This is a genomic window from Pirellulales bacterium (assembly GCA_036490175.1).
Classification (GTDB): domain Bacteria; phylum Planctomycetota; class Planctomycetia; order Pirellulales; family JACPPG01; genus JACPPG01.
On sequence record DASXEJ010000343.1, the window covers coordinates 1 to 57,671 of the forward strand.

Consider the following 57,671-nt stretch of genomic DNA (forward strand, 5'->3'; position numbering starts at 1 on the left):
GGCGTGGCCACGTTGTAGGGCAGGTTTGCCACTAACTTCAGCTGGCGCCCGGGACTGGCAGCCAACTCGTCGCGCAGTGCATCCAGTACAGCCTGGCTCAAGTTGTTCTTATTGCGCAGCGCATCGAGCGACAGTAAGCGAACATTGTCGAAATCGATCAACTCTTCGCTGGCCAACTGGTGCAACTGCGGATCGATCTCGACCGAGACCACCGCCGCCACATGCGGTGCCATCATCCCCGTGAGTGATCCAGTGCCGGTGCCCACTTCGAGAATCACGTCGTCCGACATAAGTTGCGCGGCGTCAACCAGCAATCGCGCCAGGTTGAGGTCGATGAGAAAGTTTTGCCCGCGCTTCGAGTTGGGATGAATCCCCACCTCGGCGAAGCGGCGAATGAGAAAGGACTGCGTCTGGGCGGCGGGCGTGGTAGTCATGATTTGTCAGTCAGGCAATCGATTCGTAGTCTCTCGAAATACGCGGCGTCTGCAAAAACCAGCCGCGTGCGCCGAGCACATTTAAAAATGGCATTAGCCGTTACTCTTCCAGGCGTCAGTTTGCTGTTCGACATATTTGGCCAGCAAATCGGTCTCGAGATTGACGCGGCTACCCAAAGTCAAATGGCCAAGTGTCGTATGGGCCAGCGTGTGAGGGATCAAGGCCACGCTAAATCGCGTAGGCTCGACATCGACCAGAGTCAGGCTGACGCCATCGACGGCAATTGAACCTTTACTGGCCATCTGGCGGCGCAGCGCCGGCGGAAAACGAAACCATAACGTCGACCACCCGGTGTCATCTTGCCGCGCGTCGAGCGTGCCGACCGCGTCGACGTGCCCACTGACAAAATGTCCGCCTAGGCGGTCTCCCAGAGCCAGGGACGCTTCGACATTCACTTGGCCACCCGGCGCGAGTTCGCCCAAGTTCGTACGGCTGAGCGTTTCGGCCCCCGCCTCGAACGACAGTAGCCCTTCGGCAACCGTTACGCAGGTGAGGCAGCATCCATTAATGGCCACGCTATCACCGATCCGCGCCGTGGCTGCGATGGACTCAGCGCACAACACCAGCAGGCACCCCGGAGGCCGGAAGGCAACCTCAACGACTTCAGCCAGTGATTGGACGAGCCCGGTGAACATCGAGTTTCTATAGCCGATAGTGTGATAAGACGTTTTAACGAGGAACCAAACGCCGAGAGCTCGATCCTTAGCATGGATCAATTGACCAACGCCAACTTGCACAAACCAGCCGGGCGCCTCAAGCACCACAGGGAACCGACGCTGGAAAACGGCTGGCATGCCGCCAGGTTCTAACGTCAGAAAAGCGGGTCTTGATGGGGTTCGCGTTGCACGAATTCTTGCCACGCATATTGGACGGGTCCCAAGGCCACAAACCCGCAACAGACAAGCGGCACGGCGTAACCGCGAATCACCATGATGGCCACCAGCGCGAACACCAGACCCACGATGTGCCCCAGGCTGCGCTGGCCCGAGAACACCTGATTGACCAGATGCGGGTAGGGAATTCGCGACACCATCAGCAGGGCCACCAGCGCCGCGAAAAACGGTAAGACCGTTTGTAGCACAATGTCGATATTGTCTGCATAGACCAGCGGGTTGTCACTCTTCCGCAGCGTGTAGAACATGATCGCGAATCCGGCGATCGACGCCGCGGCCGCAGGGCTCGGCAAACCGGAAAAGTGAAAATGGTCGTCGTCGTCGCCTGTTTCGACAGTGAATCGCGCCAGGCGCAGTGCTGCGCAAACGACATACGATGCCGCGATCACCCAAGCCCAATCGTGATGTAGATAGGTGAACCGCGGACACATTTTGACTAACAAAAAGGCTGGCGCCACACCGAACGTCACCAGGTCCGATAGACTGTCGAGCTGCGCCCCGAAATCGCTTGTCCAGTTCGACAAGCGAGCGACGTGTCCGTCGAGCGCATCAAACAGCATTGCCAGAAAAATCAGCCAGCCGCTGAGCATTACATTGTGCGTGGGATCATCCTTGTTAAGCGCCTGTACAGCTTTGACGGGGCTCCGCGTACCCAGAGGTGCGGTGACCGGCACCTCGATCGAAGTCGGCGCGTCAACCCGCGCGGCAACCACGATGGCAAAGAACCCACACACGAGGTTCGCCAGTGTGAATAACGTCGGCAATACGGCGACAGTACGAATTCGGGCCATAATCTTTGATTGCGTTGACGTGTTTGGTCAGACAGGCGTTGGTTTGTCCGACGTCATAGCTTTCCCAGGCACGTTGTGCCTGAACGGCAGAGAATGACTCTTACCGTTCCTTGTAATGGGCCAAAATGCTGCTGCCAGCTTTCACACGCTGGCCCACTTGCGTTAACACTTCCAGGCCTGCTGCCGGCAGAATCAATTCCGTACGCGAACCTAGCTTGATCATGCCGAACTGCTGGCCGCGCGCCAGGGTCTCTCCTGGTCGCAGGCTGCACACAATACGGCGGGCAAACTGACCGGTGATTTGCCGCACAATAAGGCGTCGCCGCGACGGCCCAGCTTCTTCCAGGCCGATCCACATGCTTTCGTTCTCTCGGGCGCTTTCTGGCTTGAGCGCATTCAAGAACTTGCCTGGCAGATACCGCAAGCATAGCACCCGCGAGCCGCAGGGGACACGGTTAAGGTGAACGTTGAAAATCGACAGGAAAATGCCGATTCGTACGGCCGCGCCACCGATGAACGGATCAAACTCGAGCGGCGTAATTTCGGCAATCTTGCCGTCAGCCGGTGAAACCATCAGCCCCGGATCGCTGGGCACGCGGCGCGTCGGATCGCGGAAGAAGTAGACCACCAGCCCCAACAGGACCGCTGTTCCCATCGCTAGCGGCCACCACGGCGTGGGAGCGAACGCCAGCAGCACCGTGACCAACAGGAGCGGATAGCCCAGAATTTGCAACTCGGCCAAACCCCAGCGAGCAAAGGGAAGCCGCCCGCGCCAAGTGAACGGGTCGTCCGCCTCGTCCCACCTGGCCGTACACAGGTTGCGGCAGTACTTCAGGTCACGCGGGTCGAGTATCTCGTGGGGGCAACCGGTCGTTTCGCCCTGCCGTGTGGCGGCCATTCGTCGAACATAGCCGGAGCGAAAAGTTCGCAAATACCACCGCCGCCATTTCCCCCAGGCCAGTTCCAGGCGATAGCACACGCCGCCACCGGGCTGCACGCTGGTAATGTTCGCGGGGAGCGGTTCGATCGCGGTCGTGCTGGATTCGATTTCTGTGCGGCTCATGTCCCGAGATCTTTTTGCCGCGGCCGGCAAGTAGTCGGCGGTAAAACCGCGGCAGTCGACCAACGAGGGGTAACCCGGGGAAAGATGCGATCCGCTGCCCCCTCGACCGTATAGGAATGCGTTGGGGCTTTATCGTACCGGAGGCGGGACCGCGTTGCCAGGACTGTTGGGCAGCCATCTGACCCTACGGTATCTTGGGCCCGCCCGAGCCTTGCCAATCGCCCTACGCGGCCGATAATCCGTGGGATTGAGCACACCGCTATCCGCGCCGCTCGATGGTCGCCGTCGAGTCACCTTAACGTCAGGGAGTCTTCGCGATGAAAGCCGCGTTCATCAAGCAGCCGGGCCCGCCCGAGGTGATCAGCTACGCCGATCTACCGGCACCGGAGCCATCGGCTAATCAGGTCCTGGTGCGCATGACAGCTGTGGCTGTGAATCCCATCGACACCTATATCCGCGGCGGCTTGATCAAGGCCCAACTGCCCGACCCCTACATCATTGGTGCTGATCTGGCCGGTGTCGTCGAACGGTATGGGCCGGGTGCCTCGCGTTTCAAACCGGGAGACCATGTGTGGGGGAGCAATCAGGGAATGGCAGGTCGGCAGGGTACTTTTGCAGAATTACTGGCCGTCGACCAGCAGTGGCTCTATCCCGTGCCTGCCGGTGTCGACGACAAGCTGGCGGCGGCAGGCGCGCTCGTGGGAATCACCGCCCATTTAGGACTTTTCGGCCGAGCGAAGCTGCAGGCCGGCGAGATTCTGTTCATTAACGGGGGCACGGGCGGCGTCGGATCGGCCGTGATGCAAATGGCCAAGGCCGTGGGAGCCCGGGTCATCACCACAGCCGGCACCGACGAGAAGGTCGCTGAATGCCGGGCGCTTGGTGCTGATTTGGCCATCAACTACAAGACGGGCGACGTCGACGCCGAAGTTCGCAGTTTCGCCCCGCAAGGCGTCAACGTGTGGTGGGAAACGTTGCGCGAGCCGAACTTCGATCGCACCGTCGGGCTGTTGGCGCTGCGGGGGCGAATGATATTAATGGCCGGACGCGATGCGCGGCCCGTTTTTCCCGTCGGTCCGTTTTATGTGAAGGACTGCTCGCTACATGGCTTTGCCATGTTCAACTCTTCGGCCGACGAGCACCGCAAATGTGCCGACGACATTAACCGCTGGATGGCCGAGGGAAAGCTCCGGCCACGCATCGGCCGCGAGTTCAAATTGGCCGAGGCGGCAGCGGCTCACAAACTCCAGGAAGAGAACACGCTGCACAAGGCGGGCACGCTTGCCGGTAAAATCGTGTTGGTACCGTAGCACAAACGAGGATTGCTGAACGCTCAGCGCGGAGTGAACGAATACGACTCGTCAGCAATGCCATCGCGTCAAGGCAATTTCAACATTCGGCTTCGCTGATCAGCGCCTGACTCACTTCCGCTTCACGCGGATCTTCACGCGGTACTCGCCGGGGAAATTCTGGTTCTGCTGATCACCCTGCAAGGCCACGGCCAACTGCAGGACGCCCGACCGGTCCGCCGTGAATTGATGCTTCGAACCGATGCGGAATACTGTGCCCCCTGGACCGATTTTGCCGACCAGCGTGCCGCCGGCGATTTTGTTTGGCAGATACCAGCCGTAGTTCGGGGCACCATCCGGCGTGCTCACGGCTTGATTGCCCCACGGGGTCATGGTGATGGTGCCATCGGCGGCAAAGATCACTTTGTCGCCGCGCTCGACGCGAATGCCGGTATCCTTGGTGCCGCGGGTGATCATGTTGTTACCGTCGACAGCAACGGTCTTTTGCAGATCCTGCTTTTCGATGGCGTCGCGTTGAATGCGGCGGATGTCGCTGAGCTTGACGTTCAAGACGCCGTATTGGCTGGCGATCGCAAACTCCTGGGGCACGATCTTGCCGACCACCGCGAACTCGGTTGTTTCGATCGTATCGCGATCGATCAAGCGTCGCGGGCTGGCTTGCTCCTCGGAGTCGGCGTCTTCCTCTGACTGATCGAACTCTTCCAAGATGGCCTTCGCGCGGGTGCGTCGCTCGGTGTCGGAATCTTCGACCGCGCGTGCCAGTTTTAGGCGGATCGAGGGGCCCATCGCCGTGAGGGCCTTTTGTGCCGCTTCGCGTTCAGAAAAAACCGGTGAGCCTAGCTTCTCGATGAACTCATCGAGATTCTGGCCAATTTTTGGATGGCTTGCCAGACCGGGCGTAAGACTCACGATGGCGGTGACCGGAATCGTCAGTTTACCGAATTGCGTTTCGATCTCGATTTGTTGGTTGGTCAGGCCGCCGCTGATCTGGGAACCATCCATGAGATGGATTTTGAGCGCCTCGGGATGGACGGCCGTGCCAGGAGCCGGCGCCGGTTCTTCGGCGGCACAATGTGGCCGATGGGCAACCCCCGACAGACACAGCGCTAAGACCACCAGCCGCGCCGATCGAGCGCATCGTCGAGACATGCGAATCCTCTGTGTCTAGTGGGCGTTATTACCTGGGCAGGATTCGGAAAATCTGCCCGCATCCACGAGCCGTCGCGTTAGCATCCATTCTGACCCACGCGCGGTCGGGAATCCAGCCTTGCGATGGTGCGGCCAACATGATTGTGAAGGCGGCCTCTGGCGCTATTTTCTGGAGAGAATCGAAATGCAGTCTGCCGATGCTCCAAACTCACCGGTCCGCAATTACGGATGCCGAGATATCGACTTCGCAAGGTCCGGGCCGTTTGACATGCCTGCCGACTTCCGGCATCCTAGCCGAAGCTTTGACGTTGCCCACGACACTACGAACACGAGAAGCCGGATGCCGTTGCGATCGACTGTTTGGCCCCAGCGGTGGATCCTGGCCGCCTTGGTTCTCGGCGTGGCCACTGTGTGCCATGCACAAGCTGTGGCAGATTCATCCAGCCGGGCGACGGCGCACTCTGAGCCACCGCTCGACTACTGGTCGATGCTCTTCGTGTTTGTGCTGGCGACGTTTATCGGCATGGGGGTCATCCGCCGGGTCTCGCGGCTGCTCTATACACCGCTAATGTCGCTGACCAATGCCATCTCGGCCATCGCGGTGGTTGGCGCAATTATCGTCACGGGCTCGGACTATCCGCTGCATATCCGCGTGATGGGCGCGGTGGCGCTCTTTGCCTCGATGACCAACATCGTTAGCGGCTTCATGATTACCGATCGCATGTTGAAAATGTTCAAGACCAGCACGCCACGCGACGGCAAATCTATATGATTCATACCGTCGTACAGCTTTCCTATGTCGTGGCCACGGCGTTTTTCATCCTGTCTTTGCACTGGATGAATGATCCCAAAACGGCCCGCCGCGGCGTATCGTGCGGTATCGGTGCCATGGTCCTGGCGGTGCTGGCCACGTGGTTTGCGGTAGCCGCGGCGAATCCGCAGTGGGGACATCATCTGTGGATTGTCTTGGCCATCATTGCAGGCTTTGCGGTTGGCGTGCCGCTATCGCGCGTACCGCTCACGGCCGTTCCGCAACGCACCGCGCTGTCGCACGCCTTTGGCGGGCTAGCCACGGGACTCGTAGGCACCGCCGAGTATTTTATGTGGCTCAGCGAAGGGCCCGAGCGATTCACGTATTTTCGCACGGCGGCGCTAGTCGCGGAAATCCTCCTGGGCTTTGTCACGTTTACCGGCAGCCTGATGGCGGCCGGCAAGTTGCAAGAGCTGAAATGGATTCCGCAGCGCCCCGTGACCTACCCGCTGCAAAACGTTGGCAATATTGGGGTTCTGGTGCTGGCGGCTCTGCTCGGTGTGGCGTTGGTGTTCTTTCCGACCGAGCCCTGGTCAGGACCGGCGTTTCTGGCGGTCGTCGGGCTGGCGCTGCTGTTCGGCGTGCTGCTGATCATCCCGATCGGTGGCGCCGATATGCCGACCGTGATTTCGATCCTTAATTCGTACGCCGGGCTATCGGCTGTCGCGATGGGTTTTGTGCTCGACAATAAGCTGCTGATCACCGCCGGCGCGCTCGACGGATCGAGCGGACTGATCCTGTCGATCATCATGTGTCGGGCGATGAACCGCTCGTTCACCAATGTGCTGTTCGGCGCATTCGGTCAGGTCCAGGCCGTTGTCGCTAGCGGCGAGCAGAAGGCCTACAAGAGCGAGAGTGTCGAAGGGGCCGCCCAGATTCTGGAAATGGCTCAGCACGTCGTGATTGTCCCCGGCTACGGTATGGCCGTGGCCCAAGCCCACCATAAAGTGCGAGAACTATACGACCAGTTGAAGAAACGTGGCGCCACCGTGAAGTTCGCCATTCATCCCGTGGCCGGCCGCATGCCTGGGCACATGAATGTGCTGTTGGCCGAGGCCGAGATCCCCTATACAGACCTGGCCGAAATGGAAGAGGTCAACGCTGAAATGCCGCAAGTCGACGTGGTGCTGGTGATTGGTGCCAACGACATCGTGAATCCCGCCGCGCGGCACGACAAGGGGAGTCCCATCTACGGTATGCCGATCATCGAGGCGGATCGGGCACGCACCGTATTCGCGATCAAGCGGAGCAAGAACCCTGGCTTCGCAGGGATCGACAATGAGCTGTACTACGGCGATGCAACGTGGATGCTGTTCGGCGATGCCAAAGCGGTGGTAGGCGATCTAGTCAAGCAATTGGTCGGCGACAGTGGGGTGCATTGAAGCTCCCAATCAGACCATTTCTCAGCGTGAGGCGACCGCAAAAATCCGCTCGAAGCGATCCCGGTTGCCTGCCATGTATTCCTGGCATTTATCGAGCAGCGCTTGGGGGCTGGCGACCCCTTGCCTTTGAGCGAGTTTGGCTAGTTCCAGCGCGTCTTGCGGCAACGTATTGCGGGCCGTCGAGTTCATGAGTCGCAAACCGCACTCGACGCTGCGCAGGTAGCAATAGCTTTTAGTCAGAAAGTCCGCGTCCTTGGCCGCGAGAACTCCTGCAGTTCGCAACACGGCAAGCGCGGCGACGGTGTTGGCGACCCGCACCTCGCCATGTTTGCCGCCGTGGGCCAGTTGCAACATCTGGACCGTGAATTCGATGTCAACGATGCCGCCGGGCCCGCGCTTTAGGTTTCCGGCTGGCGCCCCGTCTTCCAACCGCCCGCGCATGGCTTGGATTTCGTCGGCGTAAGACGCCTGCCAAGGATGATCGTAGGCAGCTCGCACGACTAAGTCCGCGGCGCGTGCCGCGGCATCCCCCGTGCTGAATACCGGACGCGCCTTGGTTAACGCTTGCCGCTCCCAGAGATGACCGCTCCCCTCGGCGAAATAGCGGGCGAACTCTGGGAAACTTGTGGCCAACGCCCCCGAGCGGCCTGTCGGACGCAAGCGGGGATCGACTTCGTACAGACGGCCATAAGGACTCAATCGATTGGCGATCTTGATGATCCGCTGCCCAAGCTCGCTGAAGAAATGTTGATTGTTGGTTGTCTCGCCTTGGCGACGGCGTGCACGCGCGGTCGATCCCTCGGCCTCGTAAAGGAAGACCACGTCCAGGTCGCTATGGAAATCTAGCTCCTGACCACCTAGCTTGCCCATGCCCAGGATTGTCCAGGAACAGACTTGGCCGGCGAGCGGTCCTTCGCCGATCGTAGGCGCGCCGAGCTTCGCACTTAGTTTGTCGTATTCTGTGATTGCGATTCGTTCCAGACACACTTCGGCAATGTTTGTCAGTGCTGCGAACGTCGAGCGGATATCCTCTTTGCCCAATATGTGGCGCACGCCCACATAGAGTTGTTGCGTGTTCTTAAAGCTGTGCAGAATGGGGTCCAAGTCCTCGGCGCCGCGCGCCAGGTCGGCCAACATCGTGCGCAAGTCGTCGATCGTGGGAAGCTTGTTCAGGACCATGCTGTCCATCAACTCGTCGATCATGCCCGGATTGCTGATCAGTAATCCAGATAGCAACTCGCTGAAGGAGCAGATCTCGACGTACAGCGCCATCGACGGCGGATTAAAGCTGAAGAGTTCCCACAGCACGCCTTTGCCGCCCAGCGAATCGCTAACCTTTTCCAGGTTTGAGAGTGTGGAATCGGGATCCGGCGTCGCGGCCACGGCCTTAAGCAATCGCGGTGCGATCGAGGCCAGAAAGTGCCGGCAACGTCGCGTCGACAGAAAGCGAATCTTTTCGGTCGAGAGCGCCACTAGGTTACGATAGGCTTGTTGTACGTCGCGGAACGGGTAACGTCCCAACACGGCCGCGATCCGCTCCGGGGGCGGATCAGGGTCGAGCACCAGGTCTACTTCGGGCTCGGTCTCGGCATCTTCGCCAAAGGCGTCGTGTAACAAGTGATCCAGAATCTTGCGATTGAGCGCTGTCTTCGTGCGGTGATCATGCTCGAACGCCGCCAGGGCCGAGCGGCTCGCCTTGTCGGCATAGCCCATACGAATGGCCAGTCGGCCCAATTCGCGCGGTTCGGTCGGCATGCTGTGCGTCTGCAAGTCGAACATGATCTGCAAGCGATGTTCGATCTTGCGCAGAAAACTATAATTCTCTTCCAAGAGCGAGCGTTCCTGGTGCGTCAGGCAGCCCGTATTTTCTAACTGGGCAATTGCTTCGAGCGTGTTACTGGTGCGCAGTTGCGGCATGTCGCCGCCATTGAGCAATTGCAGGAATTGAATCACGAACTCGATATCGCGAATGCCTCCTTCGCCCGTCTTCACATCCGACGCATCCTTCCCCTGCGATTGCGTGCGCTGCTCAATGCGGCGCTTCAGCGCCTTGATGCCTGTGATATCGGCCAGGGCAAGATAACGGCGGTAAATCCACGGTTCGAGATATTGGAGGAACTCCGTCCCCAGGTCGAGATCGCCGGCGATGGCGCGGGCCTTGACGTAAGCTTGACGCTCCCAGGTACGTCCCAGCACGTCGTAGTAGTGCGTAGCCTGTTCCAGGCTGTGTACCAAGGGCCCGCGTTCGCCTTCGGGGCGGAGCCGTAGGTCGACGCGATAGGGGCTACCTAACTCCGTGGCTTCGGTCAGTAATCGCACCACATCGCGAACCAGGCGATTGAAGAACTCGACATTGTCGAAACTGCGGGCTCCGTCGGTTTTGCCATCAACGTCGTAGAGGAAGATCAGGTCGATATCGCTCGAGTAATTCAGCTCGACGCCTCCCAGCTTGCCCATGGCTAAGGCGACAAATCGCGCGGGCTTGCCATCGGGGTGGCGCGGTTGACCGCGCTTCTCCACTAGGCGGCGGCGAGCGAAACGCACCGCACTTTCCACGATCGCGTCCGCCAGGTACGAGATCTGCGCCGTCACCGTGGCTAGCTTCTGTCCGCGGATGATGTCTCCGTAAGAGATGCGCAGCGTCTCGCGTCGCTTGTAACGGCGCAGGGCCGTCATCACTGCGTGGTCGTCGTCGAGGGCGGCGACTTCCGCCGCCAGTTCTTCGACCAACACATCGCGGGCTACCGGTTGACCTTCGGTAATACGCAACAGGTCATAGCCGCCGGGGTCGAGCACTAAAATATCGCTCAGATACTGACTCGTGGCCATGATCTGCAGCAATACGCCGAGTGCCTCGCGATCGCGCTCGAACAGCGACCCGATCGCCAGCGGGCTGCGCGATGCCTGGACAAAGCGGTCCAGGTTATTGAGCGCCATATCGGGATTGCTGGACTTGGGAAGGTGTTCCGCCAGCTGATCGCAGATTACGCCCAATAGGTCGAGGGGCACGCCGGCCGTGGCAATGTTGACAAGATTGGCATGTGCGCGGGGCGGATTTTCCAAGCCCCAGGTTTTCAGCCAGCTTTCTGCCTCGGCTGGATTGTCGAGGTAACGGTGCAGTCGGCCGATATCCATGTTTTCGAACGCGCCGAGTAGCCGCCTGCGAGTAGAGGCGCTTACAAGCTGTACAATGCGGGACCGGCGTGGCTGGTCACGACGCTGCCAAACAAGGTGAAGGCATTGGCGTCATAAATCACGACGGGAAGGAACTGTCCGATGAGCCGCGCAGGCCCGTCGAACACGACGATTCGATCACAGTTAGTGCGGCCGGTCAACTGAAGAGTTCCATCCTCCGCACGGTTCATTTTACTCGGACCCTCGACCAATACCTCGACTTCCCGACCAAGGAAAGCCTGATTGTCGGCTTCGCTGATCTCCGATTGAATGGCCAGTAGTTCGTTGTTGCGGCGTCGCTTGACGTCCTCAGGGACGTCGTCGGCGTACAGGTCGGCCCCTTTCGTACCAGGCCGCTCGCTGTATTTAAAGATGAAGCTGTTCTTGAACCGGCCCTCACGCAGCAATTCGACCGTGGCTTGAAAGTCGTCTTCGGTCTCGCCGCAAAAGCCGACAATGAAATCGCTGGTCACGGCTGCATCCGGCACGATGTCGTGGATGCGGGACAACATCTCGCGATATTCTTCGACCGTGTAGCCGCGTTTCATCCTTTTCAAGATCGTGTTCGACCCGCTTTGCGCCGGCACGTGCAGGTAGTGCGAGCATTTTGGCAGGTCGCGCACCGCTTCCAGCAGGTCGTCGGTCATGTCCTTAGGGAAATTGGTCACGAACTTGATACGGTCCAGGCCGTCGATCGTGGCGAGCCGCGCGAGTAAGTCCGACAGCCGCCAGGTTTTGTCGCCGGCGACGTGGCGATAGCTATTCACGGTCTGTCCCAAGAGCGTAATTTCGCGACAGCCTTCATCGGCCAGGCGGCGGGCCTCGGCTTCGATTTCGGCGGCGGGGCGGCTTTGCTCCGGACCGCGCACCTTCGGCACGATGCAATAGGTGCAAAATTTGTCGCAGCCAATCATGATCCGCACGAACGCCTGATACGGCGACGGGCGCATCTGCTGATCACGCAATGGGTCATAACTCTCGAAGCTGCGTTCGACCTCGCCTCGGCTACCGGCCGCCCGATCGAGACTGACCTCAATCCGTTGGCCGCTGCCAGCGGCGATCTCGGAAAGTAGCGTGGGGATCTGGTGCAGTTGTCCCGGGCCCACGACCAGGTCGACGTACGGTGCCCGCTCGAAAATCAGCCGCTGATCCTTTTGGGCCATGCACCCCAGGACGCCGATGATTTTGCGGGGATTGTTCACCTTGGCATGCTTGATCCGTCCCAAAGCGCTGTAAATCTTGTCTTCGGCATGCTGACGGACGCTGCACGTATTGAACAGGATCGTATCAGCTTCGCGCGCCGTCGGCACCAACTCGTAGCCCTGCTTGCGCAGGCTGGCCACGACCAGCTCACTGTCGAGCATGTTCATCTGGCAGCCGACGGTTTCGATGTACAGTTTGGGCATGGTTTGAGCCAGTTTGCGATGGCCGTGGCCCCGGTTCAGGCACGGCGTTCTCGGGCGATCCTCTGGACGCATGGCCGAGAACTCAAATAGTAACGCGCCGGCGGCACGGCAGGCGAGGGGGGAATCTCGACAAGAACCGACAAGTTTCGATCAGTTATTCATGGACTTGGGCGGTGGCCCCTGGCCGACGGCCGAAACCATCGGTAATTTTGCACTAATCCAAGCGCGAGCCACAGCAGTCAATCCCACGCCATCGGCAAAATTTGCTACCTATCGCCAGCACGTCCATCCCCCTAGGACCCATGCCGAGCGCTAGGCGGTGACGTAATCAACAGGTTATCAATGACAACAACCACCCAGCGGACTATTCACCGCTGACGCGCACTTCCAGCGTGCCGGCATTATCGGCGAGCTCGGCGGGCGAATCATTGACCCGCAAGTACAGCGTGCCCGTGGCTGTCGGTTGCAGCGTCGCTTCCTGGCCGATGATAGTGGGACTCAACAGCGCACTATCGGAGCGGGAGTCAAACGGCTCGGGATGCACAGCGGCCAACAGCACTCCCAGCGGTCGACCCTCCCAATAGCGGATCGTAACGCCCCCGGGATCCGAAAGCCAAGGGCGCTCGCCTTTGGCGATCTGGTAGCTTCCACTGGCCCGCAGTCGGTAGGTTCGTCCCGCCTCGAGCTCGATTCCGCTGGATTGCCACCCCCGGTCGGCGGCAATTCTCACAGTTTTGCCTTCGCGGGGCAACGGAACTCCGGGGCGGAAATCGATCGCTTCGCGCTGCAGGTCATAACCGTATTCCAGACGATCCGCGAACAGCTGCCATTCTTCGTCAAGCTGCGGCCAGTCGTTAGCAAAGCGGTCGAGCACCTGTCGATTAAAGTTGCCTGCCCCGACATGCGTGGCCAATTGCCGGAACCGCTCGCGGTAGCGCGGATGGCCGTCCAGAAACGCTGCGACGGCCCAACACCACCCGTAGGGCTCTAATTCCGTGTGCGCATCGGCCTGGTACTCCAATACGTCATCCATTTTCAAGCGGCGGCCGGCAGCGATTGCTTCATGAACGAGTCGCACGCGTCCCCATCCGACAAAATCGTCAGCGTCGGCGGGGAACGCGTCGAGTGTGACGCGGTCATTTTTCTGTGAATGCGTGGCCAACAATTCGGCCATGCCTTCCTTGTACCAGGGGGGGCCGCATGAGCCGAGCAGAGCGGCCATGAAGGCGTGCGTACCCTCGTGCAGCAATAAGTGCCGGCGGTAGTAATCGCTTTCTTGATCGTAGATCCAGATGCGATCACCACGGAAATAGCCGTGCAAGAACTTGGGAAGGTTTCTGGGTAACAACCCGACCTTGAGAAACTTCTGCTTATCCGCCATGAGGCACGCGGTCGCCCGCCACGATTGTGTACCACGTTGCGACGCGCCGAAGTATTCGCACCATTGCGGATAGGCCTGGTCAAAATCCGTCACCAACGGATCGACGTCAGGGCCAGCCGGCAGGTCCGTGTACAGCGTAATATGTGAACCGACAAGCTTGCGAATGCCTGCCCCCTGCAGTTGAGCATCGTCGACGATCGACTGCGAGCGATCGGGCACCGCCGGCGCAAGATTTGTTCCGGCAGTGTCCGTTTTGGCGCTACTTGCCGGTTGCGAGCGAGCACCTTCGGGCGCTGTCGTTTGCGCTAATGTCTGGTCCGTATGGGCAGCACCGGTGGGTGCTGGGGAGTGGGGCGTTATGGTCGCGCCGCCGGTGTCAGGCCCGGTCACCGGTGCCGCGGCGGCGCGAGGCTCTGCAGCCGGAGGTGTAGGTCCGCAGCCGGGCACCAGCAGTAAAATCGGCAGCACGATCTGCGGCAAATTGCGGAGCATGACGCAAATGTCGAGGGGGATGACGGATCTGCGAGACCACGCAGTTGCCGGACCACCTGGCAATATATGCTATTGTACGTTCCCGCCTGATGCAGTGTCGTGCTGTGTTTTTGGCGAGGGGGTTGGCATGTACGGGTTTGTTGGGGCGTGCGGATTCTCAGGTATCTCGCACGCGGGAGTCCGAGCTTTCAGCGGTGCGACCTGCCGCGCTACGAAAATCACTGGCTACTCTGTGCCGCGGCGCGCCGATAAACTTATTCGTTCAGAGAGGCGGGGCTATCTTGCTACCTCAGGTGGGAAAAGGGCCATCTCATGGATGCCTTACTTCGCAGGCTGTCTCTGCTGCTTTTAGTCGTTGCCATCGCTGCCTGCACGTCGCCGGCCCCTTTGCCAGAGGTTGTGGCCTATACGGCCCTCGACGCCGAGTTCTCGCAGCCGGTCTTCGAAACCTTCAAAGGGCAAAGTGGCATCACGGTGTTGGCGAAGTTTGACACCGAATCAACAAAGACGGTTGGTCTTGCCGCCGCAATTATCGAAGAAGAGTCGCGTCCTCGTTGCGACGTCTTTTGGAACAACGAAATACTCAATACTCTGCGGCTGGAAAAGCGCGGATTGCTCGAGCCATTTCCCTCGGCCACCGACGAGGTTCTGCCAGAGATGTACCGCTCGCCGAACGATACCTGGCACGCGCTGGCGGCACGAGCGCGCGTGCTGATCGTAAATACCGAGGTGACAAAGAAGGACGGTAAAACGCCGCGGTCGATACTCGATCTTGCGGACGGTCGTTGGCACGGTCGCGCGGGCATCGCCAAGCCGCTATTCGGCACCACCGCCACGCAGGCAGCCTGCCTATTTGCCTTTTGGGGACCCGATAAAGCCAAGCAGTTCTTCCAGGATCTGAAGGACAACCAGGTACAGATCATGGCCGGCAACAAGCAAGTTGCGTTGGCTGTCGGCACCGGGCAGTTGGCCCTCGGGCTGACCGACACAGACGACGCGATCGCCGAAATCGACAAGGCCATGCCCGTGGCGATCATTTATCCCGACCAAGGAGATAATCAGATCGGCACCCTGTTCATTCCCAACACGGTAAGCATCATCAAAGGCGCGCCGCACCCTCACGCGGCCCGACGGCTGGTGGATTTCCTACTCTCGTCCGAGGTGGAATCGCAACTGGCGTTGTCGTCGAGTGCGCAGATTCCGCTTCATTCCAACGTCGACGTGGCGTCGCGATTGAAAATACCAGAAGGAATCAAGCAGATGCAGGTCGACTTTGCGGCCGCCGCCGACATTTGGGACACGACCGCAAGGTTCCTGCGCGATGAATTCACAGGACCATAACACCAGCGGTCGCAGAGCTCGCGACGCGGCCCGTGCGCAGCGGAATGGCCGCACGGCCTGTCGAGTGCGGTCTACAGTGCGCGGCGAATACGACGAGGCGGGCGTCCACCGCGGCCCATGGCAGGTGGCTTGGGTGGGGCAGGCTGATCGCCCGTATCCCCTGCCGAATGATCATTCTGGGGCGTGCCAGCTTGTCCGCTAGCGACCGGTGGTGCCACACGGGAAACAGCCTCGAAGCCCTCGATTTCGTCCCGTTTCAGCAGCCGTTCGATACGCATCTCGATGCGAGTCAGCTCGGGACCTTCTTCCGGAGTGACGAACGTGTACGCCACCCCCTCGCGTCCCATGCGGCCAGTACGACCGACGCGATGCACGTAGTCATCGCAAAATGCCGGGATATCGTAATTGATGATGTGCGAGATGTTGCTCACGTCGATGCCGCGACCGACGACATCGGTCGCCACCAGGTGACGCACTTTGCCCTCGCGAAAGCTGGCCATGACGCGGTCGCGGGCATTCTGCTGCAAGTCGCCGTGGATGCAATCCACGCACTCCGTGCGCTTCGACAGATTGCGCTGCACTTTTTCGACGCCGCGTTTGGTCCGACAAAAGATGATCGATTGCCGTGGATCTTCGCGCTTCAGCAAACGCACCACGAGCTCTAGCTTTCGATCCGGCGCCACAGTGAAATAATATTGATCGATCGTGTCAACCGCCACTTCGCCCGGTGAGAAGTTCAGACTTTCCGGATCGCGCATGTAACGCCGTGACAAGCGCTCGACCGGCGGAGGCACCGTGGCGCTCAGTAGCAGCGTTTGGCGATCGCTTGGGCAGCGGCGGAGAATCTTTTCGATGTCGGGGCGGAACCCGATATCGAGCATTCGATCGGCTTCGTCGAGCACCACCGTCGTCAATCCATCCAATTGCAACGTGCCCCGTCCAATATGATCCAAGACGCGCCCGGGGGTGCCAACCACCACTTCGGCGCCGCGCCGCAGCTTTTCCATTTGCTCGCGGATCGGCTTGCCGCCATAGAGCGCTACCGCGTGGACCTTGCGGCCATGGGCTAGCTTGGCGAACTCCTCGCGCACTTGCACGGCAAGCTCGCGTGTGGGCACGAGCACCAATGCCTGTGGCCCGCGATGGTCGCGGTGCGATTGCAACCGCTCGATAATGGGTATGGCGAAGGCAGCTGTCTTGCCGGTTCCGGTGCGCGCTTGCCCAAGCACGTCGACTCCGACGAGGGCGCGGGGAATCAGCCCGGCTTGAATGGCAGTGGGCTCGATGTATCCGGCCTGTTCCAGAGCTGACATCATCAGCTCGGAGAGCGAGAGATTCTGGAATCCGAGTCCGGACTCCACGGCGGGGTGGGACAAGTCTTATTCCTATAAGGTTGGCTAAGACGCCACCACCAACCTGAGCGGCGTCTAAATTATTTCCTGGCTATGTTTGATGTAACTATAGCCGTAAAAAGGGTTTTGGTCAATATCCTGAAAGTCGAGTTAACACCGTCTTCCTCCTGGATATTGCAACCTATCCTCGACCCATGAACTGCCAGGTTCCCCGGACAGAGTCCACAGGACAAAAAAAATAGGCCGGAGCGTCTACGCGGGTTGCCGCCCAGACGCTGCCGGCCTTTCTCGTTGTTCCAGAAAAACCGCGAGCCCGAAGGCTCTTACGTGGCGGCGCCCGTCTTGCGCAAAGCCTTCTTCGGCGAGCGCTTGGCCTTCTTGGTCGCCTTCTTGTGCGACGGCTTGGCCTTGGGGCTCTTGGCGATCTTCTTCTTCGTAGCCTTCTTAACTGCCATATCCTTGGCTCCTTAAAACAGGGTCCCCATGCTCGACTGCGAAGACGTCCCCCGGGGTACCCTCTAGGGGAGTCGCCGAAAACAAAATCCGCTTTGCAGCAGATTTGGATGCTTCTTGACCAAGCGAATTCGGAATCGTCGATCCGGCAGTTACCGCCGGATCCGGTCAAACCCCCCGACCGGCGTGCCATTGAACCAGCTTTCTCCAGTTCGCGTCAAGGCGAGTTCCTGCCCGATCCGCCAGACTGACCCTGTCGGCGCAGTTCTCAAAACCAATTTCGGCGGTTCCGCAGTGGCTTCCACGTTCGTCCTGTCATCCGGCGCGCCGACGGATGATTGGCGGACTATGTGCGCAGCCACCGTATTCCGCCGACCGATGTTTTGAATGACAAAGTCCCAGCAATCGCTCGTCCGATTCGTTCCCGATGCGGCAAAGTGCGCATGGCGCGCGTCCTTGGAAGCGAACCCGCGAGCCACTATGATTGTCGGATCACTGGCCGGAATCGGCCCCGCACCGAGCCCACGATCGTGGCCGATTGCGACACTTGCTGCCTTTCAATGAGCCGCTCGTCAGAGCGGCGGAGGAATCCGCTTTTATGGGACTCTCTATATCACGGGCCGTTGAAGCCCTGGAGCCGTCGGCCACAATCGCCATGGCCGCCAAGGCCCGTCAATTGAAGTCGACCGGCAAGACGGTCTACGACTTCAGTCTCGGAGAGCCTGACTTTACGACGCCCGAGCACATCTGTGCGGCCGCGGTTGCGGCAATGAAGGCCGGTCACACGCATTACACGGCCGCAGGCGGAATCGCCGAACTCAAGGCCGCTGTGGCGCGATCCTATTCCGAGCGGCATGGAGTCGAGTACGCGGCGGAACAAGTCGTGATTTCCAATGGCGCAAAGCACTCGCTGCATAATGCGTTCACCACATTACTCAATCCGGGCGAGCAAGTGATCATTCCCGCGCCCTACTGGGTTAGCTATGCCGAACAGGTGAAGCTGGCAGGCGGCGTGCCCATGATTGTCGAAACGGCCGAGCAAGATGATTTCAAACTCAAGCCCGCGCAGCTCGAGCGCGCTATAGCGCCGAAGTCCAAAATTCTGCTGTTGTGCTCGCCGTCGAATCCTACGGGAAGCATGTATTCGCGCGACGAGTTGGTCGCTTTGGCAGACGTCGTGATCGAACGAGACCTGGGAGTGATTTCTGACGAAATCTATGAGCATCTGGTTTACGGCGACAATCGATTTGCCAGCTTTGCCACGATTCGGCCCGGTTTGGCCGAACGAACCGTGTTGGTCAATGGTGTCAGCAAATCGTACGCCATGACGGGCTGGCGCATTGGCTGGACTTTATCACCCGTAAAGTTAGCCAAGGCCATGGACAACTTGCAGAGCCAAGAGACATCAAATCCGTCGAGCATTAGCCAATACGCGGCGCTTGCGGCGCTCACCGGACCTCAACAGTGCGTCGAACAGATGCTGGTGGAATTCGCCAAGCGGCGCGAGTTTGTGAAGGGTCGCATCACGCAATTGCCGAATTTGTCCAGCACGCAAATGAGCGGGGCATTTTACGCCTTCATCAACATCAGCGCGCATCTGAAACGCTCGTATAACGGCGTTCGCGTCGATAATTCGGCGCAGTGGTGCCTAGAGCTACTGTCGCAAAAAAGTGTCGCCACGGTGATGGGCTCGGCCTTTGGTGCCGAGGGCTACGCGCGACTATCATTTGCCAACAGCATGCAGAATCTGGAAGCGGGCTTCGACGCGATCGAGAGCTTCTTGAAGAGTCCGCAATAGTCGGAAATCTTGCCGTGCCTGGAGAATATCTCGCCGTACCGGCCGAGTCGCCTACATGTACCTCTCCAGCACGCGGCGGCTGGTCGAGTCGAGTTGCCGGGTGTCGGGCACCAGGTAGCGCATCCCAGACGAATCGATCAGGATCGCACCGTTCGGGCCGACGCGGCGTACGTCATCCTCGCTCTTCAGCAGGAATTGGGTCGGCCCTCGATCAGTTGTCACTTCCCATTGCGACGGATCGGTATTCGACGAGACGTTCACGATCCGCTGAATCACCGGCATGAACTCGCGCCGGCCCAATTCGTCAACAAGCAGCTTTCGTGTCGCGGCTGGTACGGCATCCAAATCTTCGATCCACAGAACCTCGACGCCTTCGACATTGCAAAGCGAGAGCCAACGCTGGGGATCTGATAGCGGGAAGGAGCGAATGGGCTCGACGCCTACGTGCCGTCGCCCGCTGCCATCGGTAAGGACCAGTCGGCCGAACGAATCGTATTGCAGAGAAAACGACGCTGCCGGTTCGCGGTGGTCCCCCTCCGTATCAGATGCCATGGCGCGAGTGCCTCCTGCGAAAAGGAACCGTTTGCGGATCAGCAAAAGAGGCAAGCGTCACTCGGCAGCTTCCTGCGCCAGCGCCAATTGCGCACGGTGCAAGCGTGCGTACATGCCGGGAAGTTGCAGCAAGTCCTGATGCTGCCCGCTTTCCACGATCCGACCACGATCGAGCACGATCAGTCGATCGGCTCGGCGGAGCGTGCTGAGGCGATGGGCGATCGCGATTGTCGTGCGCCCTTGGATGAGGTTGTCCAGCGCCTCTTGAATCTCGCGCTCGGTTTCGGTGTCGACCGAGCTGGTGGCCTCGTCCAGGATCAGGATACGCGGGTCGATCAACACGGCCCGGGCTATCGAGATCCGTTGCCGTTCGCCACCGGAGAGCGTTTGCCCACGCTCGCCGACCAGCGAATCATACCCGTCGGGCAGTCGCATGATGAAGTCGTGGGCTTTGGCGGCGCGTGCTGCGGCGACGATCTCCGCGCGGCTGGCGTCCGGTCTGCCGTAGGCGATATTTTCTGAAATCGTGCCATAAAACAGGAACGGGTCCTGCAGCACGACGCCAATATGGCGCCGATACTCAGACACGGAGAGCTGTCGCACATCTACGCCATCGATCAACACCGACCCCTCGGTCACGTCGTAAAAGCGGCACACTAGGTTCACCAGAGTACTCTTGCCAGAGCCGCTGGGGCCAACCAGGCCGATCAGTTCGCCCGGTGCGATTTTGAGATCGACATTTTCGATAACCTGCCGATTTCCGTAGCGGAAACCGATACCGCGGAGTTCGATTTCCCCACGGATCCGACCAGGATTCACGGGATTGGCCGGTTCGGGCACGCTGGGGACGCGATCGAGCACTTCGAAGATTCGTTGCGAGCTGGCCGCGGCCCGTTGCGTCATCGAGAACATGCGGCTCATCGACTCTAGCCTCGTGTAGAACCGCATGATGTATAGGTAAAAGGCGAAGAGATATTCCGGCTCGATCCGGAAATCAAAGACTCGCCAGGCCCCGAACGCCCAGACCACCATCAAGCCTGCCGTGTTCAAAAACAGCACCAGCGGCCAGAAGAAGGCCCATACCGTGTTGACGCGATTGTTGGCCTCGATCACACGATCGTTGGCGCGCTGGAAGCGACGGATCTCGCGCTGCTCTTGGGCGAACGCTTTCACGACCCGGATGCCGGGAATCGTATCGGCCAGGACATTGGTCATTTCCGACCAGGCGCGGCCGCCGCGCTGAAAACCGTGCTGCAATTGTCCTCGCACGTGGTAAACCAGCCACGCCACCAAGGGCAACGGCAAGAGGGCAGCCAGAGCCAGCACCGGGTCCCAAGTGAAAAGAATGATTGATATACCGATAAACATCAGGATATCGCTGGCGAAATCGACGACGTTGTCCGCCAGAAAGTTGCATATCCTGTCAGTGTCGCTCGAAATGCGCGCAATGAGGTCGCCCGTACGCTTGCCGCCGAAAAACTCCAGCGACAGTTGATGCAGGTGCGCGTAGGTCTGACTGCGTAAATCGCCCGCGATGCGCTCGCTGACCCGCGCCATCACGATGCCCTGGGCCCAGCCGAACAGCCACGCTGCAATGGCCGCCGCGCCCATGCCCATCAGGCAATAGGAAACCAACCAGCCCAGGGGCGGGCCGTCGTGATCCTGCAGTGCGTCCAGGGCTTTCTCTCTCGCGGCAGGCGTGAGCCGTCGTTCTTCGGTAATTTCCTCGTACTTCTCGTAATGCTGACGTAGTCCCGCCATGAGGGGAACTGTGAGGTAGTAGGGCACCAGCCCTACGGCCGTGGTTGCGACCGTGAGAACAAAACCCAACAGAATCAAGCTGGAACGTTGCCGAGCGAATCGCGCCAAGCGGAACAGGGCGCGCGTGCTGACCGCTTCGGCGGCAGGCTGCGCAAACGTTTCCGCTTCTTCCTGCTCTTCCGAGTCGAGCGGCAACCCGCGCCGCACGGCATCGAAGCGGCGCACGAACTCGTGTGCGTCAACGGCGCGGCCGTTTGTATATCGCCAGTACCCCAGGCGGGCGTCGGTTCCCAATAGTTCGAGCATGCCCAGGCCGTTGCGCTCTTTCGCGCGCAGGTTCGCGACACTTGCTAGCGGCCAGGACTGCCACGTTGCGTTACCGCGATCTTTTTCCGCGGCCGTCACTTCCGCCGATAGCAATCGGCGGTCGGTGAGCAACACTAAACCGTCGGCATAGTCGAGCGCTGTGTCGAGATCCGGAGCAAACCAGGCGTGGATGACTTCGCCCGCATCCAAGTGCGCCAGAGCAACACGGCGCCACGCATCAGGAAGAGCCGGAAGAATGAAGGGTACGTCGTCCAAGTGAGGATAGCTCCAAGAAAGCGGGCGTGTGCGGTGCGCGGGGAGATACAAGCTCTGGCGGGGCGGCAGTCAATTGTAAACCCTAAAACCGCTCGGACAAATGCGTTCGCGAAAACCATTGCCCTTCCCGTAGTTCCGGTTTTTGGCGATTCTTCGGCCCTTGACCGCCTGTGGCCGGGTGCGTAAAGCTGAGCGGACGGGGAATGCGGGTGTCCGCTGCGGGGGTTGGGTTGCGCCGCTGACTATATGTGGCGCCGCAACGTCCGTCTGCATAACTAGTTGCACTCAGGGTTCTAGGTGGCTCATGGAAATCCGTCGGATTCGGACGTTGCGAGGTTCCAACACCTGGGCTTGGTTTCCGGTGCTGGAAGCCTTGATCGACCTGGGGGAATTAAAGGATTCGCCTTCCAATGAGTTGCCCGGCTTCAACGAACGAGTCATGTCCTGGCTCCCTACCATGATCGAGCACCGTTGCTCGATCGGAGAACGAGGGGGCTTCTTCGAGCGCTTACGGCGCGGCACTTATCAGGGACATATTCTCGAGCACGTCACACTCGAGTTGCAGCAACTGTGTGGCTGCGACGTCGGCTTTGGCAAGGCGCGCGAGACCACCGAAGAGGGAGTCTACAAGGTGGTCATCGAATTCGAGGACGCCGTGTTGGGGCACGAATGTTTTGCGACGGCCATGCGATTGAACCAGGCCGCCGTTTACGATCGGCCTTTTGACATCAAGTCCGAAATCGCCCGCTTGCGCGAAATGGCCGACGATGTGTTGCTAGGACCGAGCACACGCGCGATCGTGGCGGCGGCCGAGACGCGCAACATTCCCATCCATCGGCTTACCACGGGCAGCCTCGTACAGTTGGGATGGGGCGCGAGGCAGCGGCGCATTCTTACAGCCGAAACAGATCGCACCAGCGCTATCGCGGAGTCGATTGCGCACGACAAAGAGCTGACGCGACAGTTGCTGCGCACCATCGGCGTGCCAGTTCCTGAAGGACGCCCCGTCTCCGACGCAGCTGACGCCTGGGAGGCTGCGCAGGAAATCGGTTTGCCCGTCGTCGTTAAGCCGCGCGACAGCAACCACGGCCGTGGCGTCTTCACCGGACTGACCTCGCGCGAGCAGGTGGCCGCCGCGTTCGCGTACGCCGATGGCGTTGGCAGTGGCGTGCTTGTCGAGCGGTTCGCGCCGGGACTCGAACACAGATTATTGGTTGTCAACGGCCAGGTGGTCGCGGCATCGCGTGGCGAGCCAGCGGTGATCGTGGGGGACGGCGCCCGCAATGTGGCGCAACTCATCGACGAACAGCTCAACTCGGATCCACGTCGCGGAGAGGACTGTTCGAGCCTGCTGTATACGATCGAGCTCGATCCCGTGACGACCTTGGCGATCGAACAGCAGGGATTTCAACCGGATTCAGTGCCGGCGCCCGGCACGAGGATTCTGATCAAGCGGAATGGCAACGTTGATACTGATATCACGGATCGCGTTCACCCTGACGTCGCGGCGCGGGCCATCGAGGCGGCGCGCGTCGTCGGCCTCGATATTGCAGGACTCGATATCGTCGCCGAGGACATCGGCCGTCCGTTGGAGGACCAGGGGGGCGCCGTGGTGGAAGTCAACGCGGGCCCGGGCCTGCAAATGCACGTCCAACCATCGGCCGGCTCGCCGCGGCCGGTCGGCGAAGCGATCATCGCCACGATGTTTCCTGCCGGTGAGACAGGCCGCATTCCACTCGCGGCGGTGACGGGAAATGTCGCCAGGACAGCAACCGCCCGGCTGTTGGGTAATATTCTCGACCGGGGCCACGGCCCCGTGGGGATCGCCACGAGCGACGGCGTGTACCGTAACGGCGACCTGGTAAAGCGTGGCGACGCTAGTGGCTATGACGGCGCCCGGGCCGTGCTGCAACATCCGCTCGTCGAATGGGTCGTGTGCGAGGTCAGTGCTCAAAGCGTACGTGACGAGGGATTGGGCTTCGACTCCTGTGACGTGGCCGTGGTGACCGGCGTAGGGCAGGAGCATCGTGCGGATCTGGCGGACGCCGAAAAGGTCGAACAGGTTTCGGTGCTGAAACGCTGCGTCGTGGAAGCAGTGGCTCGCGATCGCGGCTGGGCCGTGCTCAACGCGGAAGATGCGGCCGTTGTCGGCATGGCCGAGTATTGTCACGGTGCGGTGATCTTCTACGCGCGCGATCCGCGCAATCGAGTGGTCGTCGAGCACCGCGCCAAGGGAGGGCGGACGGCATCGGTCGTCGACAACAATTTGGCTTTGTTCGACGCGGACAAGCCACTCTGGGAAATCCCCGTTCCCGAGGCCGGCAAACTCGACGTTACCGTGCTGGATTACGCGCTGCCAGCCGCTGCCGCAGCCTGGGCGCTCGGCCTTTCGGCCGACGAAATCCGACGTGGCTTGGCACGGTTCGCTCCTCAAACGGTAGACGCCTGATATCCGTCACGCGCGTTCAAGTACACAGCAATCCCCCTGCTAGCTGTATCATCGGCGGGCCATTTGGGGATTAGCGCGCATCTGCACAGCTTACGGCGTTTGCCGAGAACTGGGCGAATTCTCACCAATGCCAGTCGCGACCGCCGACTGCATGAATGACGCGATGCCCGGCATCGCTTGCTTGCGTCGCTGGCCAAGTCCCATTCTCCGGCACAGGGCGCACACTTTAACGCTACGGAGTGGAGTATCGTCATGCGGTTACTAACCTGGCCGGTTCTTGCTGCCGCGCTGGCCCTGATTCCTGCCGAGCGCACCGAAGCGCAGAGCGGCATACGCGTCGTGCGGGCGACAGGGACGTCGCGAACCTCGGACGCGGCGCAACGCGACAACGGACCCTCTCTGCGTCTGACCTCGCAGGTTACCAGCGAAGAGATCGTCACCGAAGAAGGCCAGGTCTCCGGCGAATACGCTGATGCTGGGTACGCTCCGGGTGAGGCTGCTACGGGCGTTTCGTGCGGGGCTGCCTTCGGTGGCCCCGGTGCCTCTGGTTATTTCCCCGACTTTGGCTACACAGCCGCCGGTGGTCGCATGTCGGTATGGCCGGGAGTGCCCGCCTGCTGCGACCCCTGGTTTGGCTATTGCGGCGAGCCGCGCTGCTTCAATGCCTGCGGTTGCCATCAAGGAACGTATCAGTACTTCCACTGCGCGTCGGGTGCTTGTTCACCGGAATTGATTAAATGGAACAAAGGGGGTGCTTGCTGCAAGCCGTCGGCGATGTGCTACGGGGCGAAGGGATGCAGCACGGCAGCTACATGTGCCAAATGCCGGTCGGCGTCTTTCACGCCGGGGAGCAGCGGAGCAGGCACGGGTTGCTGCACGCAGGATACCGCGAATACAAGCGGTGCCGTCGTGAAGCCAACCCCCGTAGACAAACCCAAGGCGCCCCGCAACGACCTGCCCACCACGTCTGCCGGACCATCGGCCCGCCGCGCCAACGCGCCCCGGACCTAGCTGCGTCTCCGGCTCGAACTATCGGCTCGCGGCGTCCCCCTCGGTGACGGACAGTTGCCAGCCTGTGCTCGTTGCTCGGAATTCATACGTTCCTGATCGCAGGGAGAGTTCCACATCATCGAAGTCGCCGCCTGGATGGAACTTGACCCGCCATTCACGACCGGCCGGCAGATGCTGGGAATGTCCCGGCGCCATTGAGAACACATAGCCGTTCACCAGGTAGCGGATGGCACCCGGGCTTTCCGGCGGGTTGACCAACAGTAGCTCGGTAGCGACCTCGGCATCTGTGGCAGTGTCGCTGGCGACTTGTGTGCCAAGCGCGCCTTCCTGGTTTACAGGCTCGTTCAAGGTCTGTGCTACTGCTTCTCTGGTGTCGCGGTCAGAGTCCATCGCGTCCGTGGTCGCCGTTTCGGCCGTTTGCGCGTCGCTCGGGACTTCCGACGTCGACGCGCCGTCCAGATTATTCGCTGCGTCTTCGCTGTATGCCGCCGCGCTGAGTTGAATAAGGGTTTCGGCCGGTTCGTGAGCGTATTCCGGGTCCGTTGCCAGTCTTGTTTCGACAACCGATTTGATGATTGCGGTGAGCGTAACCGGTCTCTCATCCGAGGGCGGAGCTGTTCCGCCAAACAACTGCGCTATGGCCTGCCTGGCTGTATCCGAGGTCGGAGCTACCGAGTTGCCGATCGATCCTTCGGGAGATTCGCTGTGACGGGCCAATTGGCCGGCCAGTACTTGCAGTGAGTTTAGTCCAGCCGACCCTTCGTTCTGAGGTTCGGTCGCAGACAATGTGGCGTCTGCCTGGGTGTCGTCCGTAGTGGCCGAGAGGCGCTGAACGCCGTCTGAACCCAATGCGGCGAAAACGCGTACGACCACGTCCCGTGACGAGTTCGCGAGCACCTTCGGTTCGGCAGCTTCTGTTTCTGTCGGCGCTGACACGACGTTGCCGTACTGCTGGTCGGCATCAGCCACGTCTACCGTAGTGGACAAGTCGTCGGCAGATTCAGCAGTGTCCGACGCTAATCCGCTTTCGCGAATACGCACGATCGAAGCCTCGACGACATTCTCAATCACCACGATCTGAGGTGGATTTGTCGCCGCCAGAATCAGGGCGTCATCCATATTCGTCGCGTTGGCCGAGTGCGTCATGGTAGCAACTGGCGCGATATCGGCAGCGATCGTCTTCGGCTGCGGAGCCTGCTCAGCCGTTTGAGAGGCAGTGTTCTGCGCCATCGGGGCTTCTGTGGCTTCGACTGCCAAGGCTATCGGGGCAGGCGCCGGTTCACTCCGCAGATATGACCCAACGAGTTGCCCGCCGCGCACGGCAATGAACAAAGCCGCGGCAACGATCAACACCATGTAGAGCTGCCGTTTCATCTTCGCCGACCCCAACTGATCTGTGGAGCGCGGCAAGAACTTGGATGTGTAGTTCATGGTGTTAGCCTCGCGCATGGGGGGGTCGGCAATGATCAGGGAAAGGGGCGCAGCGTCAAAGACGAGGCACCACCTATTGAAAACATAGGCCGCAGCCGTCCGAAACGCCGGCCCGAAACCCGCTCGTCAATGCCACGCCTGGACTTCGCCGGACAGGCCGAGCGATGGAAAGGGAGCGGCACGTAACGATTACAGGAGACGTAGCGATGAGATGGGGCGAGCTTCCCCAAGAACGCTGGGCACATGCTCCGCGCCGCCCGAGCGCCTTTGCGCGTCAATTTCCCCGCACCGCTCGAATCGCGGACAACCGGCGATTGCGTGGCATACCGAACTAGCGATTGAACAAGAACGCCGGGCTATTGATCAACGCCCACGCAAGGTCCTGAGCTCCCTGGAGCCGGTATTGGGCGTGGGCCTGCCGCGCAGCTTCAAGCGTGGCACTTAGCCGCATCCATTCCGTATCCTGCGTCCGGTAATAGGCACTTAGCGCCGCTTGCTGCTCAGCCGTGCGGGTCGTCGGCGCCGTCGCCAGGATGGCAACGATTTCGCCTGGCATCGTGTCCATTTTGACAGGTCGCTTGGCCGTGGTCGCCGAGATTCGGAACCGCCCCAAGGTATGCTGACCGCCGTAGGGTTGATCGAGGACGATGGACAATACGCTGCCACCCGCGATGCCGACATCCTCGCCGGTCGCGAAGATGGCCGCATGTGGTTTGCCAAACTGCGGCATGACGGCCCAGCCGGAATTTGGCTCGGCATCAATCGCGCCGGCCGCGGCATAACCCTCTTGAGCGAAGTCGGCTTCGCCCCCTTGCAACGCCACGGCGCGCCCGGCGGCCAGGTCGCCCTGTGGTGCGATGGATACGCGGACGCTACCTAAAACGAAATTCCCGTTGGGCGAGCGACCGGGTCCGCTGGCGGGCAAGCTGGCGTCTGGCAACGCTTCGATGCGGAGCGCCGTAATGCCGGCCAGTTTCGTCCCGGCCAGGATCGTGTATTGGTCGGTATTCGGATTCGTCCCGGTCGCGGCAATCGCGCCGTCCGCCTGCTGGACGAGCGTTGCGCCGCCAGCCGAGTTGGCCGTCAGAACGTCGAGCGTTGTCCAGGTGACGATCTGTTGTTGGGTCTCCCACTCGGCCTGGCGCGCCGGCAACTGCTCGCGCTCGAACACCACCTGTTTGGCCTGCAATGTTTCGTACTCGTCCTTCGCAGCGTTAATGGCAGCGATACCGGCGGCCGACTCCTCGGCCTTCGGGAAACGATCCAAAATCGAGACAAAAAGCTCTTCTACCAGCTTGGAATCGTCCGGCTGGGCGCTGACCAACGACGTGATACGGTTCTGCGGATCCGCGATCGCTTCGGCAATCGTCGGTCCATTAACCAGGTTCAACGCCTGCCCCAACATAACACCGGTCGAACGCTCGCACTCGCAAGCGCTCTCACGTGGCGGGCGACCGAACAGATTCAAAAAACCATCGGCCAGCTCTACGCCGCTGTCAGGCAACTGAGCAGCCAAGAATCCCTCGGGCACTCCCGGCAGGCGCGGCCGCGAGCCGGTAGCGACGTGAACAGCGTCAAAGAGCGTTTCCGCTGGCAGTCGGCGCGCCAGTGCGTGCGAAAAATTGATCTCGTCGTCCTGATTCCACTGGTTGGTAGTCAACGATTGTTGATAAACGCGCGACTTACAGATTTCACGGAACAACTCGCGAACGTTAAAGCCGCTGCCGATGAAATCCGACGTCAGCCGGTCGAGCAATTCCGAGTTTGAAGGCGGATTACCAGCGCGAATGTCGTCAATGGGCTCGATGATGCCCATGCCCAGCAAATAGCTCCAAATCCGATTGACGTAGCTCTTGGCGAAATAGGGATTGTCTTGTGACGTGATCCAGCGGGCGAGCTGCAGGCGGCGCGCAGGCGCCGCTTGCGCGGCTTCAGCGCCGGGATAGGTGTAAGGGAACGAAGGGGGAGTTACCTTGCCTGTTCGCTCGTGCGTCACTTCGCCCGTTCCTTGATCGTAGACGACCTCAACTAGCGGCAGGGCTTGCTCGACAGCAGTGCCGGCCAAGGTGCGGCCGGCAAATTCGGGCGAGGCTTTTCGTCCCACGTGCGCAAAATACGCGGCCAGGCTGTAGTACTGGTCCTGGGTCCAGCGCTCGAACGGATGGTCGTGACACTTGTTGCAATTAAATCGCACGGCAAGAAACAACTGTGTCGTGTTCTCCATGGCGTCGACAGGCGCGCGGAGAACCTTGTAGTACGAGGCGGGTGGGTTCGCCAGCGTCGACCCTGACGCGGTCAGCACGCTGTACACGAACTTGTCGTACGGCATGTTGTCCGACAGTGCCTGGCGGATCCAATTACGGAACGCCCAAGCTCCCTCTTCGCCGAGGAATTTGCGATTCACCTGCAACAGGTCGGCCCACTTGTTGGTCCAGTGGTCGACGAATTCCGGGCAGCCGATCAAGCGATCGATCGTCTCGTCGCGTTTTATCCTGGTATCACGTGTGTCGACCAGAAACGCGCGTACCACCTCGGGCTGGGGCGGTACGCCGACCAGGTCCAGATAGACGCGTCGTAAGAATTCCGCGTCACTGCACAAATCACTGGGCTGCACCTTGATCTTCTTGAGCTTGTTGTAAACGAGCGTGTCGAGGTGCGTGTTGGCCGGCGGGTCTTGCCAGGCGAAGCCGCTGCGATCTCCCATCACGATCACGGTCGTGGCGGCGTAGGCTCCTTCGTATCGTGCCAGCAGCGATGATTCGCCGCGTCGCGTGCCAGTGGCAAGGCCTTGCTTGTCGACTTCGACCGAGTCGGTGACGCTGCTTTCTAGAAACGCCTCCGCCGTGACGTCGCGCACGGTGCCGTCCGCGTACGTGGCTGTGACGATCACTTGCTGCTTCATGCCGGGCAATGGGATCTGGGGACTTTGCGGTAGGACCTCGATCTTGGTCACACGTGGTGTGTCGAGATCGAGTTTTACGCCGTCCGCGATCCAGGCGCGCAGCAGTTCGTAGTATGGCTCGCCACGATGCGTCACAACGCCGCCCATGTGGGGCACGCCCCCGGCGGGCTTGAGTAACATCAAGCTTTGGTCCGGAGCGGCGCGATTGAAGCGGCGACCGGCCAGATCGTCGGTCAGCGCACGATGGTCGAAGAGTGGGTCGTAGCCGCGCAGCGACAGTTTGAAGCCGTTCTTGCCATTGGCCGCGCCGTGACAAGTGCCCGCATTGCAACCCATCTTGGACATGATGGGATTCACGTCGCGAATGTAACTCACGGGTTCGTTGTGTTTTTGACCGGTGACCGTGACGGGAATCGACAGCATCTGGCCCGCCAGCGAGACTTGCAATGCGGACTGACCGTCGGCCATGGGTCGCACGATGCGATGATCGTTCAGCTTGACGATTCCGGCGGGCTCCTCGATCGCGACCATGCGCGTGACATCGACCCGTTCGCCGCTGGCCAGTACTCCGGTTACCAGCAACTGGGCGTAGGTATACTGATTCGCGAGCGAGATACTGGTGGGTATCGCTTCCAGCGCGACCAACTGCGCACCGTCCGGCAGTTTTTCTGCCGCAGCAACAGAAGAAGCTGTCGCGTCGGGTGCGGCCTGCGCCATGCCGACGACGAGCAATACGGCAACTCCGACACAGGCACACCGGCCAGCGATTTGCGGCATGGTCCGATTATTGAACATGTTGAAACTTCCTCTCCGCGTATCGTGGAAATCGGTATCGAGGTTCGCGTCCTAGCGAGTGGCCTGCTGCGCGGTGGCAGCGACCGCGAGCGGAACTGGCAGGAACTCACGCTGTAACTTGCCGGAATCGGGATCATATACTCGCACCATGCCGTCGAAGCCGCCGACAGCCACTTCTTTGCCTCCCGGTCGAAAGGCCACGGTGTAGATAGCGCCATGCTCGTAGGCGAATCGCGATACGAGCTTGGCGTCGGCTTCCTGGTAGACGCGGACTTCGCCTTGGCCGTCCTGCGAACTGCCGGCCACGATCCGCGATCCATCAGCGCTATACCGCACCGAGAAAATGCGGCCTGGCATCGGTTCAAACGCACGGATCAGATTGAAGTCGTCGCCGATCTGGCGCGCTTTAGTGCGGTGCATTTGATAAATCTTGGGAGTGCCGTCCGCGCCTCCCACCAATAGCTCATCCTTCTGTGGGTTACGATCCACCGTGATCAGGCCCCCTTTGAGGGCACCGGGCGTGATGCTGGTGATATTGTCGACGAAACGTTCAGTGGCCACTTCGTTGAGCTTCATCGAGCGGTCGCGGCTGACGCTGATCAAGTGCGAGCCATCGACGGAGAATACTGTGTCGAGCACCCAATCGTTATGCGCGCCCTGAAAGAATATTTGCTTGCCGGTCGCAGCGTCGATAGCGCGGCAAGTATTATCGGCACAGCCGAATGCCACTTTTGTTCCATCGGCACACCAACTGGCGCCATAGATGGTGTCATACGTGACGAGCGCCGACTGCTTGAGTTCGCGCGTCGCAACGTCCCAAATCTGCACTTCGCCGAAACGACCCGGGGAGCCCCCGGTCACAGCCAGACGCGTTCCATCGGGAGAGAATCGCGCCGATTCAATACGTTCGGACAGTCCTATGAGACGGCCAGCCAGGCCACTGCCGTCGGCACTATGGAGCAGCACTTCGTGGTAGCCCGAGACAGCTATCAGCGATCCATCGGGCGAGTAATCGAGCGAGGTTAAAACCGGTGTCGCCGTATAAACCGGTGGGTGATCGCGATCGACCGCAATTTCGGCTGCCTCGGGCGTATCGTCCGCGGCCCCCTCGGCAATCCAACGCTTGATGAGCTCGACCTGATCCGGCTTGAGAGGCGCCGCTCCCTTGGGCATGGCCGGCGGCTTATCGCCTTGAGGAAGAATCTGAGAGAGCAACTCGCTTTCTTCCGGCTTGCCGGCCACGACGCCAGGTGCGCCGCTTTCCCCGCCTTTTTTGATCCTTTCGTAGCTGGTCATCACCAGGCCGCCAAGTTGCTTGGCCGGCTGATGACACCCCTGGCAACGATCCTGCAGCAGCGGGCGAATATCGCGATAGAAGCTGACACTGACGGTGGGCTTCGCGTCAGCGGGCTTGGCATCGTCAGCCGTGGCACCTGAGGCGCCGACCGAAAGACCAATACCAACGATGAGGACGATCAGGCGCGAGAATCTCATCCGCGACCTCGGGGTGATTTTTCGTCGACGGCGGGCGTTAGCTACGGTTCGTTCAAAGGGGCGCCCATGGTTCGGCAATCGGTAGCTTGCCGTGGCGGGAATCGTGGCTACCAGCGGCAGCAACGACCACATGGAGCCTCCTCGCACCAAAGTTCAGCACGAGGCCCCCCTCGTCCGGTTCAATATAGACGGGCGAGGATTGGTGAAGCAAATAGATTGCAAAAACACGGCTTCCGCGCGACCCCCCCCGTGTCGAAGCCCGAAACGGCCCTTCCCGGCTTTGCCTAGGTTCCGCCGATCGTCGCCGTGCCAGTCAGAACGGTAGTGGCTGCGGGGGCAACCGAAACGGCCACTGTATCGTCGATCCACAGTTTTCGCTGTGCGCCGCGCACCGCAAAGTACAGTGCCAGCCCCACCGGCCCAGCCACCAATGTTAACAGCAGGCAGGGGACCACTAGAAAATGCGGGACGCCCAGCCGGCGGGCGTCGCGGACCTCCCAGCTGCCGATGAATAAATCGAAAGCCAGGTAATGGATCCAGCCGGCCAACAGCAGGCGGTCGCTCTTAAACAGCTCGCGCACCCCCGCCAGGCTGTTGAAATCTCCCTCGACCTGCCCAAGGCCGGTTGCCATTAAGTAGGCATAGAAGAGCGCCAGAACAAGTGGGATGAGAACCGGCGCAATCAATTGCGTCGACCAGCGCCACCATGGTGCAACGATAAGCAGCAGCCAGCCGGGCAGCGCCAGACCGCTTGCTAAGCTGAATATCGATTCGAGGTCCATGCGCATTCGACCTTGCAGAACGAGGTAGCTTGATGCCGCCGCCGACGGACTCGCTGACCAGCCAGGCCCAGTCTATCATCGGAGCATGATCGAGAATACGAGTTTCGCGCCTCCGGCGTCATTCCTCAAGTCGCCCTCGATTGCACACTTAGCCATCGCGATGGCTTGCGTATGGTGGGCATTGCCGTGCAGTGTGCTGCAGGCGGCCGGTCGCCCCAACGTGCTGTGGATCTGTGCGGATGACCATGCCGCGTACGTCTGCGGTGCCGACGGGAATCAGCAGGTGCGCACGCCGCGGCTCGATAATCTGGCCACCGCCGGGATGCGGTTCAGCCGCGCGTATTGCAACGCGCCAGTCTGCACGGCCTCGCGGCAGTCCTTTCTCACCGGCCGGTATCCGCACAGTGTCGGCGTGACATTACTGAAGACGCCGCTTGCCGAGAGTGAAACGACGCTGGCCGAGATGCTGAACGAGGCCAGTTACCGCACGACCGCCATCGGCAAGATGCACTTCAACAGTCCGCTCAAACACGGATTCGATCACTTGATCGATTTGCCGGACCACAAAAGGACGATCGCCACCCGGCAGCCAGAACCATTGCCTGCTGGGATTGACGTATTACCTGAGTGGAGGCCCTTTCGAGATCCAGCGCGTATCTGGCTGAATGGCTTCTGCCGACCCTATGGCGCGACGGACGCTGACATGGCGGGGACGTTTTTTGCCGCCGAGGCAGGGCGACAGCTGTGCGCCGCAGGCGACGAGCCTTTTCTGCTGATGGTTAGTTTCTACGAGCCGCACTCTCCTTTTCATTTTCCCATCGAGTTCCGCGGTCGGCACGATCCAGCACAGTTCGCAGTGCCGGAATTGTGCCCAGACGACGAAGGACAGATTCCCGCTTGCTTTCGTGGTTTGTCGCGCGAAGAAAAACAGGGAATCATCGCGGCTTATTACACGTCCGTCGAGTTTCTCGATAAGAATGTCGGCCGCGTGCTCGATGAATTGGCCAAATCAGGCCATGCCGACGATACGCTGGTGATCTACACCGGAGATCACGGCTATATGCTCGGCCAACATGGTCGCTTCGAGAAACATTGCTGCTTCGAGCCGGCGGTGCGTGCCCCCTTGGTCATGCGACTGCCAGGCCGTGTGCGCGCCGGCATCACGTCGCCGGCGCTGGTCGAGTTAATCGATATCGTGCCGACCGTTCTCGAGCTATGCGGCGTGTCGGTGCCCAAGGCCGTACAAGGTCGCTCACTGGTGAAGGTACTCGATGGCGGAACCGAGGTTCATCGCGACTGTGTGTTTGTGGAATATGCCGAGAATGAAGAAGCCATGATTCGCACCGACCACTGGAAACTGATCTATTCCACAGGACGACGCGAGCGGCAAGACGGTTACACCACCGGACGGCCATTGCCTGGGAAGACCGTGTTGCTATTCGATGTCGAGGCCGATCCTGACGAAACCACGAACCTTGCGGCGCGACCAGAGCATGCCGCGCTCGTCGACGAACTAACAACGCGCCTGGCGGATCATATGCGCGGCATCATGCGTGGCCCTGACGAAATCCCCGCGGGTGCAACAGCCGACCAGATTCTTGAGAAATGCCTACCGCCGACCGAGTAAGTCGCAAAGACCGGCGAGCGTTGGCAGACTGGTGGCCCTGGAAGCCCTCCACACTTCTTTAATAGAGTGTGGCCGTGGCATTTGCGAACGGCATATGTGCCGGTTAGCATGCCCGCTTCCTGTAGCACAGTACTTTGTTAATTCCTTGGAACACGCCCCGCCTCATGGATTCCAGCCCCATCGTTTCTACGGTCGATTTCGACCGCCCGGGCAAGCAGCACGGCCATTTGTGCGTGCCCTATTCATACAACCTGGCGGGCTGGGCGAATCTGTTGATTCCATGCACCGCGATTGGCAATGGTACGGGACGCACCGCTTTGGTGATGGCCGGCAATCATGGCGACGAATATCCAGGCCAGGTCGCCATCATGCGGTTGTTGCGAGAACTCGATCCTGCTCAGGTTCAGGGCAGGCTGATTTTGATTCCGGCGCTGAACGTGCCAGCAGCCAAGGCTGCGACGCGACTTTCTCCGCTGGATGGCAGGAACATGAATCGGGCATTTCCCGGGCGCGCCGATGGGACCGTCACCGAGATCATCGCGCATTACCTGACGACGGTGCTCTTTCCGCTGGCCGATATTGTCATTGACCTGCACACCGGCGGCCGCAGCATGGACTTTTATCCCTGTGCGCACATGCATCTCGTGCCGGATCGCGCGCAGCGGCAAGAAATGATCGCCGGTACAACCGCCTTCAACACCGACTTTTCGTTTTTATACGCCGATATCGCCGGTTCTGGATTGTTGCCGGTGGAAGCCGAACGGCAGGGCAAGATCGTCATCACGACCGAGATGGGCGGAAGCGAGAATGTGACCGCCGCCGTCCACCGGACTACCCAAAACGGCTTGAAAAATGTGCTGACCCACTTTGGGCTGTTGGCCGGCCGGCCCGAATCGCGCGAGCAGCGCGGCCTGCCGCCGACGCGGTGGGTTCAAGCACTGGAGCGCGAAGATTACCGCTTTGCGCCGGAATCGGGTATCTACGAGAATGTGGCGGATCTGGGCCAGGATGTCGCCGCAGGCGAGCTCGTGGGACAGATCCATTTTCTTGAACGTCCCGAGCGCGATCCTGTTCCGATTTTCGCCCCCACGGCCGGAGTGCTTTTGGGCACGCGCGCGCCGTCGATGGTTGCGCAGGGAGACTGCGTGGCTTGTATCGCGCACGACGTGGAACTAGGGGCGATTGCATAACGCGCAACAGTGGCCGCGAATGGTGTCACGGGATATGCTCATACTTGTCGGGATATGGGCAGCGGCTTAGACTGCAGGCCCTTGGGCCCCCGCGGATCGCGTACCAGACGGGGCAAGTTTCGATTTAGGAGTTTCGACGCGACGAGAGTTGCTCGCTGCCGCTATGGTGCAAATTCGCCGGCAAAGAGACGTGACGGTAATTGCGCTCGATGCGGAGTACGGCGCGCTGGATCAAGCCAGGTTTCAGGATGCGCGCGATCGGCTATTGGCCGAAGCGCAATCCGCCGAGCCGCCACTGGTGGCAATCGACCTCTCCAAGACGAGCTACATGGGGTCGGCATTCATCGAGGTGCTGGTACGCGTTTGCAAGCGAGTTAATGCACGGAACGGCCGGCTCGTACTGTGCGGAGTGCAGCCTTTTTGCGCCGAGGTGTTGGTCACCATGCGGCTGGACAAGATTTTCGAGACGTTTCCAGACGTCGACGAAGCGGTGAGTGAATTAAGCAAGGCGTAACCCCGCGATGCCATTTCGCCTAGTGCCAGTTTCCGGAGCGAACTCGGCGGGCGCAAAGAAAAACCGGCCGTCTCGAAGAGGCGTCCGGTGAAGAAGAAACAATGCCAGATGTCCGCAAGGTGTGCTCAAGCGGACGGACGGCGACAATGTTGATAGGCCAGAATAACCTCGTACAGATCCATCGAGATGGTGATCTCGTCATCCTCGAAGTCGCGTAGCCAGGTGCGCTCGCTGCGCACGGCGTCGGCTAGTAGAGGAAAAATCTCGCCGAGTCGAAGCTGCACATTGTGCTCCTGCGCTTGCGACCGCCCTGCGGTGGTCGTGGCAGACTCGGGACCGTGATAAACACGCAATTGGCTACGGGACATGACAACGCATCCTTACGTCGCGGATCCCTGGGACGAGCATCGGGCCGCACCGCTAGCACCCGATGTCGTGTGCGCGGAAAACAACGCGCACCGCTCTGCGCCCACCCTGGTTTCGTGTTGCATGTATCGGCTAAGAGCGTTCTGCAGGTTTGATCTATTTGGCCGAGAAAGCATTCTTTTCGCAGAGTCCGCGTGGCACCGATTGCCGGTGCGTATACATGGTTGAAATCTGGGGTCTCCCGATTTACGGGAATTGCGCAGGCTGGGTAATATTGTGACCTCTCGGCGGCTTGACACGAATGTCGGGTGTTTCTAGATTGCGAAACGATTAAGGCCTTGGCAGAAGGAACCTTGCGTCGAAGGCACCCCCTTCGATCCGCGGGTCATGTGGAGCGTATGATCTCTTCGATCGATCTCGATCTCATAAAAGTCGCACAGCCGCTCGCCCTATCGCCCGACCGCGTCGCGGCAGTTATCGACCTGCTCGATAGCGGCAATACTGTGCCGTTCATCACCCGCTACCGTAAGGATCAGACGGGCGGAATGGATGAAGAGCAGATCCGCGCCGTTCAGGAACGGGTACTCAAGCTACGGCAGCTAGCAGATCGCAAGCAGACGATCCTCCGCTCGATCGAATCACAGGGCAAGGCGACGCCGGAATTGACGGCGCTCATCGAGGCCGCGGACACGATGAAGCGGCTCGAAGATCTGTATTTGCCATACAAGCCGAAGAAGCAAACGCTAGCTACCGCGGCGCGCAGCCGCGGACTGGAGCCGCTGGCGGACGAGATCCTGTCCGGCGATCCCGCCTGCGTCGATCTCGACGCCCGCGCCGCAGACTTCGTCAATCCCGACCGGCAATTGAAAAACATCGGCGACGTGCTGCTGGGTGTGGGGCACATTTTGGCCGAAGTCGTTAGCGAGCGCGCCGATCTGCGAGGCCGGCTGCGAACGATTCTGGAAGAAAGCGGTCGCCTGGTCAGTACCGCCACAGAGACCGAATCCAAAGAAACCGCCCATGCCGCCGAACCGGTCGCGGACCCGGCCGCCGAGCTGGACGGAGAAAAGGCCGAGGCCGTGCCGCCGCCTCCTGTAGTAAAGAAGGGAAAAGGCAAGCCAGACGGCAAGGCGTTCCGGGATTTCTTCGATTACAGCGAAGCGCTCGCCAAGATTCCACCGCATCGCGTGTTAGCTATCAATCGTGGTGAGCGCGCCAAAATTCTGCGCATCAAGATCGAAGCCGACACCGAGGGCATGTACCGGGCACTCGACGAATTGGTCGTTGGCGTGGACCGGCTGCACGCCGATTTCTTGCGTGGCGTCGGTCGCGATGCACTCGCGCGGCTGATCCTGCCCAGCTTGGAACGAGAAATGCGCCGCGAGTTGACCGACCGTGCCGAGACGCACGCCGTCGACGTCTTCGCCCGCAATCTGCGCAAGCTCCTACTGCAACCCCCTGTGCGCGACGGACGCGTGTTGGCGCTCGACCCCGGCTTTAAAAGCGGCTGCAAGCTGGCCGCACTCGACGAGTTCGGCAATTTGCTCGATCATGGCGTGGTGCACCTTGTGGGCAGCGAAGAGCGGCGGGCTGCAGCCAGAGCCAAGATCGTGGAGTTGATTCACAACCATCGCCTGTCGGTTATCGCAATCGGCAACGGCACCGGTTGCCGCGAGACAGAGCAATTCGCGAGCGAGCTGATTGCCGGCGAACTCGCGGCAGACAATATTTCTTACGTGATTGTCAACGAGGCGGGCGCCAGCGTTTACTCTACGAGCCAGATTGGACGCGAAGAGTTCCCCGCGTACGACGCCACGCTACGCGGAGCGATCAGCATCGGCCGGCGCTTGCAGGATCCGCTCTCAGAGCTGGTCAAGATCGACCCGGCCAATATTGGCGTCGGTATGTACCAGCACGACGTCAAGGCGAAGCATCTGCGCGAGTCGTTAGACGCAGTCGTCGAGTCCTGCGTCAACTTCGTCGGCGTCGACCTGAACACGGCCAGCGCTCCGCTGTTACGTTATGTCTCTGGCCTGAATCAGCTCACCGCGCAGCGACTGGTCAGCCATCGCATGGCGCACGGACCTTTCGCGAGCCGCGCGCAGTTGCGCTCGGTTTTAGGTTTTGGCGAGGCGGCATTCGTCCAGGCCGCCGGATTTCTCAAAATCGTAGGGGGCGACAATCCGCTCGACGTCACCTGGATCCATCCGGAAAGCTACGCTGCCGCCGAGCAGCTGCTCGAAAAAACCGGCGCCACGCCCGCCGTCCTGACCGACAAAGCCCAGGCGGCCGAGTTGGATCAGCGCTTGGCAACCGCCGATCTGGCGGAACTGGCTACCACGGTGCAGGTCGGCGCACTGACGCTGGCCGACCTTGTGACCCAGTTAGCGCGTCCCGGCCGCGACCCCCGCGAATCGCTCCCCAAGCCGATTTTCAAGAAGGGAATTCTCAAGCTCGACGATTTGGCGCCGGGCCTGGAGTTGTTGGGCACCGTGCTGAATGTGGTGGACTTCGGCGCGTTCGTCGACATTGGCTTGAAAGATAGCGGCCTGGTTCACGTCAGCCAATTGTCCGCCAACTTCGTCAAAGATCCCCACGACAGCGTTTCGGTAGGAGACATCGTGCGCGTGTGGGTGATGGCCGTCGATAAGGAACGGCGTCGCGTGTCGTTAACCATGATCGATCCGGCCGCGCGTCGTAGCGCCGAAGAGCGACGTGCACCGCGCGTCGAGAAACGCCGTCCAGAACGGCCGGCAGCCACGCCATCCGGCGGCGGAGGGGGACGTCCAGGCTTTGGGCAGCGTCAAGGCGGCGGTCAGCGTCCCGCACGCGCGGATAACGCCTACGGCAAGAAGCCGGCGCCGCATTCACCGCCGCGTGCCAAGCCGAAGCCACGCCCCGTCGTGCCGTTGACCAAGGATATGGCCGAGGGGCGCGAGCCGCTGCGAACATTTGGCGATCTGAAACAGTTCTTCGAACAGAAGCGCCCCGATGAGACATCGGCGGGCGAGCAATCGTCGAGTTAGCCGCATGGACTTTGAAAAGCGCTTGCAAGAAGCGATTTCTCGCGGCCAGCAACAGCATGCCGCCAAATCGCAGACCCAAGCCCAGCAGGCTGTCAGCGAAGAAGAGTTGCGCCGATTGCACTCGCAATATCGGCTCGAGCTGTCGGATCATATCGAACAAGCGGTGCGGCGGCTGCCGGATCATTTTCTTGGATTTCGTTACGAATCGCTGTCGGGAGATCGCGGTTGGGGGGGCGCGATCAGCCGCGATGACGTACGCCGTGGCGGCAATTCGTTCAGCCGTTTGGAAGTGGCCGTACGCCCTTTTTCTGCTTCTCACGTCTTGGAATTGACGGCCAAGGGAACGGTTTCCAATAAAGAAATCTTCAACCGCACCCATTTTCAGCGTATCTGGGAAGTCGACTTGGCCAGTTACCGCCAAATGGTCGACCTGTGGATCATCGAATACGCCGAACGCTATGCGGCGCAGGCATAGCAAATCGCCCGTGCGATGATTCGCTCCGAGTCATCGTCCTCGTTTACGGCGCTAGCCGCGCGCCGTGGACAGTACGGCGGCCGCTTGACGCAAGGCCGCCCAAAGCCGTTGGACCCCTCCGAGATCATTTGGCCCCAGGGTCTCGCGCGCGTAGGCCATGCGGGCATACAGGCTCGCCAAGTCTTGCACCCCAGCCGCCAGCGGCGGGCGTGCGTCGGCGAGCCGGGTGGCGAATTCCAGCGGCGTCTCGTCGCTCCGCCGGGCGAGATCTTGTTCGGCAGCCCAGGCCTCGAGCGCCTCGAAGCTGTATTGCACGACCGCGTTGGGGGCGTGGCGCGTGGCGGCGCCGCACACAAAAGGATCGGCAAACGACGCGAACGGACGTAACGTTGCGCGTTGCGATTCGAGTTCGGCGGCAGCCTCGACGGCTTTGCGCCGCCCGCCGAACAGGCTGTTCCAAAGATCCATGAGCTCTTGCCGCAACCGTGCCAGGAGCTCTTTGACCTGGGGCCAATACCGCACCAGACAGTAAATGCCGACCAGGATAATGACGGCATAAACGATCATTCTTAATAACGACAGCAGCGACAAGCCCATCGTTAACGGAGCGCTCGGCAGGGCGGGCGCTTGCTGCGCATGCTGAGACATTGCTTGGGCCATCTTCGACGAAGTCTGATCGCGCGCTTCGGCGGATTTTTCGCTGCGACTCTGAGTCTCAGTGTTTCCACCCGGTTGGCCAGCGCTCGATTGCGAGTTCGATTGTTGCTGCTTCGCCGCGTTGTCAGTTGCCGGCGGTTTGCCGCCCGATTGTTGTTCTTGCGGTGCTGCGAGGCTTTGCTTGCCGGCTGGCGACTGCGCATTCTGCTGCGACGCCTGCGAGTTTTGCTGTTGTGCCGCTTGCTGCGGGCTGGATTTTTGCTGGCCGCTTGAAGATTGCCCGGCCGATTGTTGTCCAGATGGTTGCTGGCCAGATTGCTTTTGTCCGGACTGCTGCGTTGCTGAAGATTGTTGTCCGGACGCGTTGGTGCCGGCCGGCGACTGCGACGGATCGGTCGAGCCCGGTTGCTTTCTGTCGGCGCGACTGTCGCCCGAGGTTGTCGAAGGGTCGTTCTGTCCCTGCGCGGCAGGCGGATCTTGCTTCAGTTGCGCTGGGTCGTTTGCAGGGGCGGTTGACGAAGAATCGCCATGGCCTGGGCTGTTACGTAGCGGTGCGTACGAATTGGCATCGCGCTCCGGCGAGCCCAACGAACCAGTGATCGACGAGATTGCATATTCGGGATTAGGGCGTGGAATCAGCATCGCCACGATCAAAATGACGACGCCCATCGAGGCGCCTACTCCCAGCCAGGCCCCCGCCATTTCCGCAGGCATTTCCAGCCGGCGCTGTCTCAAGTAACGACGTAGTCCTAAAAAACTCGTGGTCAGCAACAGGCCGAGCGCGCTTGCTACGTATCTCACCATTAGCCGGAAGGCGTATTGTCGGTCTCCCTCGCCAACAAAGTGTTGGCCCAGTCCAAAGATCGGTAGCGCGGCCAACGAGAAATAAACCACCGTCAGCCCCGGCGGCGCTGATCGACTCAGGCTCCGCTGCCACCAGGCGAAGAAACGCTTGAACACGGGTTGTGGTGGAGCGGGTGGCGCGGTAGTCGCGACCTTTTTGTCCTTCGTGCGTTTCGCGGTAACGGTTTGCTTTTTGGCGGGTGGCGTCGCGCTGGTTTGCGATTCCGCGAAAGGAGCGTCGAATCCGGCCGCTTCCAGCAAACCCTCGCCAGAGGCGTCATCTTCGTCGTCGACCAGCGTGCAATTCCAGACCAGATGACTTGCGCACCACCAGATCACCCCCAGCACGCACCAGGCCCACCAAGGATGGTCGGTGAACTTGATCATGGCCAACGCGGCCACGCCTCCCAAAGCCAGGCCGAACATGCTTGCCCGCTCGGCTCCTTCCATGATCGAAACACGGCTGATCAGCACCGCGGCGAATACGAAGCAAGTCATCGTCCAGTACATTCGCCCTTCGAATTCGCCGGCATAGAACACCGTGAGCAGAAAGTACGCCAGGCTGCTGACCAGCACCATGATCAGCGCGGGACTAATGGCGATTGCCATGTAATCGGCCAGCGTCGGTTCTGGACGCGAGTTTGCCATGTCTCGTTCTCAATCACACTTCAGTCGCATGGTCGCGCGCGGGCAATCAAGTAAGCCTGATGATGTCACACGCCGTGGGCATCTGCCGACATGTTTCCGCCGCGGGCCATCGTGGCCTTTGAAATATTTATTATCGTATCAATTGTTGCTGGCACACGGCGGCCAGTGCCGCCTCGCTGGTAACATTGCGTGCATCGACCCCCACGCTGATCAAGCGTCCGAGACATTCGCTGGCCTGGTGCTCGTCGAAAACAATCAAGACGGCCGTCACGGCATAGCCGCGGCGCCGCAAATTCCCCAGGGCCCAGGCAGTCTCGACCGAAACATCGCCGAGCACGGCCACGACCGACGCATCAGCCGGCAGCCGGGCCGCAGATTCAAGGACCAACTGCGCAAACGAAAGGCCGTCGGTCAACTCCACGCGGGCCAGCGTTTCCAGGATGCTGCGCAACTGCTCAGCTCCGCGACGCGTCGGCACGATCACAGGACACAGCCGGTCGCTAGTCTCGGTCATACTGGCGCTTTGCCGGGCGTTCTTGCGCGTGCGAAATTCGTGATCCCAGCCCTCTTGCCGAATGCGATCCGCTGCGTCCCGCCCATTGGTCACCAGACCAATCTGCTGACCCATTTGATAAACGGCGTTTGCCAGTGAAGCGGCCGTGGTAACCGCCAGCTCCGATCGCAGCGGTTCGTGCCGCTTGTGATAAGAATCGGTATGGAAGTCCAACAATACTGTTGCACCCGCGATGCACGAAGGCTCGTAAATCTTGCTATGCAGCACGCCCGTCCGCGCCGTGGCGCGCCAGTGTACGCGGTTCAGTGCATCGCCCGATTGGTACAATCGCACTCCGCTGGTGCGCGTTGGGTCTTCGAACAGCCGATGGGTCATCCGCACCTCGCCAATCGGGCGGCGCGAGGCGATGTCGAAGCCCACTAGCGGAACAACCTTCGGATAGACCAGCACGAAGTGCGGTGCGGCCGCCACGCGCCAGCGGCGGTGTAAGCCGAATAGGTCGCCACTTTCCAGCATGCAGGGGCCTATCTGGTAATAGCCGCGCATCTCGAAGTGCAGCTGGTACAGCATCAGCTTGCGCCCGTGGCCGGGCACCAAGGCAATCGCCAGCCGTTTTCCCGTAATTTTCAATCGCGGCGGACGCTGCACGAGCGCGGCGCGCGGCAGCAAGTCTTCCAACAGCACCCAAGGGACCGGCAGCGCGCCGGAATTGGCCACTGTGACAGCCACCGCGACTTTCTCGCCGATTTCGGCCGACAAACGATTGCACTCGCGCGTCGCCGACAGGCTCTCGATCCACCGTCTGGCCAGAAAGCGGCTCGTCACCAACAGAGCCAACAATACGTACATGGCATAGGCCAACAGTCCCAGCTGCAGCACGATTGCCGCCAACAGCAGGAATAGCGCGGCCAGAAACCATCTCATGGCCGGCTCGCTTCGCCTGCGACCATCGGCACAGGAACCAGGTCGAGAATCTCGTCGACCACGGTGACGGTCGTCACTTTGCGCAGCCGGCTTTCAGGTCGCAGGATCAATCGGTGGCCGAGCACGGCCGGGGCCATGCGTTTCACGTCGTCGGGCAGCACGAAATTATGCCCCCGCACCGCCGACAACGATTGCGCAGTGCGCAGCAGCGCCATCGACGCCCGCGGACTGCCGCCGAGCAAAACGTCGTCGTGTTCGCGCGTGGCGTGAACTAATGCCACGATGTAATTGCGCAGCTTCTCGTCGACGTACACTTCGCGCACCGCTTGTTGACATGCCAGCACCTCTTCAACGGTGACCACAGTCGTCAATTCATCGATCGGATGCGTGCGCTGCAACCGGTCGAGCATCTTGGCTTCTTCTTCAGCACTGGGATAGCCAAGCGACAACCGCACCAGAAACCGATCCAACTGCGCCTCGGGAAGCGGAAACGTCCCTTCGTGATCGACAGGGTTTTGCGTGGCAATGACAAAAAAGGGCGCAGCCAACTGGTGGGTCGTGCCATCGACCGTCACTTGCCGCTCAGCCATGGCTTCTAGCAGTGCCGCCTGCGAACGGGGCGTGGCGCGATTGATTTCGTCGGCCAGCACGATCTGTGCAAAGATGGGGCCTGGCCGAAATTCAAACTCTGCCGTCTTCTGGTTGAAAATCGAAGCCCCCGTAATGTCGGAGGGTAGCAGGTCGGGCGTACACTGTACGCGCTTGAAGCTGCAGCCCACGCTCTTGGCCAGCGCCCGGGCTAGCATCGTCTTGGCCACGCCAGGGACGTCTTCCAGCAGGACGTGCCCTTCACAGAAATAGGCGACCATCGCCAGCACCACTTCTTGTCGCTTGCCGATGATGACCTTTTCGACGTTGGCTATAATCTTCTTGGCCACGGCCGTGATTTGCGACGAGCGGACGGTCGACATGCGAAAATATGCCCGAAGTGTTGTTCCGGAAGAGGGGACTCACCTATATCAACGGCGAAGCGGCGGGAAAAAGCAAGAGTCGCCGACGGACAGGCAGCCGTTTTCGACCAGCGCCACGACGGTGGGCTCGCCGGGCTGGGGGCGGGGCCGTCTGGCCAATGGCCACGCCCTCGACGTGCTGATCGTTTGATCCCGTTCCCAGGCGGAATAAGCCCGATTCTTTGCCAGGCGTGTGCGGGCAAGGCGGTCTTCTCTCGCGCCTTGTCTTTCTTCGCACTCTTTGGGCCGGTACACTGATTTTCAGACCCGCCAGACGTTGCGTGGCCGTATCGATGACGTGCTTTCGCGACCTCGCCCTTGGATCTTGCCAAGCCGCAACCCGCTGTAATGCACGTGCCGTTCTGCAACGCCGGCAGACGGCCGAAGGAACCATTTTCATGTTCACGTTGCTCGGAGCCAAGCAGCGCTATTGCGACCGCGCCGCGCGCCGCAGTTTTCTCAAGATCGGCGGCCTGGTGATGGGGGGGCTCAGCCTGCCCGAGTTGCTTCGCGCCGAAGAGCAGCAGGGCATCCGCCGCTCGCACAAGTCCGTGATCATGGTCTACCTGGCCGGCGGCATGTCGCATCAAGACACGTTCGACCTGAAGACCGAGGCACCCGACGAAATTCGAGGCGAGTTCAAGCCGATCTCCTCGGTCGTGCCGGGCCTGGAAGTGGGCGAACTGCTGCCCAAGATGGCTACCGTGATGGATCGCGTGTCGCTCGTGCGCTCGATCGTGGGCTTGCGCGACGAACACTCCAGCTTTCAAAATGTCACCGGCTATACGATGGGCTCGGCACAGCGCGAGGGGCGGCCGAGTTTCGGCTCGGTCATCTCGCGATTGGCCGGACAGGTCGACCCCGTCGTGCCCGCGTTTGTCGACTTGTTCCCCACGATGCAACACAAACCGTACAACAGCCCCGGGCCGGGCATCCTGGGTCATGCGGCAGCCGGCGCCAAGGCCGACGGCGAAGATCTGGCCAGCATGAAGCTCCGCTTCGTATCGAATCAGGAATTTTCCGCGCGTCGAGAATTGCTGGCGAACTTCGATACCTTCCGCCACTCAGTCGACAGTCCGGGCGTCGACCTGCTCGACAACGCCTACCGTCGCGCTTTCGACGTGCTCACCAGCAGCAAGCTCGTCGACGCGATGGACGTCGAAAAAGAAGATCCGGCCGTGCGCGAGCGCTACGGCCGCGGTTCGGCCAAGCACTTGGGCGATGGCGGGCCGATGTGGAACGATCAATTGCTCATGGCCCGCCGATTGGTCGAAGCCGGCGCCCGCTGCGTCACCGTGGCCTACGGCTTCTGGGACACGCACAGCAATAACTTCGGCTGGCTAAAGGAACGACTGCCGTTGTTCGATCAAGGCATCTCGGCCCTGGTCGAGGATATTTATCAGCGAGGATTGGACCAGGATGTGACCGTGGTCGTGTGGGGTGAATTCGGTCGCACGCCGAAGATCAACAAGGACGCCGGCCGCGACCATTGGGCACCGGTCAGCTTTGCGCTGCTTTCCGGCGGCGGCATGCGTACCGGCCAGGTCATTGGCGCGACCGATAAGATCGGCGCCTATGCCGTGTCTCGGCGGATTCAATATCAGGACGTGTTGGCAACAATCTATCACAACCTGGGTATCGATCCCCACACGTTCGTCAAGGATTCTTCGGACCGTCCGACGGCGATCCTGCCCGAAGGGGCTCGGCCGATCAGCGAACTGGTTTGATTCTCTGCCTGTCGGCCGAGGCGATCCAAAAACGGAGCACGAGCGATGACGGCGCGACAGACAATGAAGCCAGGGCCCGCCACAGTCACCATGGTCGAAGAAGCAGCCGCGACAGGTCGCGTGCGCGAGATTTACGACGACATCAAGGCGACCAAGAGCATCGATTTCGTGCCGAATTTGTGGAAGACACTGGCCACGCATCCGCCGCTGTTGGAGCAGATCTGGACACGGCTGAAAGTAACCATGGCCCCGGGGCGCCTCGACCCGCTGACCAAAGAGATGATCGCCCTGGCAGTCTCGGCCACCAACGGCTGCGCCTATTGCGTCAACTCGCACACCGCTGCCGTGAAAAAGTTAGGGCTCGACGACGAAGGGCTAGGCGAGCTGATGGCTGTTGTGGCTATGTTCAATTCGACCAACAGCCTAGCCGACGGCTATCAAGTTGAGCCGGATATTCTGCCCTGAGCGTATGCAGCGCCGGCGTGCCACGAAGACTTCGTTACCGAGATACAGCTTGCCAGCGCGACCGCCAATCCGCTGATTTTTACCCGCCGGCGCCCGTTTTCCCCAGCCAAATGGCCGTATTTCACTTGGCTTTTGCTGTTACGGGGATTAGTCTCAATAGGTTGTAGGCCCGCTATGCTTTTGATTGCTTCCGCCTGTGCTTTGGCACTCGCGCCGTTGGGCCGCTCGCCGGAACGAGAAAACGATACGAGGAGAGCGTTTGCCATGACAACGAATCATCGCCTGACTGCCGGGTTCGTGCGCTCGATCGCTGCCGGATTGATCGCTGCGCTTGTCGGTACGTGCCTGTTGGCCGACGTCAGTTCGGCCGCCGATAGTCGCAGCAAGTCGAAATCTAAATCCGCCGCCGGCAAGTACAACCCCGACGATGCTTCGGTCGAAATGTTCGAAGGGATGAAAAACGGCGATATCGAGGTGAAGTTCATTCCCAAGGATTCGTCGCAGGCCAACGTGCTGATCACCAACAAAAGCGACAAGCCGCTGAACGTGAAGCTGCCCGAGGCGTTTGCCGCCGTGCCTGTGTTGGCACAACTCGGTCGAGGGGGTGGCGTCGGAGGTGGGGCCGGCGGTGGCGGCATGATGGGCGGCGGTATGAACCAAGGTATGGGTGGCGGCATGGGGGGTGGCGGAATGATGGGGGGCGGCGGCATGGGTGGTGGCATGGGCATGATGAACATCCCGGCCGAGAAAGTCGCCAAGTTCAAAGTCACCTGCGTCTGCTTGGAGCATGGCAAGGTCGAGCCGCGCGCCGCGGTTCCTTATCGCGTCATTCCGATCGAAGAATTCACCAAGAGCCCAGGCGTCCGCGAATTGTGTGCGCTGCTCGGCGCGGGCAAGATCAAGCAACGCGTGGCACAAGCTTCTGCCTGGAATCTGAATAACGGTATGGGCTGGGATGCACTGGCCGCCAAGCGCATCGAGTACATTGGCGGAGCCAGCGACTCCTACTTCAATGTCGAAGAGTTGCGGGAAGCCATGTCTGTGTCGAACGAGGCCACCGTCATGGCCGAGCAGCAGCGCCGCGCGACGCCCGAGAAGAGTCCGGGCGAGACGGCCGTCAGTGCTGGCGGATTTCGCGAAGAATCCGCGACGGGTCCTGCCGCGGGAAGCGTGGCAACGGATCAGCCAGTACCGCGACGCAAGGCAGCCAGCCGCTAAATCGCAACTGGCGGCCAGATAGCGCCACATTCAGAAAGGCGCGGATATCTCTCGGCGGCTGTACGTGCGCCGGTGGTCAATCGGCCGATTTGCGCAGCCGAGCCATTCTCGTACGTAATTCCTGCTCAAAAGTGAGCCGGCCCTGTTCCCACTCGGCACGTTCCTGGCCGACCTGATTTTGCAGCGCGCTCATAGCTTCCTCCCGCTGGGCGAGCGCGGCCGCCTGTAGGTCGAATTCTTGTTGGCGGCGCTGGGCCCATTGACCGAGATCCTCTTTCTTCGCGGCCAGACTTTTTGATTGGGCGGTGACCTCTTGGCCTAACCGAGCGAGCGCCGCGCGTTCGTCCGCGATTCTGCCGGTCGTTAGTCGCCAATGATCGGCCAGCCGCTCGCGCGATTGGGCTAAAGCGCTCGCCACTGCGGCCGGGGCCGCTACGCCCGTCAGCGCGGCCAGCGTTTCCTCGGCAACCAGCCGTGCTTCGAGGCTCTCGCGTTGCAGCTGCACGAGCTCATCGCGCATTCGCTCTAGACTTGCTTGCCGCTGGTCGAGCTGCTCGTTGCGCCGCTGCAGAAGTTCGCGTTTTTCGGCCGTCTCGGCGGCGGTCGCACGTTGGCTGTCGGCAAGCCTGCGGCGCTCGATGCGCGCTTGCTCGGCCAACTCGTGGCGCTCTTGCTCTAATTCGTGCCGCATCGCTGCCAGTTCCGTCTCGGCGCGCAACTGCAACTGTTCAGCTTGGGTCAGATGCTGCTCGCGTCGAGCCAGTCCTTCGGCGATTTCGGTTAGCTCTCGTGCGCGTTGTTTTTGTTCCGGACTGGGTCGCTGCGCCTGCGATGCCAATTGCGCGCGACGTCGTTCCGTCGCTTCTGCCGCAATCTCGATAGCAGCGCGACGGCGTTCCAGATGCGCGAGCGCCTGCCGAATTGTGTCGAGGTTCGTGCTGCGATCGTTGTCCAGCTGCTGCCGGGCGCGGGTGCGGACGTTGTGCTCTCGTTCGCGCAGCAATTCCAACTCGCGCTGGGCCGTCTGTTGTGCCTTGGCTTGCCGCGTGAGGCGCTCGTTCAGTCGATCGAGCGCGGCCTGCCGCAGCGAAAGCTCCTCGCTGCGTTTGTGGAGAGCGGACTCTTCCTTGGTACGTGCTGCGTCGTCCGCTGCCGCCAGGGCGTTCAGTTCCCGCGCGCGGACGGCAAGCTGCCGCTCGTGCTCTTTGGATGCTGCTTCCCGCTCGCTCAGCTCTTGGTGGCGCTCGGTGAGCCATAGGCGTGCTGCCCGCAACTGACCGTCAAGCTCCGCGGCCTGGGCGTTCTGCTGCGCCTCGCGGCGATCGAGATCTTGCTGCCGCTCGTGCAGCAGGCGGGCCAACTGCCGTCCTTGTGAGCGCAAGCGTGCCAACAGGTCGCTAGCGGGCACTACCGAGGCCTCGCCCGATGCGAGTGCGCGCGGCGTTAGCGGCTCGTTTGGCGCGGCAGTCGTTGGCGGCGCGCTCCACAGCGCGTGCGCCATATCGACACGAGTCCCGCCGGGCGCGAGGACAAATGCACCCGAGGAATCCGGAGCGGAGGCGCGGACCTGAAAGGAATCGGACATGCGGCCGCCGGGGGCTGGCCCTGGAATTTACTGCGGAGGAACGTTCCCTCTGCGCGGGCGGCGAGAGTTCGCCACCTTCCAGTGATCGGCCAGCCCGGCAAGAGAAATTCACCGCAATCCCCGGCCGGCGCACAAACATGCTACCGGCCCAGGCGAAAGGTCGCCCGCGCTGCGTGTTTCGCAGGGCACACGAGTGCTATCAGCCTTTGGCCGCATCCAGGGCGGCTTGCAAGCGGCTCTTCGGCTGCACGCCCACGAAGCGATCGACCACCTCGCCCCCCTTGAAGATCATCAAGGTGGGAATGCTGCTGACGCCGAACTGCGTGGCGGCGCTGGGGCTGTCGTCGATGTTGATTTTGCCAATCTTCACCGTTCCCTTGTACTCTTGCGCCAACTCTTCGACCAATGGGGCGATCATGCGGCAAGGACCGCACCACGGAGCCCAGAAGTCGACCAGCACGGGGTCTTGGCTGCCCAGTACTTCGTCCTGGAAATTACCGTCGGTGAACTCGGTGACGTTGCCGGCCATTGTGATATTTCTCCCAGAATCGCCCAGCGGCCGACGACCAACGACAGGGTCCGCCGCAGCCAACTGCTTTATTCTCGATACGCGAAAAAAATTATAGGAACCCCTAGGGGGGTGTCAACGAACTGGCGGCGGTCCGCCCCCGCGCTTACCGCGGGAAAGAGCCGGCCAGGCGCGGATTCGCCAAGGCAGGCCGAATTGCCGATCCCCAGTCCTGTTTCCTGCATCGCTGGACACGTCGTGCGGACGGCTATCGTTTGCATCGACGCCTGACTAGTCCTACCTTGAGCGTGACGCCACACGCATTCCGATCGCTTTCAGACTCATCGCTTTCAGACTTACCGCGGAGATCGTCATGACCCCCGACAGATTTCGCTGCTACCTGGTCACTAAGAACGAAGCGGGCAACGCGCAAGCGGCGATCTCGCACAAAACGATCGAGGAATTGCCTGCTGGCGAAGTGCTGATTCGCGTCGCGTATTCTTCGCTCAATTACAAAGATGCCCTGTCGGCTACGGGCAACCCGGGGGTGACGCGCAAGTTTCCGCATATTCCCGGTATCGATGTGGCCGGCAGCGTGGTCGATAGTCGCAGTGCCGAATTCCGTCCCGGCGACGAAGTGCTCGTCACCGGCTACGACTTGGGCCAGAACACGTGGGGTGGGTTCGCCGAATATGCGCGCGTGCCGGCCGCCTGGGTCGTGCCGCTCCCGGCCGGGCTTACCCTGCGCGAAAGTATGATCTACGGCACCGCCGGCTTTACCGCCGCGCAGAGCGTCGCGGCCATCGCCCATCACGGAATCGAACCCGGGCGCGGCGATGTGTTGGTCACCGGCGCCAGCGGTGGCGTGGGTATTCTGTCGGTGGCGTTTCTTGCCAAATTGGGTTATCGCGTGATCGCGGCCAGCGGCAAGCCGGCGGCGCATGACCTGGTGAAGTTGGCCGGCGCTGCCGAGATCGTGTCGCGCGACGACGTGCGCGACGCCAGCGAGAAGCCGTTACTGCCGGCTCGCTGGGTGGCCGCGGTCGATACCGTCGGCGGCGACACATTGGCGACCGTCGTCCGCTCGCTCGATCGGGGCGGGTGCGTGGCCGCGTGCGGTTTGGTCGGCGGCACGGGCCTCAAGCTCACCGTGTTTCCCTTCCTGCTGCGTGGCGTCAGTCTCACGGGCATCGATTCGGCCGAATGCCCGATGGCGACGCGTCGCAAATTGTGGCAGCGCCTGGCCACCGACTGGAAGCCCGATTGTCTGCCGCGGCTGGCCACGGAAGTCGGCTTCGGCGAATTGGGCGCCAAGATCGATAAGATACTCGCCGGCCAGGTGGCGGGGCGCGTGGTGGTTAAACCGAGCGGCGTATAAGGCATTCCCTGCGCGATGCGAGCGACTTCGAGCACATGGGGTGATTACCCCATGAAAATTGTCGCGCGATCCAGGGGAATTATTCAATTAATGGAATTATTCACCGCTCGCAAAAACGACGTCCGACCGGACCACTTGCGCGTTTTCCCAGGGAAATGAGAACATTTCCCTGAATTCTGTCCGCGCGCTTGGTCAACTAACCCGCCGGAACATGCTGGCAATATAGCGACCGAGTGCGGACATCTCTGGCCGTATTTCCGGCCACCGCGGCCACGACCTGCGGCGTAGCGAAATCCGCTGCCCGGCCTACAGGACGTCGCTTGTGCGTGCCGGCAATATTCTCGCTACGGCCGGACGCGCGGCGGCAAGGCAGACGCGTTCACGTCGGCCGGCGTCAGCTCGAGCTGATCGAAATCGGCCTCGCCCGTCCCTCCGTTCAGGCCGATCACGATCAGAGCCAATCGCGTCGACTCGGGCACCACGATCCGGGTTGCCACTTCCGACCAATCGCGCGTGCCGGCCCACGGGCCGATTGTTTCGTCCCCCACCTGTGCATCGTCCGCGTCGTAGAAGCGGATCTTGACGCTTGCCTGATCAGATAATGCCTGGCCCGGCGCGGCGTCGCGCACCGCGACCCACAGCGAAGCGTCCAAGGCCCGCACCTGGCGACCATCGAGCGCCAAATGCTGCTCGGCCTGCGCCGAGCGGCCAGGCACGCTGTTGCGGAAGCGCACATAGCGCTGCCCGTGCGGCGCAGCGGCCCCGTCCATGACTTGCATCTGTTGCACGTAATACCAGGCCGATGGCCGACTAGGGTCTTTGACTGTTGCTGCCTCGAAACTGCCGTTTTTTATTAGCGGTGCGGCCGCACGATCGGCGCCGTCAACGATCGTGGCCGTAGCGCAAAGAATTGTCGCGCACAGTATCAGCGCGGCCGGCCGATGGGGACTGACGTCGACAGTCGCACGGCCCACGGCATTGTGGCCAGTACACTTGACGACGCGCGCCGCCTTGCGAGCTGCCCAGTGTGTCACTCCGGCGTTTGCCATGGCGGATTCCAGCGCGTTCTTTGCAATCGGATATATCAAATATGGATTTGGCTCTTTATTGAGCCCTATAGACTGCCGTCACGATCGGGATCGTTTCCGTTTGCCAAAATAAATTGGTTCCGCGTGCCAGGACGAGTTTGTTTCGCCACTGAAAATTGACGAAACGTTCGCGACTTCACGACTCTTCTGAACAAGCCAGCGCTGGCGCTCTGAAGCACTATCGTCACTCGCGCGACTGGCCAGTGGCACCCTATGGAGCCCTCGAAAAAGGCCCGGCCGCCGCGACGACAATAATAAGCTTACCACGATGGATGCTTCGCACGACGGATAAGGTACAGTTGTGGCAATAGGAATTTCATGCAAGCTCGCGCTCCTGGCCGCCTGGTTCGCAGAATGAAGATGCTCGTGGCGCTTGCGACTTCGTTTCCGGCCACTTTGTCGTTGCTCACATTGTTGCTGGTTACTGCGGCGGCGCTGCGCGCGCAGGCTGACGATCGTCGTGCGGCCGCGCGGCAAGAGATCGTTCGCCGCGGCGGCACAGTCGAAACCGTGCCCACCGCACAGTCGGTAGACGAGTTCATCGCCGTCCGCTGGATCGCCGGCGACGAAGGGCTCGATCAACTCGTGGCCGCCGGTCGCGTGTGCTGGCTCGATCTTAGCCGCTCGACCATTACCGACGCTGCGCTGGCAGACGTGGCAAAGCTGCCCGACCTGGAAATGCTGTATCTCGCCGAGACGCGCATCACCGACGCGGGGCTCGCGCGGCTCGCGACGCTCGGCGCGTTGCGTGGTTTGTTTCTACAAAGCACGGGCGTCTCGACCGCGGGGCTCGCGCAGCTCGCGGGTCTGCGCCATATCGAGTGGCTGAATCTGTCGTTTACAAAGATCGACAGCCAGGCGCTTGTCCACATTGAAGACTGGCAGGCGCTAACCGGTCTGTGGCTGTCGGACACGGCCGTCGACGATGACGGCCTGCCGCACCTGGCGGGGCTCGCGCGATTGCGCAGCCTGAAGCTGACCCGCACTCGCGTCACCGACGCCGGGCTACCGGCCGTCGGCCGCCTGGCCGCGCTCGAGATGTTGTGGCTGGGGGGAACGGCGATCAGCGATCGAGCGTTGCCAGCGATCGCCCGCTTGGCGGCGCTCGAGTGGTTGCTGCTCGACGATACGACAATCACCGACGCCGGACTGGCGGAAGTCGCAACGCTCGTGCGATTGGAAGCCCTGTCACTGGCCAACACCGCGGTGACCGACGCGGGGCTGGCGCGGCTGAGCAATCTGCACAAGCTTCGCCAACTGATATTGGACGGTACGCGTGTCACGGGGGCCGGTCTGGCCGGCTGCCCGCGGCTCGATTTCTTGGGTCTGCGCGGCACACAGGTTTCGGATGACGGGTTAGCCGTGATTGCCGGGCTTCCCCACTTGCAGGGGCTGGACCTGCGCGAGACCGGGACCACCGACCGCGGGCTGGCCGAATTGCGCAGGCTAGCAAACCTGCAGGAGCTATTGCTCCGTCGCACGCGCACGACATGGGCCGGGCGACGTGAGCTGGGCGTGGCGCTACCGGACCTGGAAATCGTGCCTTGAAACAGAGGCGCTTCTTGGAGTTTGGATCGGTCGCTCGCCCGGGAGCGATGCGCTAAATGGCCGTTCGATAGGTGCGGAGAGCCGGCCTTGCACAGCGAAAGGCGTTGCAGGGCCCAAGGGCGCAGCGCGAGTCGTTTCCCTGTCGGTAGCCAGCTAACCTTCGAACCATACCCCCCACGACACAAAAATATCCTCAAAACCCTTGCATGGGTTGCGACTTATCGTAGATAATGGCAACCGTTCTCGGCGACTCATCGGGGCATTCGTCCAGGCGGTTCCCAGGCTTCTTGGCCTGTTCGGCTGCTGCGGCGGTCGATGTGTGCGGGAACGGCGTGTTTTATGCTCGGGCGATTGCTTATTTTGCCGAGGCGTGTGTGCGTATACGGTTCTAATCTTCTCATCTTGTTGGAGGTCGTTTGATGTCTCGTTCTTCTCCTACATCCCGAAGGCGCGGGGCGTTCACCCTGGTCGAGCTGTTGGTGGTGATCGCCATCATCGGCATTTTGATCGCGCTATTGCTCCCGGCGGTGCAAATGGCGCGCGAGGCGGCCCGCCGTGCGCAGTGTTCGAACAATCTGAAGCAGATTGGCCTGGCGATCCTCAACTATCACGATTCGTACAACAAGCTGCCGATCGGCGCCAGTGCGCAGAAGAACACGATATCCGGAGTCTCTACCTATAGCTGGGGTAATTCCTGGTGGGTGGGCATTCTGAATTATGCGGAAGGGTCCGCCGTCGCGGCACAGTGGAGCAATGCCCTGCCGAACAACGCCTTGGTGGGCTGGTCCGGCATGGGTACGAGTACAGGGTTGCCATCTCTCAATCCCAACGCCTATCTGGTCGGAAATCCCACCAGTAATTCAACGAATCCGCAGGGCTACCGCCCCGCGTTCATGCTTTGCCCGTCGAGCCCGCTTCCGCCCACATATACGGGTTCGATTGTTTCGGGTTTTCAATCTCAAATCGTGATGCCCACCTACACGGGCGTGGCGGGCGCGGTTTGCCTTGCGGCAGTTCCTGATGGTGCGGGAGATACGACCGCTGTAACGATCAACAATATTCCCGGCGTTTATGGCCTCGGCCCTGATCCCACCACGGGAGCCGCGAAAGTGACTGACTCGCGTGCTCAGATCACAAATTGCAACCAAGGGGTCATTGGCGCCAATGGGTCTTTGTTCCCTGGTAAGGGTGTCGGCCTGGCAGGACTTTCCGACGGCACCAGCAACACCATGCTGGTGGCCGAACAATCTGGGTGGCAGTATTATGCCTCAGCCGGGGCCGGACTACCGGGCAAGCAAGGCGATTTCCGTTCGACGGCAGTGTTCGGTGCGTTCACCGGAACCAGTTGCAACGGCACACCGCCCAATATGGTTGTAGGGACTGGTTCGTCGACTGTTAGCGCGTTCGGCATCACGACGGTCCGTTGGCCGGTCAATGCCTTCTCCTCGCGCTCCCCGCAGCTCACAAGCAGCACCGCGGGTAGTAGCTATCCGCTGATCCCAAGCTTGTCGGCCACGATTAATGACGGAGGTGGCTCTCAAGTCCCATTTGGTGTCTGCCCGACTGCGGGTATATCTCCCAGTGTATCTATGACTGGAGCCAACAATCCGATTCAGTCGCAGCATCCCGGCGGCGCGCTCGTGCTGATGGGTGACGGATCGGCGAAGATGCTCAAGAACGAGACCGACATGATCACGCTCAAGCGGTACGCCGTCCGCGACGATCGACTGGTCATTTCCGACACGATCAACTAACGGCCAGCGGCGTTGACGTACGAAGAATCTATGACCCCGCGACGGGCTCTTTCCCCGCCGCGGGGTTTTTTTACGCGCTCTGGCGATAGGATGATCACCCACCGCGTGCCTCTGCCGGCAATGTGCCCGTGGGTTGTGCTGTGCGCATCGAAATCAAAACGTTGACCTTCGCCCGCTCACGTTTCGTCACACGTCGATCGACGTATATCGGGTTGAGATGGGGTGCGGCGCACCCGGCGAATCCGCGCGAGTGAGCAGGTATTGCGTCGTGCACGTGCTTCTTCTTGCCAGATGTTCCGCTTTCCTCAGTCGTGTTCTCGCCGTGAGCGATCCGACGTGGTCTCGCAGCGGTTGATCATCAACACCGTAGATGCGATTGCCCGCCAGCGCGCGCCGCGCGGGTTGCGCATGGTGATCGAACGATCCTTAAGAATGCGCAAGGGGCAGGGAATTTCCTTGCCAACGCGCGGCGCGTTCTGCTATAAGTTCGCCTGTTCGCTATCTGGTCAGCCAGGCACGGGTGTACCTGGGGACGTGCAGGCAAGAAAAAAACCTGTACGCGTCGTGGGGCAGTTCCTCACCTGGCCGATCGAGTTGGGCAGTTCTCAAGCTAGGCAGGGCTTCTATTGAGGGGCAGCTACTACAGGGGCATCTTTCCGTCGTACCGCGCTCCCCAGCGCTGTATTCAGCATAAATCTCGTCAGCGCGTTCGCTGATCGGTCACGTTCTGGGAGGAACACGCAGATGTTCTGGTTTCGCTTTGCGCGCCCGCGTCGCTCTAGCACAACCCTCAAACGCCGCCGGCTGAATTTCGAGCCGCTGGAAGACCGGCGATTGCTTAGCGTTAACGTTACGAATTCGGGCGGTGCCTACACAATTGCCAGTAACAGTAGCGCTGACGACGTGCGGGTGGTGGCGCCCGGTATCGGCGATGTGAACTACGACGGCACCGTCAATGGCGTCGATGTCAGTGTGTGGTCCTCGCACTATTTATCCTCGGGCCCCGTCGGTGACGCCAACTACGACGGCACCGTGAATGGTCTCGATAACACCACGATTGCCGGTCACTGGTTGCAATTGTCGCAGATCCAGATTTACGATGGCGCCACGCTCAACGACACCGTCCCACTTTTGGATATCACGTCGCTCGCGATCAACGCCGCTGGCGGCACGATCGAGATCGACGGCAATTTCTCCCGCCCCGTCACCGTCGACGGCGGCAGCAATGCCACGCTCGATATCAACGGCAACCCGAACCGGGGCGACACGGTGAGCATGACCGACTCCTCGATCACGCTCTTCGACAGTACGACCACGGTCAGTTACTCGAACATCGAGAACATCAATTTCGCCTTGGGAGGAACAAGCGGTTCGGACTTGCTGACGATCAATGGCACGTCGGGCGATGACTCGATGCAAGCCCAGAGTGACGGCAGCACGATCGTCTTCAACGGACTTAACGTCAACGTAGCCAGCGTCGAAGGACTGACGCTCAATGGCAACGACGGCGACGACACGATCGACATGTTCTACTTGAATTCGGCCATCGCGCTTAC

At 60.8% G+C, this 57,671-nt stretch carries 43 protein-coding genes (1 of these 43 running past the window's edge); 20 read left to right on the top strand and 23 right to left on the bottom strand.

The features are described 5' to 3' along the window. The 4 genes from VGG64_25800 to VGG64_25815 form a co-directional block, all read right to left on the bottom strand. Positions 1-434: rRNA adenine N-6-methyltransferase family protein (locus tag VGG64_25800; GenBank protein HEY1603044.1), on the bottom strand; the 434-nt coding region annotated here is incomplete at its 3' end. 93 nt (positions 435-527) lie between these two features. After that, the gene (locus VGG64_25805) at positions 528-1,289 is read right to left on the bottom strand and encodes a riboflavin synthase (protein HEY1603045.1); all 762 of its coding nucleotides are present in this window, start codon (positions 1,287-1,289) and stop codon (positions 528-530) included. A 17-nt stretch (positions 1,290-1,306) separates the two neighbouring features. Further along, positions 1,307-2,179 carry a CDP-diacylglycerol--serine O-phosphatidyltransferase gene (gene pssA / locus VGG64_25810; GenBank protein ID HEY1603046.1) on the bottom strand — a complete coding sequence of 291 codons (873 nt, stop codon included), beginning with the start codon at positions 2,177-2,179 and terminating at the stop codon, positions 1,307-1,309. Between the two features lie 100 nt (positions 2,180-2,279). Further along, entirely contained in the window at positions 2,280-3,242 is a 963-nt protein-coding gene (locus VGG64_25815; GenBank protein HEY1603047.1) for a phosphatidylserine decarboxylase, read from the bottom strand. Between the two features lie 317 nt (positions 3,243-3,559). Between VGG64_25815 and VGG64_25820 the strand changes: the two genes are divergently transcribed. Beyond that, on the top strand, positions 3,560-4,552 hold the full coding sequence (locus VGG64_25820; protein HEY1603048.1) for an NADPH:quinone reductase: 993 nt from the start codon (positions 3,560-3,562) through the stop codon (positions 4,550-4,552). 111 nt (positions 4,553-4,663) lie between these two features. Here VGG64_25820 and VGG64_25825 read toward each other — a convergent pair whose 3' ends face one another. Next, positions 4,664-5,701 (bottom strand): hypothetical protein, encoded by a 1,038-nt coding sequence (locus VGG64_25825; GenBank protein HEY1603049.1) that lies wholly within the window; start codon positions 5,699-5,701, stop codon positions 4,664-4,666. A gap of 340 nt (positions 5,702-6,041) precedes the next feature. Here VGG64_25825 and VGG64_25830 point away from each other — a divergent pair, with 340 nt between their 5' ends. Continuing rightward, the gene (locus VGG64_25830) at positions 6,042-6,473 is read left to right on the top strand and encodes an NAD(P) transhydrogenase subunit alpha (GenBank protein ID HEY1603050.1); all 432 of its coding nucleotides are present in this window, start codon (positions 6,042-6,044) and stop codon (positions 6,471-6,473) included. Continuing rightward, complete coding sequence (locus tag VGG64_25835) at positions 6,470-7,894, top strand: NAD(P)(+) transhydrogenase (Re/Si-specific) subunit beta (GenBank protein HEY1603051.1); 1,425 nt, start codon at positions 6,470-6,472, stop codon at positions 7,892-7,894. Before VGG64_25830 ends, VGG64_25835 begins: the two co-directional genes overlap by 4 nt. Before the next feature lie 21 nt (positions 7,895-7,915). Here the strand turns inward: VGG64_25835 and glnE are convergent, their stop codons facing one another. From glnE to VGG64_25850, 3 genes are all read right to left on the bottom strand, one after another. Then, positions 7,916-11,029, bottom strand: coding sequence for a bifunctional [glutamate--ammonia ligase]-adenylyl-L-tyrosine phosphorylase/[glutamate--ammonia-ligase] adenylyltransferase (gene glnE / locus VGG64_25840; GenBank protein HEY1603052.1), 3,114 nt, complete (start codon positions 11,027-11,029; stop codon positions 7,916-7,918). 41 nt (positions 11,030-11,070) lie between these two features. After that, positions 11,071-12,474: a tRNA (N6-isopentenyl adenosine(37)-C2)-methylthiotransferase MiaB gene (miaB, locus tag VGG64_25845; GenBank protein ID HEY1603053.1), complete on the bottom strand. Its 1,404-nt coding sequence runs from the start codon at positions 12,472-12,474 to the stop codon at positions 11,071-11,073. 364 nt (positions 12,475-12,838) lie between these two features. Further along, a complete protein-coding gene (locus tag VGG64_25850; protein ID HEY1603054.1) occupies positions 12,839-14,347 on the bottom strand; it encodes a hypothetical protein in 1,509 nt (502 codons plus the stop codon). A 312-nt stretch (positions 14,348-14,659) separates the two neighbouring features. On the opposite strand from VGG64_25850, the gene VGG64_25855 reads away from it, so the two are divergent. Further along, positions 14,660-15,688, top strand: a complete 1,029-nt coding sequence (locus VGG64_25855; GenBank protein ID HEY1603055.1) for an extracellular solute-binding protein — start codon at positions 14,660-14,662, stop codon at positions 15,686-15,688. A gap of 71 nt (positions 15,689-15,759) precedes the next feature. On the opposite strand, the gene VGG64_25860 is transcribed toward VGG64_25855, so the two are convergent. After that, entirely contained in the window at positions 15,760-17,004 is a 1,245-nt protein-coding gene (locus VGG64_25860; protein ID HEY1603056.1) for a DEAD/DEAH box helicase, read from the bottom strand. 359 nt (positions 17,005-17,363) lie between these two features. After that, complete coding sequence (locus VGG64_25865) at positions 17,364-17,495, bottom strand: hypothetical protein (protein HEY1603057.1); 132 nt, start codon at positions 17,493-17,495, stop codon at positions 17,364-17,366. Positions 17,496-18,091: 596 nt separating this feature from the next. On the opposite strand from VGG64_25865, the gene VGG64_25870 reads away from it, so the two are divergent. Then, positions 18,092-19,291, top strand: coding sequence for a pyridoxal phosphate-dependent aminotransferase (locus tag VGG64_25870; protein ID HEY1603058.1), 1,200 nt, complete (start codon positions 18,092-18,094; stop codon positions 19,289-19,291). Positions 19,292-19,342: 51 nt separating this feature from the next. Here the strand turns inward: VGG64_25870 and VGG64_25875 are convergent, their stop codons facing one another. Beyond that, a complete protein-coding gene (locus VGG64_25875) occupies positions 19,343-19,843 on the bottom strand; it encodes a DUF1854 domain-containing protein (GenBank protein ID HEY1603059.1) in 501 nt (166 codons plus the stop codon). Between the two features lie 57 nt (positions 19,844-19,900). Beyond that, positions 19,901-22,186 carry an ABC transporter ATP-binding protein gene (locus VGG64_25880; protein HEY1603060.1) on the bottom strand — a complete coding sequence of 762 codons (2,286 nt, stop codon included), beginning with the start codon at positions 22,184-22,186 and terminating at the stop codon, positions 19,901-19,903. Positions 22,187-22,490: 304 nt separating this feature from the next. On the opposite strand from VGG64_25880, the gene cphA reads away from it, so the two are divergent. Both cphA and VGG64_25890 read left to right on the top strand, forming a co-directional pair. Next, complete coding sequence (gene cphA, locus VGG64_25885; protein HEY1603061.1) at positions 22,491-24,635, top strand: cyanophycin synthetase; 2,145 nt, start codon at positions 22,491-22,493, stop codon at positions 24,633-24,635. A gap of 252 nt (positions 24,636-24,887) precedes the next feature. Continuing rightward, complete coding sequence (locus VGG64_25890; GenBank protein ID HEY1603062.1) at positions 24,888-25,646, top strand: hypothetical protein; 759 nt, start codon at positions 24,888-24,890, stop codon at positions 25,644-25,646. A gap of 18 nt (positions 25,647-25,664) precedes the next feature. On the opposite strand, the gene VGG64_25895 is transcribed toward VGG64_25890, so the two are convergent. From VGG64_25895 to VGG64_25910, 4 genes are all read right to left on the bottom strand, one after another. Beyond that, entirely contained in the window at positions 25,665-27,077 is a 1,413-nt protein-coding gene (locus VGG64_25895; protein ID HEY1603063.1) for a hypothetical protein, read from the bottom strand. 331 nt (positions 27,078-27,408) lie between these two features. Beyond that, positions 27,409-30,774, bottom strand: a complete 3,366-nt coding sequence (locus VGG64_25900; protein HEY1603064.1) for a DUF1549 and DUF1553 domain-containing protein — start codon at positions 30,772-30,774, stop codon at positions 27,409-27,411. 51 nt (positions 30,775-30,825) lie between these two features. Continuing rightward, positions 30,826-32,268, bottom strand: coding sequence for a c-type cytochrome domain-containing protein (locus VGG64_25905; GenBank protein ID HEY1603065.1), 1,443 nt, complete (start codon positions 32,266-32,268; stop codon positions 30,826-30,828). Positions 32,269-32,552: 284 nt separating this feature from the next. Next, positions 32,553-33,050, bottom strand: a complete 498-nt coding sequence (locus VGG64_25910) for an ABA4-like family protein (protein HEY1603066.1) — start codon at positions 33,048-33,050, stop codon at positions 32,553-32,555. An 85-nt stretch (positions 33,051-33,135) separates the two neighbouring features. Here VGG64_25910 and VGG64_25915 point away from each other — a divergent pair, with 85 nt between their 5' ends. The 3 genes from VGG64_25915 to VGG64_25925 all read left to right on the top strand — a co-directional run bounded on the left by VGG64_25915 (position 33,136) and on the right by VGG64_25925 (position 36,381). Further along, positions 33,136-34,677 (top strand): sulfatase, encoded by a 1,542-nt coding sequence (locus VGG64_25915; GenBank protein HEY1603067.1) that lies wholly within the window; start codon positions 33,136-33,138, stop codon positions 34,675-34,677. Between the two features lie 164 nt (positions 34,678-34,841). Then, complete coding sequence (locus VGG64_25920; GenBank protein HEY1603068.1) at positions 34,842-35,867, top strand: succinylglutamate desuccinylase/aspartoacylase family protein; 1,026 nt, start codon at positions 34,842-34,844, stop codon at positions 35,865-35,867. 148 nt (positions 35,868-36,015) lie between these two features. Beyond that, positions 36,016-36,381, top strand: coding sequence for an STAS domain-containing protein (locus VGG64_25925; protein HEY1603069.1), 366 nt, complete (start codon positions 36,016-36,018; stop codon positions 36,379-36,381). Between the two features lie 125 nt (positions 36,382-36,506). On the opposite strand, the gene VGG64_25930 is transcribed toward VGG64_25925, so the two are convergent. Further along, entirely contained in the window at positions 36,507-36,749 is a 243-nt protein-coding gene (locus VGG64_25930) for a hypothetical protein (GenBank protein ID HEY1603070.1), read from the bottom strand. A gap of 396 nt (positions 36,750-37,145) precedes the next feature. On the opposite strand from VGG64_25930, the gene VGG64_25935 reads away from it, so the two are divergent. Together VGG64_25935 and VGG64_25940 are read left to right on the top strand one after the other, a co-directional pair. Further along, positions 37,146-39,773 (top strand): Tex family protein, encoded by a 2,628-nt coding sequence (locus tag VGG64_25935; GenBank protein ID HEY1603071.1) that lies wholly within the window; start codon positions 37,146-37,148, stop codon positions 39,771-39,773. 4 nt (positions 39,774-39,777) lie between these two features. Next, positions 39,778-40,248, top strand: a complete 471-nt coding sequence (locus VGG64_25940) for a hypothetical protein (protein HEY1603072.1) — start codon at positions 39,778-39,780, stop codon at positions 40,246-40,248. Positions 40,249-40,299: 51 nt separating this feature from the next. Here the strand turns inward: VGG64_25940 and VGG64_25945 are convergent, their stop codons facing one another. The 3 genes from VGG64_25945 to VGG64_25955 form a co-directional block, all read right to left on the bottom strand. Then, entirely contained in the window at positions 40,300-42,396 is a 2,097-nt protein-coding gene (locus VGG64_25945) for a DUF4129 domain-containing protein (GenBank protein HEY1603073.1), read from the bottom strand. A 130-nt stretch (positions 42,397-42,526) separates the two neighbouring features. After that, on the bottom strand, positions 42,527-43,834 hold the full coding sequence (locus VGG64_25950) for a DUF58 domain-containing protein (protein HEY1603074.1): 1,308 nt from the start codon (positions 43,832-43,834) through the stop codon (positions 42,527-42,529). After that, entirely contained in the window at positions 43,831-44,805 is a 975-nt protein-coding gene (locus VGG64_25955; GenBank protein ID HEY1603075.1) for a MoxR family ATPase, read from the bottom strand. The genes VGG64_25950 and VGG64_25955 overlap by 4 nt, the downstream gene beginning before the upstream one ends. Positions 44,806-45,242: 437 nt before the next feature. Between VGG64_25955 and VGG64_25960 the strand changes: the two genes are divergently transcribed. The 3 genes from VGG64_25960 to VGG64_25970 all read left to right on the top strand — a co-directional run bounded on the left by VGG64_25960 (position 45,243) and on the right by VGG64_25970 (position 48,254). Next, positions 45,243-46,571: a DUF1501 domain-containing protein gene (locus VGG64_25960; protein ID HEY1603076.1), complete on the top strand. Its 1,329-nt coding sequence runs from the start codon at positions 45,243-45,245 to the stop codon at positions 46,569-46,571. A gap of 63 nt (positions 46,572-46,634) precedes the next feature. Next, the gene (locus VGG64_25965; GenBank protein ID HEY1603077.1) at positions 46,635-47,036 is read left to right on the top strand and encodes a carboxymuconolactone decarboxylase family protein; all 402 of its coding nucleotides are present in this window, start codon (positions 46,635-46,637) and stop codon (positions 47,034-47,036) included. 264 nt (positions 47,037-47,300) lie between these two features. Then, positions 47,301-48,254 (top strand): hypothetical protein, encoded by a 954-nt coding sequence (locus VGG64_25970; protein ID HEY1603078.1) that lies wholly within the window; start codon positions 47,301-47,303, stop codon positions 48,252-48,254. A 76-nt stretch (positions 48,255-48,330) separates the two neighbouring features. Here the strand turns inward: VGG64_25970 and VGG64_25975 are convergent, their stop codons facing one another. Next, positions 48,331-49,839 (bottom strand): hypothetical protein, encoded by a 1,509-nt coding sequence (locus VGG64_25975; protein ID HEY1603079.1) that lies wholly within the window; start codon positions 49,837-49,839, stop codon positions 48,331-48,333. A gap of 199 nt (positions 49,840-50,038) precedes the next feature. Next, the gene (gene trxA, locus VGG64_25980; protein HEY1603080.1) at positions 50,039-50,368 is read right to left on the bottom strand and encodes a thioredoxin; all 330 of its coding nucleotides are present in this window, start codon (positions 50,366-50,368) and stop codon (positions 50,039-50,041) included. A 352-nt stretch (positions 50,369-50,720) separates the two neighbouring features. Between trxA and VGG64_25985 the strand changes: the two genes are divergently transcribed. Next, entirely contained in the window at positions 50,721-51,725 is a 1,005-nt protein-coding gene (locus VGG64_25985) for a YhdH/YhfP family quinone oxidoreductase (protein HEY1603081.1), read from the top strand. A 344-nt stretch (positions 51,726-52,069) separates the two neighbouring features. On the opposite strand, the gene VGG64_25990 is transcribed toward VGG64_25985, so the two are convergent. Then, a complete protein-coding gene (locus tag VGG64_25990; protein HEY1603082.1) occupies positions 52,070-52,774 on the bottom strand; it encodes a hypothetical protein in 705 nt (234 codons plus the stop codon). 357 nt (positions 52,775-53,131) lie between these two features. Between VGG64_25990 and VGG64_25995 the strand changes: the two genes are divergently transcribed. The 4 genes from VGG64_25995 to VGG64_26010 all read left to right on the top strand — a co-directional run. Next, entirely contained in the window at positions 53,132-54,361 is a 1,230-nt protein-coding gene (locus tag VGG64_25995) for a hypothetical protein (GenBank protein ID HEY1603083.1), read from the top strand. A gap of 419 nt (positions 54,362-54,780) precedes the next feature. Next, positions 54,781-56,115, top strand: coding sequence for a DUF1559 domain-containing protein (locus tag VGG64_26000; GenBank protein HEY1603084.1), 1,335 nt, complete (start codon positions 54,781-54,783; stop codon positions 56,113-56,115). Positions 56,116-56,451: 336 nt separating this feature from the next. Further along, on the top strand, positions 56,452-56,745 hold the full coding sequence (locus VGG64_26005) for a hypothetical protein (GenBank protein ID HEY1603085.1): 294 nt from the start codon (positions 56,452-56,454) through the stop codon (positions 56,743-56,745). A 114-nt stretch (positions 56,746-56,859) separates the two neighbouring features. Beyond that, positions 56,860-57,671, top strand: partial view of a M10 family metallopeptidase C-terminal domain-containing protein gene (locus VGG64_26010; GenBank protein HEY1603086.1) — the beginning only. 2,095 nt of this gene lie beyond the right edge of the window; 812 of the gene's 2,907 nt are visible here — the first part of the coding sequence; its start codon is at positions 56,860-56,862; the stop codon falls past the right edge of the window.

What these genes read in the sequence shown, in the direction of transcription:
- VGG64_25805 (HEY1603045.1), bottom strand. Translation starts at nt 1,289, where the DNA reads ATGCCAGCCGTTTTCCAGCGTCGGTTCCCTGTGGTGCTTGAGGCGCCC.
- pssA (HEY1603046.1), bottom strand. Translation starts at nt 2,179, where the DNA reads ATGGCCCGAATTCGTACTGTCGCCGTATTGCCGACGTTATTCACACTG.
- VGG64_25815 (HEY1603047.1), bottom strand. Translation starts at nt 3,242, where the DNA reads ATGAGCCGCACAGAAATCGAATCCAGCACGACCGCGATCGAACCGCTC.
- VGG64_25820 (HEY1603048.1), top strand. Translation starts at nt 3,560, where the DNA reads ATGAAAGCCGCGTTCATCAAGCAGCCGGGCCCGCCCGAGGTGATCAGC.
- VGG64_25825 (HEY1603049.1), bottom strand. Translation starts at nt 5,701, where the DNA reads ATGTCTCGACGATGCGCTCGATCGGCGCGGCTGGTGGTCTTAGCGCTG.
- VGG64_25830 (HEY1603050.1), top strand. Translation starts at nt 6,042, where the DNA reads ATGCCGTTGCGATCGACTGTTTGGCCCCAGCGGTGGATCCTGGCCGCC.
- VGG64_25835 (HEY1603051.1), top strand. Translation starts at nt 6,470, where the DNA reads ATGATTCATACCGTCGTACAGCTTTCCTATGTCGTGGCCACGGCGTTT.
- glnE (HEY1603052.1), bottom strand. Translation starts at nt 11,029, where the DNA reads ATGGATATCGGCCGACTGCACCGTTACCTCGACAATCCAGCCGAGGCA.
- miaB (HEY1603053.1), bottom strand. Translation starts at nt 12,474, where the DNA reads ATGCCCAAACTGTACATCGAAACCGTCGGCTGCCAGATGAACATGCTC.
- VGG64_25850 (HEY1603054.1), bottom strand. Translation starts at nt 14,347, where the DNA reads ATGCTCCGCAATTTGCCGCAGATCGTGCTGCCGATTTTACTGCTGGTG.
- VGG64_25855 (HEY1603055.1), top strand. Translation starts at nt 14,660, where the DNA reads ATGGATGCCTTACTTCGCAGGCTGTCTCTGCTGCTTTTAGTCGTTGCC.
- VGG64_25860 (HEY1603056.1), bottom strand. Translation starts at nt 17,004, where the DNA reads ATGATGTCAGCTCTGGAACAGGCCGGATACATCGAGCCCACTGCCATT.
- VGG64_25865 (HEY1603057.1), bottom strand. Translation starts at nt 17,495, where the DNA reads ATGGCAGTTAAGAAGGCTACGAAGAAGAAGATCGCCAAGAGCCCCAAG.
- VGG64_25870 (HEY1603058.1), top strand. Translation starts at nt 18,092, where the DNA reads ATGGGACTCTCTATATCACGGGCCGTTGAAGCCCTGGAGCCGTCGGCC.
- VGG64_25875 (HEY1603059.1), bottom strand. Translation starts at nt 19,843, where the DNA reads ATGGCATCTGATACGGAGGGGGACCACCGCGAACCGGCAGCGTCGTTT.
- cphA (HEY1603061.1), top strand. Translation starts at nt 22,491, where the DNA reads ATGGAAATCCGTCGGATTCGGACGTTGCGAGGTTCCAACACCTGGGCT.
- VGG64_25890 (HEY1603062.1), top strand. Translation starts at nt 24,888, where the DNA reads ATGCGGTTACTAACCTGGCCGGTTCTTGCTGCCGCGCTGGCCCTGATT.
- VGG64_25895 (HEY1603063.1), bottom strand. Translation starts at nt 27,077, where the DNA reads ATGAACTACACATCCAAGTTCTTGCCGCGCTCCACAGATCAGTTGGGG.
- VGG64_25900 (HEY1603064.1), bottom strand. Translation starts at nt 30,774, where the DNA reads ATGTTCAATAATCGGACCATGCCGCAAATCGCTGGCCGGTGTGCCTGT.
- VGG64_25905 (HEY1603065.1), bottom strand. Translation starts at nt 32,268, where the DNA reads ATGAGATTCTCGCGCCTGATCGTCCTCATCGTTGGTATTGGTCTTTCG.
- VGG64_25910 (HEY1603066.1), bottom strand. Translation starts at nt 33,050, where the DNA reads ATGGACCTCGAATCGATATTCAGCTTAGCAAGCGGTCTGGCGCTGCCC.
- VGG64_25915 (HEY1603067.1), top strand. Translation starts at nt 33,136, where the DNA reads ATGATCGAGAATACGAGTTTCGCGCCTCCGGCGTCATTCCTCAAGTCG.
- VGG64_25920 (HEY1603068.1), top strand. Translation starts at nt 34,842, where the DNA reads ATGGATTCCAGCCCCATCGTTTCTACGGTCGATTTCGACCGCCCGGGC.
- VGG64_25930 (HEY1603070.1), bottom strand. Translation starts at nt 36,749, where the DNA reads ATGTCCCGTAGCCAATTGCGTGTTTATCACGGTCCCGAGTCTGCCACG.
- VGG64_25935 (HEY1603071.1), top strand. Translation starts at nt 37,146, where the DNA reads ATGATCTCTTCGATCGATCTCGATCTCATAAAAGTCGCACAGCCGCTC.
- VGG64_25940 (HEY1603072.1), top strand. Translation starts at nt 39,778, where the DNA reads ATGGACTTTGAAAAGCGCTTGCAAGAAGCGATTTCTCGCGGCCAGCAA.
- VGG64_25945 (HEY1603073.1), bottom strand. Translation starts at nt 42,396, where the DNA reads ATGGCAAACTCGCGTCCAGAACCGACGCTGGCCGATTACATGGCAATC.
- VGG64_25950 (HEY1603074.1), bottom strand. Translation starts at nt 43,834, where the DNA reads ATGAGATGGTTTCTGGCCGCGCTATTCCTGCTGTTGGCGGCAATCGTG.
- VGG64_25955 (HEY1603075.1), bottom strand. Translation starts at nt 44,805, where the DNA reads ATGTCGACCGTCCGCTCGTCGCAAATCACGGCCGTGGCCAAGAAGATT.
- VGG64_25960 (HEY1603076.1), top strand. Translation starts at nt 45,243, where the DNA reads ATGTTCACGTTGCTCGGAGCCAAGCAGCGCTATTGCGACCGCGCCGCG.
- VGG64_25965 (HEY1603077.1), top strand. Translation starts at nt 46,635, where the DNA reads ATGAAGCCAGGGCCCGCCACAGTCACCATGGTCGAAGAAGCAGCCGCG.
- VGG64_25970 (HEY1603078.1), top strand. Translation starts at nt 47,301, where the DNA reads ATGACAACGAATCATCGCCTGACTGCCGGGTTCGTGCGCTCGATCGCT.
- VGG64_25975 (HEY1603079.1), bottom strand. Translation starts at nt 49,839, where the DNA reads ATGTCCGATTCCTTTCAGGTCCGCGCCTCCGCTCCGGATTCCTCGGGT.
- trxA (HEY1603080.1), bottom strand. Translation starts at nt 50,368, where the DNA reads ATGGCCGGCAACGTCACCGAGTTCACCGACGGTAATTTCCAGGACGAA.
- VGG64_25985 (HEY1603081.1), top strand. Translation starts at nt 50,721, where the DNA reads ATGACCCCCGACAGATTTCGCTGCTACCTGGTCACTAAGAACGAAGCG.
- VGG64_25990 (HEY1603082.1), bottom strand. Translation starts at nt 52,774, where the DNA reads ATGGCAAACGCCGGAGTGACACACTGGGCAGCTCGCAAGGCGGCGCGC.
- VGG64_25995 (HEY1603083.1), top strand. Translation starts at nt 53,132, where the DNA reads ATGCAAGCTCGCGCTCCTGGCCGCCTGGTTCGCAGAATGAAGATGCTC.
- VGG64_26000 (HEY1603084.1), top strand. Translation starts at nt 54,781, where the DNA reads ATGTCTCGTTCTTCTCCTACATCCCGAAGGCGCGGGGCGTTCACCCTG.